We start from the raw sequence: 57,671 nt of genomic DNA on the forward strand, positions 1-57,671 counted from the left end.
CTGACACCGCGCTGCGTTGCCGCTGTTGCCGTGTCAGTGGAGGCGCATTATAGGGAGTTATTCCGGCCTGACAAGCGATAAATACAAAATAATTATCAACTGGATGGTTTTCAGGCAAAGCGAGTGGGAATTGGCCAATATGCCGCTTTTCTGCGGCATAAACGCCAGAAAGAAAGGATAAAGGTCAATCAGGCGTGGATTTTGCCAACGGAACTACGAACGATTAACTCGGGTGTCAGTACCAATACATTATGTTCTGCATCCGGGTGCTCCAACCGGTGGAGAAGCGTATCAATGGCAAGTTCACCAAGCTCACCTTTAGGCTGATGTATCGTCGTCAAGGGCGGTGATAGATAACGAGCCAGTTCAATATCGTCGTAACCCACCACGGCCATATCGTCAGGAATGGATAGCCCTGCCTCATATAAGGCACGATAAACGCCTACCGCCATCGCATCATTACTGGTAAAGACTGCATCAGGGCGCTCCGGTAGCGCCAGTAACTGCTGCATGGCGCGAAAACCAGCTTCAAACTCAAAGTCCCCGATCACCTCGTAACCAGCAGGAATCGACAAGCCCGATTGGTGCATCGCTTTACGATAACCTTCCAGACGATTGTGGGCGGTGGTTTTATCTTGCGGACCTGCAATACAGGCAATTTTGCGATAGCCCTGAGAAATCAGGTAGTGAGTCGCCATTTCGCCGCCTTGCAGCGAATTATCTTTGATGATATCGCTGCTGCCTTCAAACGGTGCCCAGTCCATCATCACCACAGGAATAGAAGGATAGCGACGAATAATATCCGGGGAAGGCAGATGGCTCTCAGTACACATCAGTAACAGCCCATCCACCCGCTTTTGCAGCAACGTCTCCAGACTGCGGCTCAGACGGTGGTGATCACCTTCGGTGTTGCAAAGAATCAGGCTGTAGCCTCGTTCGTAACAACAACGTTCCACACCGCGCACGACTTCAGCATAAAACGGGTTACTACTTGCCGTCAGCAACATACCAATGGTACGGGTCTGGTTGATTTTGAGACTACGCGCCAGCGCAGACGGCGCGTAGTTCAGTTGTTCCACCGCTTTCATTACCCGCTCGCGAATGGCATCGCTGACATAGCGGTTATCGTTGATGACATGAGAAACCGTTGATGTGGATACCCCAGCCAGACGGGCCACGTCTTTCATTGTCGCCAAGGATTACTCCTGTGCATTCAGGAAGGCATCAATCTCTTCACGCCAGGGAACAGAAGGCTGAGCGCCATGGCGAGTCACCGCGATAGCCGCCGCCGCATGAGCAAACTTAACCGCCGCGTCCATAGGGCGTGACTCCAGCAAAGCCGTCACTAACGCGCCATTGAAGGTATCACCCGCTGCAATGGTATCAACCGCTTTGACCCGGAAACCGGGAATACGCTGACCCTGTCCTTGTTCGCTTAACCAGACACCACGGCTGCCAAGGGTAATCAATACTGTTGAGATGCCTTTATCATGCAGTACCTGTGCGGCACGTTGTGCATCTTCTTCGGTTTCTACGCTCACCCCGGTCAGGATCTGCGCTTCCGTCTCATTCGGCGTGATCATATCCACCAATGACAATAACTCGTCAGGCAGAGAACAAGCTGGAGCCGGATTGAGGATAACTTTAGTGTCACTGTCATGCGCCAGGCGAGCAGCTGCTATCACAGTTTCCAGCGGCGACTCCAGTTGCATCAACAGCGCGGAAGCATCAGTAATTTTCTGCTGATAGCGATGCAGGTAATCTGGCGTTACGGCTGCATTAGCCCCCGCATGAATACCGATCATGTTTTCAGCTTCACCGTTAACGAAAATCAATGCCACCCCGGTAGTCTGGCCGGGAATCGCTTCAACGGCGGAAACATCAATTCGGTCCTTGATGAGTTGTTGGCGAATGCGTTCGCCGATATCGTCAGCGCCGACACAAGCGATAAATTCGATATCTGCGCCACTACGCCCGGCAGCCACCGCCTGGTTCGCGCCTTTACCACCAAATGCCACACCATATTGTTTACCGATCACCGTTTCACCTGGGCGGGGAAACTGAGCCAGATTCAAAATATGGTCCGCATTGATACTTCCCAAGACTACCAGCTTGCCTGATTTCATTAACATGAACCCCGATGTTGATTACGCGCCACCCACCAGGGGTGGCGCCGTACTGCACGTGCGGTATTACGTTTTGATGATGTTATTGCTTAGTAACCAGTTTCAGGTCGACAGGGATGATCGCCTGTACTTTTTCGCCTTTCAGCACCTTGTCAGCCGTTTCCACACCGATGACACCGATCTGATCAGGACGCTGAGCCACGGTAGCCGCCATCTTGCCGCTTTCTACTGCTTTCAAGCCATCAGCGGTACCATCGAAACCAACGACCATCACATTGTCACGACCGGCGGTCTGCAGAGCGCGCAGGGCACCCAGCGCCATTTCGTCATTCTGAGCGAAGACAGCCTGAACATCCGGGTGAGCGGTCAGCAGGTTTTGCATCACATTCAGACCTTTGGTGCGGTCAAAATCCGCAGGCTGGCTTGCCAACATGTTAAATTTGTTCTTCTCGGCAGACTTCATGAAGCCAGCGCCACGTTCACGAGCAGCAGACGTACCCGCCAGACCTTCCAGCTGAATAACTTTGGCGCCTTCACCCAGTTTTTTAGCGATGAAATCACCGGCAACTTTACCGCCGAAGGCGTTATCGGAAGCTACGTGGCTAACGACTTCACCGCTGGCAGCGACACGGTCCAGCGTGATAACCGGAATTTTGGCCTGATTAGCCAGTTTCACCGCATTACCCACCGCGTTGGAGTCCGTCGGGTTGATCAGCAACAGCTTGGTGCCGCGAACAGTCAAATCCTGCACGTTGGAAAGTTCTTTGGCTGGGTTGTTCTGGGAATCAAGCACGACCAGGTTGTAGCCCAGTTTGTCCGCTTCTTTTTGGGCGCCATCTTTCAACGACACAAAGAACGGGTTATTCAGCGTGGAAACAACAAGAGCAATGGTATCCTTTGCCAGCGCATTGGCACTGACCGTTGCACTCAGCGCGACAGCGGAAACCAGAGTAGCAATCTTCTTCAAGTTCATATTTCAATTCCTGTGTGAATGAAAGTTATTTACTGCCTTTGTTATCTACCAAAACCGCCAGCAGAATAACCACCGCCTTGACGATCATCTGGTAGTAAGAAGAAACCCCTAACAGGTTAAGCCCGTTATTCAGGAACCCCAGAATCAAGGCACCGATTAACGTTCCCACCACGCGTCCTTTACCACCTGACAAACTTGTACCACCCAGCACTACCGCTGCAATGGCATCCAGTTCATACCCCGTCCCTGCCGTTGGTTGTGCTGAAGACAGACGGGCAACTTCAATAATGCCTGCCAATGCCGACAACAAACCGCACAACGAATAAACAACGATTTTGACTCTATCAACGCTGATCCCGGAAAGACGGGTTGCCGCTTCATTACCGCCCAACGCATAGATATAGCGACCAATGCGGGTATGGTGCAGCATGTACCAGGTTGTCAGGAATACCACCGCCATAATCCAGATTGGCGTAGGTACTCCCAGAGGACGTCCGATGCCGAACCACCCCAACGCATCCGCCGCATCAGAAAAACCGGTATTGACAGGACTGCCGTTGGTGTAGACCATCGTGACGCCACGTAGCAGCAACATCATCACTAGCGTAGCAATAAAGGCCTGAACCCGCCCCTTGGCAATGATAATCCCCGTTCCCGCACCGATGACCGCACCCAGTGCCAGCGCCGCAAATACCGCCACCAACGCATTGATCTCAAGCCCGACGATAGACGCGGCAACCGCCCCTGTCAGCGCCAGCAACGACCCTACCGACAAATCGATACCGGAGGTGAGGATAACCAGTGTCATTCCCACCGCCATAATGGCGTTTACCGAGGTTTGCTGCAGGATGTTGAACAGGTTGTTCAGGGTAAAAAAGTTAGGACTCATTGAAGACACCACAGCGATAAGAATCAGCAGGGCGATCAATGATTTTTGCTCCATCAGCCACTCTTTGCTGAGCCAGCGCTTTGCTGTGATAGTTTGAGAACTCATATCTGATTTACTCCTGCTTTACGCCGTATTGCTTACCAACGGCCGCAGCCATCAGCGCTTCCTGTGTAGCCTGTTCAATCGGGAACTCACCGCTCAGGTGCCCTTCGTGCATGACAATAATGCGATCGCTCATCCCGAGCACTTCGGGCATTTCCGACGATACCAGAATGATGCTTAACCCTTCTTGCTTGAACTGGTTGATTAACTGATAGATTTCTTTTTTTGCCCCCACATCGACGCCACGGGTCGGCTCATCCAGAATCAGCACTTTGGGACGGGTCATCAACCCACGGGCGATCGCCACTTTCTGCTGATTACCACCGGACAATAACCCGATCGGCTGGGACATGGACGGAGTGCGAATATTGAACATGCGGATGAAATCGCCCACCGCCTGCTGCTCATCGCCATGCCGCAGCGAACCCGCTGCGTTACTGAAATAACGCAGTGCCGTCAGGGACATGTTTTCTTTTACCGACATGCCGAGCACCAGCCCGTCTCGCTTACGGTCTTCGGAAATATACACAATGCCGCTGGCCAGGCCGTCTTGTGGACTGCGCGCCACGATGTTCTCCCCGTCTAAGGAGACGCTGCCGTGGGTACGTGGCAACGCGCCATACAACACTTTCATCAGTTCGGTGCGACCGGCCCCCATTAGCCCGGCCACCCCGAGAATCTCGCCTTTGCGCAGGGTGAAGCTCACGTTATTCACCCCCGGCCCGGACAATTCGCTGACTTGTAAACGCACGTCACCGGGCGCCTGATTCAAACGGGGGTACTGATCTTCCAGCTTACGTCCCACCATCATTTCAATCAGCGAATCTTCCTGTAATTCACTCACTGCACGCTCGCCGATAAACTGGCCATCACGGAACACGGTCACATCGTCGCAGATTTCGAAAATCTCTTTGAGTCGATGGGAGATATAGACAATGCCGCAGCCCTGGGCCTGCAATTCCCGGATAACACTAAACAGCGAGGCGGTTTCGGTATCCGTCAGCGCATCGGTAGGTTCATCCATAATGATGACCCGAGACTCAAAGCTCAGCACTTTGGCGATTTCAACCATCTGTTGATCGCCAATCGACAACTCCCCCACCAGGCGGCGACTGTCATAACGCAGGTTCAAACGCTTGAGCAGCTTATCCGCCTCATCATACATACGCTTCCAGTCAATACGCCCCAGGCGGTTGGTAAATTCACGGCCGAGGAAAATATTTTCCGCAATGGTTAACTGGGGAATCAGGTTCAGTTCCTGATGGATAATGCCGATCCCTGCTTCCTGGGAGGCTTTGGGACCACTGAAATCCACATCCTTGCCTAAAAACTGGATACTACCGGCATCCCGACGATAAATGCCCGTCAGCACTTTCATCATGGTGGACTTGCCGGCACCGTTTTCTCCCACCAGCGCCATGACTTTGCCCGGATAAACATTCAATGCCGCGCCGGACAGCGCCTTAACGCCGGGGAACGTTTTGGTGATGCCTTGCAATTGCAGTAAAGGTTGCATCGCTACCTCAGAAGGTGACGCCAGCACAAAGGATCACATTCGCATAAGGAGAACATTCCCCTGTACGAATAATGGCCCGGCTCTGACCACTTTGTTTTTTAAACTCTTCGTGGCTGACGTAATGCAGTGAAATGGTATTTCCCTGGTGTTGTTCAAGTTGTGCTAACTGTTTTAATAACGCTTCATGGAGCGTGGTGTTTTTCTCAATGATTTCCTGAGCCAATATCGCCGCTTCCACCTGCATTTCCGCCGTCACCACGTCCAGCACCTGCAAGAAGCCAGGAACGTTATGGGTTAAAGCCAGGTCGATGCGGGCCGTCGTCGCTGGAATCGGTAAACCGGCGTCAGCAATGACAATCTGATCGGTATGTCCCAGTTGGGAAATCACCGACGAAATATCGGAATGAAGTAACACACCTTTTTTCATGTTATTTATCCTGAGAGCGAAACGTTTCGCTTATGGAGCAAGTGTAGAAAAAGAACCGGAGAAGGCAACGATTATCTTATGAAAATGTGATCGTTATCGAAACGTTTCGTTGGCGTAATAAAAGGAAGATTTTAAGTTATTAAAACCAATAAAAAAGACGCGGCAGGGCAATGCCTGACAAAGCCAGAGGGTTTTAGAGGAGATGGAATGCCACATCCGCGACAGGATAACAGTAGGCGGGAAGAAGAGGCCCAATACCACAGCGGGTGAGATCCTGTCAGACCTCACCCGCTTATTCATCTACTCGTCCGGTATCAGATTTCTACCTGAATACCCAATTCAATCAACCGGTTCGGTGGAATTTCGAATTGATCCGCCGCGCGCAGCGCATTGCGGCTCAGCATCATGAACAACTTACCGCGAACAAGCAGATACCAGGGACGCGTACCCATCATCAGCGATTCATTCGACAAGAAGAACGTAGTTTCCATCATCTGGCAGGTCAATCCATCCTGCCAGCAGCGATGGAATACCTCTTCTACATTCGGCGTTTCACGCCACCCATAGCTGGCGACCACACGCCAGAAGGTGGGGGAAAGTTGCTCCACCGAAACACGCCGGGCATTGTGCACATAAGGCGCGTCTTCCGTTCTCATGGTCAGCAGCACCACGCGCTCGTGCAATACCTTGTTGTGTTTAAGATTGTGCAGCAAAGCAAACGGAATAACATGGGTAGCACGCGACAGATAGACAGCTGTTCCTGTTACACGCACTGGCGGGTTCTTCTCCAGCGACGCGATCATCGCATCCAGCGAATTACCATGCTCATGGATACGACGTAATAGCCGGAAACGCTCGCTTTTCCAGGTCGTCATGATGATAAACATCACCATACCCAGCGCCAGCGGCAACCAACCACCAGAAATAATCTTCACCACGTTGGCCAGGAACATCGGCAAGTCGATAGCCAGCAAAGCCACCAGCAGCAACCAGACCAGATAGCGATACCAGTGCCAGTTTTTCAGCGCCACCGTACAGGACAGGATGCTGGTCAGTACCATCGTGCCGGTCACCGCAATACCGTAAGCGGCTGCCAGATTACTGGAATGCTCAAAGCTGATAATAACGATTACCACCGCCACATACAGCAACCAATTGATAAACGGGATATAAATCTGTCCGGATTCCATATCTGACGTATGCACGATGCGCATCGGTGGCAGATACCCCAGACGAACCGCCTGACGGGTCAGCGAGAACACCCCGGAAATGACCGCCTGAGAAGCGATGATGGTAGCGAGCGTAGCCAGCACCAACAACGGAATCAGCGCCCAATCCGGTGCCAGCAGGAAGAACGGGTTTTTGATAGCCTCTGGATTTTTCAGCAACAGCGCGCCCTGGCCAAAGTAGTTGAGCACCAGCGACGGTAAAACCGCTGAAAACCAGGCGATACGAATCGGCAGTTTGCCAAAGTGGCCCATATCGGCATACAGCGCCTCAACCCCAGTGATCGCCAGTACTACCGCCCCCAGCGCAAAGAAGGACACCGATTTATATTGAATGAAAAAGTTAATTGCCCATTGGGGATTGAGTGCCTGCAATACCTCTGGATTGGCAATAATGCTGCGAGCCCCCAACACACCGAGCGACAAAAACCACAGCATCATGATCGGCGCAAACAGGCTACCAACCCGACCTGTACCGTGCTTTTGAATCATAAACAATAGCGTCAGCACCACTATCGAAATAGGCACGATATAGGTATCCAGCGACGGGGCAACGATATCCAGCCCTTCGATCGCCGACATCACGGAAATCGCCGGGGTAATCACCACCTCACCATAGAAGAAGCTACCGCCGATCAACCCCATGATCACCACGACGGCGGTCATCTTGTCGGACGTATTGCGTCCGGCCAGCGACATCAGCGTCAGGATCCCCCCTTCACCGGCGTTATCCGCCCGCATGACATAGCTGAGATACTTAAGGGAGACCACTAGCACCAGCAGCCAGAATATCAGTGAGAGAAAGCCAAAGACGGAATCAGGTTCAACCCCGAAACCAAACTGCCCGGAAAGACACTCCCTGAGCGTATAGAGCGGGCTGGTGCCGATGTCGCCATACACTACACCGATGGCAGCCAGCGTGACCGCTGGAAGTGAACGTTTATGTTCTGAATTCATAAACCTTGTCTTCTGTTATCAATTCATTAACAAATCGGGCCTTATTCTGGTTGGAGTAGCCCGAAAACGCACAGTATGCACAAATCACGTTAAAAGCCCATTTTTTAATACTACCTTGGTTCTGTTCAGGGCAGGCACCTTTATTGATTAACACCAGCAATGGTGACAATAATTAATGTATAGCTAATGAAGAAAACGTAGTCTTTCTGACGTTCATTACACGCTCTTGACGGCATTTACCGCAATGACGGATCTATTATGATGCAACCCACAGCGCTGGCCGACCGTATCTCTCGCCTGAGTCATGCTCTCGAACACGGTCTTTACGAACGGCAACACGCCATCCGACTTTGCCTGCTGGCAGCGCTCAGCGGCGAGAGCGTCTTCCTGTTGGGGCCGCCAGGGATTGCCAAGAGCCTGATTGCACGTCGCCTGAAATACGCATTCAGACACGCGCGCGCCTTTGAATACCTGATGACGCGTTTTTCAACGCCAGAAGAGGTCTTCGGCCCACTCTCCATTCAGGCACTGAAAGACGAAGGGCGCTATCAGCGCCTGACAACCGGTTACCTGCCAGAAGCGGAAATTGTCTTTCTGGATGAAATCTGGAAAGCCGGTCCTGCAATCCTGAATACCCTGCTGACCGCCATCAACGAGCGGCGCTTTCGCAACGGCAATAGCGAAGAACCCATCCCGATGCGGCTACTGGTCACGGCCTCCAACGAACTGCCTGAAGCCGACAGCAGCCTGGAAGCCTTGTATGACCGTATGCTGATTCGCCTCTGGCTTGACCGGGTGCAGGATAAACACAATTTTCGCGCCATGCTCACCGCGTCACCCGCAGAGCAGGATAACCTTATCAGCCCGGCACTGAGTGTCAGCGATGAAGAGTACCAACAGTGGCAATCTCATATCGAGCATATACCGTTACCAGAAAATTGCTTCGAACTGATTTATCAGTTGCGCCAGCGTCTGGATACTCAGGAAGGTTCGCCGTATGTTTCCGATCGTCGCTGGAAGAAATCCATACGACTTCTTCAGGCCTGTGCCTTTTTTAGCGGACGGGAAGCGATAACCCCGGTTGATCTGATCCTTCTCAAAGATTGCCTATGGCACGACCTGGATACCCACAACCTGGTGGAGCAGCAATTACAACAATTGATGGGCGAACAGGCCTACCAACAGCGAACATTACTGTTCCGATTGCAGCAATTGAATGTGAAACGCCAGCAATATCAGCAGGAACAAAGTGAACAGCAGGCATTCAAGGTTGAACGCCAGGTCAACTTTTTTGGCCGGAAACCCCATCACTCGTTACCTGAAAGCCTGACCGCCGCCGAAATAACGCTGATGCTACAAAAACCACTGCTGCTGCACGACTATACCGTCACCCATGTGGTTATCGACCGGGAAGCGCTGGCGAGCTGGCTGCAAAAGGGAGGCGAAATACGTGGGAAGCTCAACGGCGTCGGTTTTAGCCAGCATCTCGATATGGAAGTGGATGAGCGCCAGCATCTGATCATTCGCGATATCAGTTTACAAAGCACGGTGTTATCGCTGCCCGGCGTGATGAAAGGCGACCTGCCAGAAGAGATAGTTAAAGAATATGACGCGTTAAAAATCCAGTTACGTGAACAACGTCGATTGTTCGAGCGTCACCAGCCTTGCTTGTTTGTCCCGAAAGAATGGCTTGCCAGGATTGAAGAAAGCCTTCAACAGGTCGATGAACAAATCGCGCAGTCACAACGGGAGTAACGATCATGTTGACGCTGGAATCCCTGGAGATGCTGTTATCCATCGATGAAAACGATCTGCTGGATGACGTGATTGTAGCCCTGATGGCAACGCCTCAGTTGGTGATGTTCTTCGACAAGTATCCGCGTCTGAAAAATGCCATCATGCGTGACTTACCCGAGTGGAAAGAAAACCTCCGGCAACGGCTGCGTAGTACCCAGGCACCTCCCGAACTGGAAAAAGAATTCACCTGTTATCAGCAGACCCAGTTAGTCAGCGGGCAGGCCTTTCAGTCTACTCTGCCAGACATCATGTCCACCTTGCATCATGTGGATTCCCCTTTCCTTAATCAGGCAGAAAAGCTGATCAGTTCCGCTTCCCCCTCCTCAGAACGCCGCATCAGCGCCAGTCAGCACAGCCTGTTTATGCAACGCTGGCGCCTTAGCCTGACGCTGCAAACGATGAATCTGCACCATCAGATCATGGAACAAGAGCGGGATCAGTTACTGGACGAGATCCAAAAACGCCTGACGATAAGCGGGGCACTGGAACCGATTCTGGCTGAAAACGACACGGCCGCAGGCAGGCTATGGGATCTCAGCGCCAGTAAACGCATGAAACAACCCTTCAATGCGTTACTGGAGACCGGGGCATTTTTGCAAAAACAGCCGGAACTGCAGCGTCTGGCAGAGCGTCTGGGCCGTAGCCGGGAGACAAAATCGGTTCTCAGCCATCAGGCACCGAAAGAATCCTTTCAGGTGATGGTGCGTGAACCGGCGTTTGCACCGGAACAAGTCAGCGGCATCCACCAGAGTGATGACATTCTACGGCTACTGCCCACCGAACTATCCACCCTCGGGACCCATGAGCTGGAGTTTGAATTTTACCGCCGTCTGGCCGAACACCGGCTACTGACGTACCGGCTACAAGGGGAGAGCTGGCGGGAAAAAACGCTTGAGCGACCGGTCGTCCATCAGCATAACGAACAACAACCGCGAGGGCCGTTTATCGTTTGTGTGGATACCTCCGGTTCGATGGGCGGATTTAATGAACGTTGCGCTAAAGCCTTCTGTCTGGCGCTGATGCGGATTGCTCTGGCGGAAAACCGCCGCTGTTACATTATGCTGTTTTCAACCGGCATCGTCAGTTATGACCTGACCTCAGAAAACGGGCTGGAAGAAGCAATACGTTTTCTCAGTCAGACCTTCCGGGGCGGTACTGATCTGGCAAGCTGCCTGTCGTCGCTGCTGGAAAAAATGGACACCGCCACCTGGCAGGATGCCGACGCCGTCATCATTTCAGACTTTATTGCCCAGCGTCTGCCAGACGATCTGGTCAACGAAATCAAACGCCGCCAGCATCGGCTGCAGCACCGTTTTCACGCTGTCGCCATGTCAGCGCATGGTAAACCCGGTATTCTGCGCATCTTTGATCATATCTGGCGCTTCGATACCGGGCTGAAAAGCCGCCTGTTACGCCGGTTTCAGCACGAAAAAGTCTGATACCTCATCCTGATATCCCTCTTGTCGCGTATCTTCCCTGAACGGGCAGCCGTTTTGGTCGTTGATTCATTCAGCAATAATCAGTAAAACGCTTCAGATAGCCCTTTACGGAGCAGCATCATGGCAGCAGACACCTACTCGATGGACGAACTTGATCGCGGCATCCTCAACGCCCTGATGGATAACGCCCGCACACCCTATGCCGAACTGGCGAAACAGTTTTCGGTTAGCCCCGGCACTATCCATGTCAGGGTAGAAAAAATGAAACAGGCTGGCATCATCATGGGAACACGGCTGGACGTGAACCCTAAGCAGCTGGGCTACGACGTATGCTGTTTTATTGGCATCATCCTGAAAAGCGCCAAGGACTATCCATCCGCGCTGGAGAAGCTCAACAACCTGGAAGAAGTGGTCGAGGCATATTACACCACCGGGCATTACAGCGTCTTCATTAAGGTCATGTGCCGCTCTATCGACGCCTTGCAACATGTACTTATCAACAAGATTCAGACAATTGATGAAATTCAATCCACTGAAACGCTGATCTCATTGCAGAACCCCATTATGCGTACCATCGTGCCCTGATACTTTTTTACTATCCCCCTATTATCCACAGGTAGATCCCACCAAGATCACAGCGTACAATGTGCCGTCATTCAATCAGGCGGGATCACGCATGTCAGACATTACCCTCATTAGCGGCAGCACACTGGGTAGCGCAGAGTACGTTACCGAGCACCTGGAATCATTGCTGCAACAGGATAATTTCACTACCACGCTACTGCATGGCCCGGAATGGGATGAGGTGACGCCTGAAAATGTGTGGCTGGTGGTCACCTCCACTCACGGCGCTGGCGATCTACCCGATAACCTGCAACCTTTTTATGAAAAGCTGCAGGAAAAACGCCCTGATTTATCCGCTGTCCGTTACGGCGCAATCGGCATCGGTAGCAGCGAGTACGACACCTTCTGTGGTGCGATCGTAAAACTGGATCAGCTATTACAGGATCTCGGCGCGCATCGGATCGGCGATATGTTGAAGATCGACATTACCCAGCATGACATTCCGGAAGATCCGGCTGAGGTCTGGTTGGGATCATGGAAAATTTTACTCAAATAAAATTATTTTTTTCATTAGCCTCTGTGGATAAATGGCTTGAAATGCCGGGTAAAACCCGTAGTTATCCAGATAATAACTGCAGATGCTTTTTTGAGCTGTGTATAATTACCCTTTCAGATCCCAGCTAATACAGACTGGGATCACCGATCATTCACAGCTAATGATCGACAATAACCTATTGATCTTCTTTTTGGATCCCGGCTTATCCACAGCACATGGGGATCCTAATAAGAGATCTAATAAAGAGATCTTTAAATAAAAAAGATCTTTCTTTAACTACCCGACGATCCAACAGACTTGGTCGGCGGCACAAACTTAAGTAGAATCCCCCACCCCAGGGCAAGTAACGATCATTCGCAACCACGCGAGGTGTAGCACCATGTTTTATCCGGATCCTTTTGACGTCATCGTGATCGGTGGCGGTCATGCGGGTACAGAAGCCGCGATGGCTTCTGCCCGAATGGGACGTCAAACCCTTTTACTGACACACAACATTGATACGCTGGGGCAAATGTCCTGTAACCCGGCGATCGGCGGTATTGGGAAAGGGCATCTGGTAAAAGAGATCGATGCGATGGGTGGCCTGATGGCACATGCGATCGATCGTGGTGGCATTCAGTTTAGGATACTAAACTCCAGTAAAGGCCCGGCTGTGCGCGCCACACGCGCTCAGGCTGACCGGGTACTGTATCGTCAGGCTGTGCGTACCGCGCTGGAGAATCAGCCGAACCTAACCCTGTTCCAACAGGCGGTTGAGGATCTGATTGTCGAAAATGATCAGGTCGTTGGTGCGGTAACCCAAATGGGGCTGAAATTCCGCGCTAAAGCGGTGGTGCTAACGGTGGGGACGTTTCTGGACGGCAAGATCCACATCGGGCTGGATAACTACAGCGGCGGGCGAGCAGGCGATCCGCCTTCGATCGCGCTGTCCCACCGTTTACGCGAACTTCCCTTGCGTGTAGGCCGTCTGAAAACCGGTACACCGCCGCGTATTGACGCCCGAACTATCGATTTTAGTGTACTGACCCCACAACATGGTGATGACCCCATGCCGGTGTTTTCCTTCCTGGGGAACGCCAGTGAGCATCCGGCACAGATGCCGTGTTACATCACCCATACCAATGAGCGTACTCATGACGTGATCCGTAACAATCTGGATCGCAGCCCGATGTATGCAGGGGTCATTGAAGGGATCGGTCCACGTTATTGCCCCTCGATTGAAGACAAAGTGATGCGGTTTGCCGATCGCAATGCACACCAGATTTTCCTGGAACCGGAAGGGCTAACCAGTAACGAAATTTACCCGAACGGTATCTCAACCAGTTTGCCGTTCGACGTGCAGTGGCAGATCGTTCGTTCGATGGATGGTATGCAAAATGCACGTATCGTCCGCCCCGGTTATGCCATTGAGTATGACTATTTCGACCCGCGTGATTTAAAACCCACGCTGGAAAGTAAGTTTATCCACAATCTGTTTTTTGCAGGTCAGATCAACGGTACTACCGGCTATGAAGAGGCGGCGGCCCAAGGGATGCTGGCAGGGCTAAACGCGGCTCGTCTGGCGTTTGATCAGGAAGGTTGGACGCCGCGCCGTGATCAAGCTTACATCGGCGTACTGGTGGATGATCTGTGCACGTTGGGAACGAAAGAGCCTTACCGCATGTTTACCTCTCGCGCTGAATACCGCCTGATGCTGCGTGAGGATAATGCTGACCTGCGTTTGACGGCCATTGGCCGCGAATTGGGGATGGTCGATGATGAACGTTGGGCGCGTTTTAATGAGAAACTGGAAAATATCGAAAAAGAACGCCAGCGTCTGCGCGATATTCTGGTTCACCCGAACACGGAAGGCGTAGAGCAGATCAACCGCCTGTTAAAATCACCCTTATCGCGTGAAGCCAACGGTGAAGATCTGCTACGACGCCCTGAAATGGATTATGCCCAACTGACAGCGCTGCCGATGTTTGCCCCTGCTTTGCCTGATGTTCAGGCGACTGAGCAGGTGGAAATTCAGGTCAAATACGAAGGGTACATTGCTCGTCAGCAGGATGAGATCGAAAAGCAACTGCGTAACGAGAACACATTGCTGCCTGCGGATCTGGACTATCGTCAGGTCAGTGGCTTGTCGAACGAAGTGATCGCTAAACTCAACGATCACAAACCGGGGTCGATTGGCCAGGCATCGCGTATTTCAGGCATCACTCCTGCCGCTATCTCAATTCTGCTGGTCTGGCTGAAAAAACAAGGTATGCTGCGCCGCAGCGCCTGACAAAGACCGCTCGCTTATGTTGACGCATGGCCGCTTATCGCGGCCATGTTGCCTTAACCGACAACAGGATTTACTCGTGCTAGAGAAACTCAACAGCCTGCTGCAGCGTGCTGGAATGGCGCTGACCGATCAGCAAAAAAACCAGTTGCTTCAGTATGTAGCGTTACTCCAAAAATGGAACAAAGCCTATAACCTGACATCGGTTCGTGAGCCTGAACAGATGTTGGTTCGGCATATCATGGACAGTCTGGTGGTGGAACCACACCTGTGCGGAAATCGTTTTATCGATGTGGGTACCGGCCCGGGGTTGCCAGGCGTACCGCTGGCGATTGCTCGCCCTGATGCGCATTTTGTCCTGCTGGATAGTCTGGGAAAACGCGTGCGTTTTTTGCGTCAGGTGCAGCATGAGCTGGGTCTGAACAATATTGAGCCGGTACAGAGCCGGGTCGAGGATTTTCCTGCCGAACCCGCGTTTGATGGTGTGATTAGTCGAGCCTTTGCGTCATTGCAAGACATGGTCAACTGGTGCCATCACCTGCCATCCCGTCCACAGGGCCGCTTTTATGCCCTCAAAGGCACGGTGCCGCATGACGAAATGGGATTACTGCCACAAGGTGTCACGGTTGATAAGGTCGTTCCTCTGTCGGTTCCTGAGCTTGACGGGGAGCGGCATCTGGTGGTGCTAAAGCCCAATTAATTTTGTCATTTATCAAAAAAATCATGAATAGTTGTAAACTTTTCATACTGATAGCTCAAAGTGTAATAATGACTTTTATCACTTTTTCGTTCACCGTAATTTTACAACTCGGTGGTATAACCTCTCCGGTTGAGGGAATGAAAGAGGCTTATCAGCAAACTATTTGTATGATTCGGTAAGGGGATTGATGGCCCACTGTGTTAAAAACATGAGAAAAAAATATCCAGATTGTCAATAGATGGTTTTGTGGCAGTATTCGTGTGATTTTGTGGGTGCTTGGTTTTTAAGGTATTGAGATTAATAAATATATCTGGTTTTTTTTACTTAGAGCAAAAAAAAATCAATTTAGATGTAAAAGCCTTAGTTTAATTTTATGTGAGAAATATCACATATTGCTGACGTCAGATGCTTTGGGTTTCTCTAATCAACTTTGGGGATAGTTAGTGAAAATAAGGCTTCGGAAATAAATTTAAATAATCGTTCACCTTTTTGCTACTTATCGATTGAATTCGCATGGATGACCCGTATAATTTGCTCGTTTTTCGCTGCTTGACTCGGTACTGCAAAGGCAGTTTTATACGGTCATTCAGCATACCTCTGAAAAGGTACGGAGAATCATCATGTCTGTATCCCTTTACAGTGGGAAACTCGCCCGGTTATCGCTGTTATTGCAGTTGGCGGTGATTTTTATTGCCGGTGCTGCGTTTTGCGCGGGTGGCTTTAGAGCGGGTGCTTCTGCACTTGCTGGAGGGTTGGCAGCCTGGCTGCCGAGCATGGTGTTTATACTGTTTGCCGTACGGCATCAGGCAGACAAGCCACCGGAAGGTCGGGTAGCCTGGTCGTTTGCCGTTGGCGAAGCGCTGAAAATGCTCTTCACCATCGTGCTATTGGTGGTGGCGTTAGGTGTGTTTCATGCGGCTTTTTTTCCGCTTGGCCTGACGTACTTAGTGGTGCTGATCACGCAGATCGTGGCACCGGCTGTAATTAACCGTTACCGTAGTTAACAACAAAAGGGTAAGAGACATCATGTCTGCATCTACTCCGCAAGAGTATATCGGTCACCACCTGACCCATTTGCAGGTGGGCTCGGGATTCTGGTCGATTAACGTCGACTCGATGTTTTTCTCCGTGGTCCTCGGCGTACTCTTTCTGGCTATCTTCCATAAGGTTGCCAGGACCGCGACCAGTGGCGTACCGGGTAAACTTCAAACGGCGGTCGAACTGGTTGTGGGATTTGTCGATGGCAGTGTTCGCGACATGTTCCACGGGAAGAGCAAACTTATCGCACCATTGGCGTTGACCGTTTTCGTTTGGGTCTTCCTGATGAACCTGATGGATTTGTTGCCTATCGATTTGTTACCGCAAATCTGGGCCCATATCTATAGCGCTCTCGGTCATGACCCTGCCCATGCTTATCTGCGTGTGGTACCTTCCGCTGACGTAAACGTTACGCTGTCCATGGCGCTGGGCGTATTCATTCTGATTCTGTTCTACAGCATCAAGATGAAAGGTGTGGGCGGTTTCGTTAAAGAACTGACCATGCAGCCGTTCAATCACCCTGTGTTTATTCCCATCAACCTGATTCTTGAAGGGGTGAGCCTGCTGTCCAAACCGGTATCTCTTGGTTTGCGACTGTTTGGAAACATGTATGCGGGTGAGTTGATTTTCATCCTTATTGCAGGCTTGTTGCCGTGGTGGTCACAGTGGATTCTGAATGTGCCTTGGGCCATTTTCCACATTCTGATTATCACGCTGCAGGCTTTTATCTTTATGGTTCTGACGGTTGTTTATCTTTCGATGGCATCCGAAGAGCATTAATTTTTCACAACACTACAAACGTTTTAACTGAAACAAACTGGAGACTGTCATGGAAAACCTGAGTATGGATCTGCTGTACATGGCTGCCGCTGTGATGATGGGCCTGGCGGCAATCGGTGCTGCAATCGGTATCGGCATTCTGGGTGGTAAGTTCTTGGAAGGTGCTGCCCGCCAGCCTGACCTGATCCCTCTGCTGCGTACACAGTTCTTTATCGTTATGGGTCTGGTGGATGCTATCCCGATGATCGCGGTAGGTCTGGGTCTGTACGTGATGTTTGCGGTGGCCTAAGCAGGCGTAAGCTTGTCAGGTTAAAGACATCGACTCATTTAACTCATGAAAGAGGCATTGTGCTGTGAATCTTAACGCAACAATCCTCGGCCAGGCCATTGCGTTCGTCCTGTTTGTCTGGTTCTGCATGAAGTATGTATGGCCGCCGATTATGGCAGCCATCGAAAAGCGTCAGAAAGAAATTGCTGACGGTCTTGCTTCTGCTGAACGTGCCAAAAAAGATCTGAACTTAGCGCAGGCCAATGCGACCGACCAACTGAAGAAAGCCAAAGCGGAAGCTCAGGTGATCATCGAGCAGGCAAACAAACAGCGTGCTTTGATTCTGGACGAAGCTAAAGTGGAAGCGGAAGCGGAACGCAACAAAATCGTGGCGCAGGCGCAGGCTGAAATCGAAGCCGAACGCAAACGTGCCCGTGAAGAGTTGCGTAAGCAGGTTGCCATTCTGGCTATTGCCGGTGCCGAGAAAATTATTGAACGTTCCGTGGATGAAGCTGCCAACAGCGACATCGTTGATAAACTGGTCGCTGAACTGTAAGGAGGGAGGGGCTGATGTCTGAATTTGTCACGGTAGCTCGCCCCTACGCCAAAGCAGCTTTTGACTTTGCCGTTGAACACCAGGCGCTTGATCGCTGGCAGCAGATGCTGGCGTTCGCTGCCGAAGTTGCGCGTAATGAACATATTGCCGGCATGCTGGCTGGAGCTATCGCTCCCCAGACCATGGCGCAGACATTCATTACCGTGTGTGGTGAACAACTGGATGAAGCGGGCCAGAACCTGATCCGGGTGATGGCTGAAAACGGACGTTTGCCAGTGCTGCCTGAGGTACTGGAACAGTTTGTTCAATTGCGTGCGGAGCTGGAATCGACCGTGGATGTCGAGGTTATTTCCGCCGCCACGTTGAGCGAGCAGCAGTTGTCAGGGATAACTGCTGCAATGGAACAACGTCTGTCACGTAAAGTGAAGCTGAATTGCAAAATTGATAAGTCTGTTATGGCCGGCGTGGTAATTCGCGCGGGCGATATGGTGATAGACGGCAGTATTCGCGGTCGTCTGGAACGTCTGGCAGACGTCTTGCAGTCTTAAGGGGACTGGAGCATGCAACTGAATTCCACCGAAATCAGTGAACTGATCAAGCAGCGGATTGCTCAGTTCAACGTTGTGAGCGAAGCTCATAACGAAGGTACGATTGTTTCCGTTAGTGACGGGATCATTCGCGTACACGGTCTGGCTGACGTGATGCAGGGTGAAATGATTTCCCTGCCGGGCAACCGTTACGCGATCGCACTGAACCTGGAGCGCGACTCCGTTGGTGCGGTAGTTATGGGTCCGTACGCGGATCTGGCTGAAGGCATGAAGGTTAAATGCACCGGCCGTATTCTGGAAGTACCGGTTGGCCGTGGCCTGTTAGGCCGTGTGGTCAACACGCTGGGTGCACCCATCGACGGTAAAGGTCCGCTGGAACATGATGGCTTCTCTGCCGTAGAAACCATTGCGCCGGGTGTTATCGATCGCCAGTCCGTTGATCAGCCGGTTCAGACCGGTTACAAGTCTGTGGACGCCATGATTCCAATCGGTCGTGGTCAGCGTGAGCTTATCATCGGCGACCGTCAGACCGGTAAAACCGCGCTGGCGATTGATGCCATCATCAACCAGCGTGATTCCGGCATCAAATGTATTTATGTCGCTATCGGCCAGAAAGCGTCCACCATTGCTAACGTGGTGCGTAAACTGGAAGAACACGGTGCGTTGGCCAACACTATTGTTGTAGTGGCAACGGCGTCTGAATCTGCTGCGTTGCAATACCTGGCACCGTATGCCGGTTGCGCCATGGGCGAATACTTCCGTGACCGCGGTGAAGATGCGCTGATCATTTATGATGACCTGTCTAAACAGGCTGTCGCTTATCGTCAGATTTCCCTGTTGCTTCGTCGTCCGCCTGGTCGTGAAGCGTATCCGGGTGACGTATTCTATCTGCACTCCCGTCTGCTGGAGCGTGCTGCGCGTGTTAACGCCGAGTACGTGGAAGCCTTCACTAAAGGTGAAGTGAAAGGACAAACCGGTTCTTTGACTGCTCTGCCGATCATCGAAACGCAGGCTGGCGACGTATCCGCGTTCGTTCCGACCAACGTTATCTCGATTACCGATGGTCAGATCTTCCTGGAATCCAACCTGTTCAACTCTGGTATTCGTCCGGCGGTTAACCCAGGGATTTCCGTATCCCGTGTGGGTGGTGCTGCACAGACCAAGATCATGAAGAAACTGTCCGGTGGTATTCGTACCGCGCTGGCACAGTACCGCGAGCTGGCGGCGTTCTCCCAGTTTGCCTCTGATCTGGACGATGCAACCCGTAAACAGCTGAGCCACGGTCAGAAAGTGACCGAGTTGCTGAAACAGAAACAGTATGCGCCGATGTCTGTTGCGCAGCAGTCTCTGGTGCTGTTCGCGGCAGAACGTGGTTATCTGGAAGACGTTGAACTGGCGAAAGTCGGCAGCTTCGAAGCCGCACTGCTGGCTTACGCCAGCCGTGAGCACGGCGAGCTTCTGCAGCAGATCGACCAGACTGGTGCTTATAACGATGAGATCGAGGGTAAATTCAAAGGCATCCTCGATACCTTTAAGGCAACCCAGTCCTGGTAACGCCCCGTGGCCTGCCTTAACGGCAGGCCGCTAGGCATTGAGGAGAAGCTAAGATGGCCGGCGCAAAAGAGATACGTAGTAAGATCGGAAGCGTCCAGAACACGCAGAAGATCACCAAAGCGATGGAAATGGTCGCCGCTTCCAAAATGCGTAAATCGCAGGATCGTATGGCGGCCAGCCGTCCTTATGCGGAAACCATACGCAAAGTGATTGGTCACCTTGCGTTAGGGAATCTGGAATATAAACACCCGTACCTGGAAGAGCGTGACGTTAAGCGTGTCGGGTATCTGGTGGTGTCTACCGACCGTGGCCTGTGCGGCGGCCTGAACATTAACCTGTTCAAGAAGCTGCTGGGTGATATGAAAGCCTGGAACGAAAAAGGCGCCGAGGTTGATCTGGCGATGATTGGTTCTAAAGGTGTTTCTTTCTTCGGTTCTGTAGGCGCAAACATTGTTGCTCAGGTTACCGGCATGGGGGATAACCCTTCGCTATCCGAATTGATCGGGCCGGTGAAAGTCATGCTGCAGGCCTACGACGAAGGTCGTCTGGACAAACTGTACGTGGTGAGCAACAAGTTCATCAATACCATGTCTCAGGTTCCACAAGTTGTTCAGCTGCTGCCATTGCCCCCGGCAGAAGAAGGCGAGCTGACGAAGAAATCCTGGGATTACCTGTATGAACCCGATCCTAAGTCGCTACTGGATACCCTGTTGCGCCGCTATGTGGAGTCTCAGGTTTATCAGGGCGTCGTAGAAAACCTGGCCAGTGAACAGGCCGCGCGAATGGTAGCGATGAAAGCCGCAACAGATAACGGCGGCAACCTGATCAAAGAGCTGCAGTTGGTTTACAACAAGGCTCGTCAGGCAAGCATCACTCAGGAACTCACCGAAATCGTATCGGGAGCCTCCGCGGTTTAAATCAGGTTTTACGAATTACGTATTGTCGAATTACGTAGAGGATTCAAGATGGCTACTGGAAAGATTATCCAGGTAATCGGCGCCGTGGTGGACGTCGAGTTCCCTCAGGAAGCCGTACCGAATGTGTACGATGCGATTGAGGTAGAGAACGGGGCTGAGAAACTGGTGCTGGAAGTGCAGCAGCAGTTAGGTGGCGGCCTGGTTCGTTGTATTGCAATGGGTTCTTCCGACGGCCTGCGCCGTGGTTTGAAAGTCACTAACCTGGCGCACCCGATCGAAGTACCGGTTGGTAAAGCGACGCTGGGTCGTATCATGAACGTACTGGGTCAGCCGGTCGACATGAAAGGACCGATTGGCGAAGAAGAGCGCTGGGCAATTCACCGTGCGGCTCCGACGTACGAAGAACTGTCCAACTCCCAGGAACTGCTGGAAACCGGTATCAAGGTTATCGACCTGATTTGTCCGTTCGCTAAAGGCGGTAAAGTTGGTCTGTTCGGTGGTGCGGGTGTAGGTAAAACCGTAAACATGATGGAGCTGATTCGTAATATCGCGATTGAGCACTCCGGTTACTCTGTGTTTGCGGGCGTGGGCGAGCGTACCCGTGAAGGTAACGACTTCTACCACGAAATGACCGACTCCAACGTTATCGACAAAGTATCGCTGGTGTATGGCCAGATGAACGAGCCGCCGGGTAGCCGTCTGCGCGTGGCGCTGACCGGTCTGACCATGGCGGAAAAATTCCGTGACGAAGGTCGTGACGTTCTGCTGTTCGTGGATAACATCTACCGTTATACCCTGGCGGGGACGGAAGTATCTGCACTGCTGGGTCGTATGCCGTCCGCGGTAGGCTACCAGCCGACGCTGGCAGAAGAAATGGGTGTGTTGCAGGAGCGTATTACCTCCACCAAGACTGGTTCAATCACGTCTATCCAGGCCGTTTACGTGCCTGCGGATGACTTGACTGACCCGTCACCGGCAACCACCTTTGCGCACCTGGACTCGACAGTAACACTGAGCCGCCAGATCGCCTCTCTGGGTATCTACCCGGCCGTTGACCCGCTGGATTCCACCAGCCGTCAGCTGGATCCGCTGATCGTGGGTCAGGAGCACTACGATGTGGCGCGTGGTGTGCAGTCTATTCTGCAGCGTTACCAGGAACTGAAGGATATCATCGCGATTCTGGGTATGGACGAGCTGTCTGAAGAAGACAAGCTGGTGGTATCCCGTGCACGTAAGATCCAGCGCTTCCTGTCTCAGCCGTTCTTCGTAGCTGAAGTATTTACCGGTTCTCCGGGTAAATACGTGACTCTGAAAGACACCATCCGTGGCTTCAAAGGCATTATGGAAGGCGAATACGACCACCTGCCGGAACAGGCGTTCTACATGGTTGGTTCCATTGATGAAGTAGTGGAAAAAGCCAAGAAACTGTAACGCCTTGATAGGAGGGTGATATGGCTGCTATGACTTACCATCTGGATGTCGTTAGTGCGGAACAGGCAATGTTTTCCGGTCTGGTGCAGAAGATCCAGGTGACCGGTAGCGAAGGCGAACTGGGAATCTATCCTGGCCACGCCCCCCTGCTCACGGCCATTAAGCCTGGTATGGTGCGCATTGTTAAACAGCACGGCGAAGAAGAGTATATCTACCTGTCCGGTGGTATCCTTGAGGTACAACCGAATATGGTGACCGTGCTGTCCGATACCGCCATTCGTGGGCAGGATCTTGATGAAGCGCGTGCGCTGGAAGCGAAACGCAGAGCCGAAGAGCATATTCGCAATTCACACGGTGATGTGGATTATGCTCAAGCCTCTGCTGATTTGGCAAAAGCCATCGCCAAACTGCGCGTCATTGAGCTGACCAAAAAAGCGATGTAACAGATGCTGATGTAACTATCATGCAGATGTAAAAAAGCCAGCTGATTCAAGCTGGCTTTTTTTATGGTTGGAAAAAAGACGGAAAGACGGATGGGAAGGCCCCGCCTCTCTGTTTTCACCCGTTCGGCGTTATTTCTTTTTCAGAAAATCACCCAACTGCAAATTGCCTTTTTCATCACGGCTGAATACCGCCGGTATCGCGACAGATTTATAATTCGCCGTCGTGATCTCTTTTCCTTCGCTGTTGAGCGAATGGTTATTTTTGATGAAATAGTTGCTGGCATCTACCCTGCCGACGACGGCGTCATCATATTTGCCTGGGCGGGTGCGCAGTGAGATATTGTTTTTGAAAATACCTTGTTTTTCCGGGCCATAGTAAGGGCTTGGCCGGAAGATAAAGTTAAAGCGCACGTTATCCAGCGCGATATTGTTGGTGACCTGTAGTGCGCCGGGGTTGAAGTTGTCGCTAAACCCGTCCATGTGGTTACCGATAGCTATGCTATTTTTCACCTGATGCGCGACAGGCTGGCCTTCACCACCCAGCTTGAAGCCATTGCTGGTATTGTTGAGCGAGACGGAGTTCTCGATCAACACCGCGCCATTCGGGCCATCCTCAATTTTGTTGAACAGGTCGAAACCGTCATCAACGTTATCATGGGAGAAGGCACCGCGAATGACGTTACCCTCGCCAACCCGCATTTTTATTGCGAAACCATCGGCGTCTTTTTTACTCGGGTCCTGATTACTGTGGGATTCTGAATTCAGGATCAGGTTATAACTGGCCCATAACGGACGACCCACGTTATCGCTGGATGAAACCTGAATACCGGTATTATCGCAGTGGTGTGCCAGTACCCGTTCAATCTGGTTGTGGCTGCCTTCAATGCGGAAACTCTTCCCGGTGATTTCGATCCCTTTGATTTTCCAGTAGCTGGCGTTGAGTTGCAGGCCGTGGAAAACCGCTTTTTTGTCTGCCGGCATCAGCGTTTTAATGCCTCTGGCGTTACCGCTGGCACTGACCGGGATAACGGTCGCGCTGTAATCGCCATCCATCAGCCATACTGTGCCGCCAGCAGGTAACGCATTAATGGCTGTTTTAATATCCAATGGTGCGTTTTTGCTGCCGTTGTTGCCAGCGTTACCTTCCGGGGAGACATACAGATTTTTGGCGTCGGCCAGCGTGATTTTTTCTACACTGAACGAGGTGTCTTTTGCGGTTTTGTCTTCACCTTCTTCAGGAATGTAGACCAGTTTGAACTCTGATTTTGGCTGCGTCAGCCTGGTTGTCAGAGAAAAATAATCTCCGGCGCGAACATGTTGCGGTTTACCCAACGATTTGCCGCTTTGGAATACTTCAATCGTTCCGTTGTAATTCACCCGCGCCTGTACCGGATAGGTATCACCGGTAGAAAGCGAGGAAGAAGCAACCTGCAACAACGGTGCCGTGGTTTCAGCTTTGAATGGCGCGGAAGGTATCGTGTTGGCTGGACTGGTGGTCAGACTGGCGTTACTGATGGTTATTTTCGCATTACGGGAGGCGAAGAATCCCACATAGTAGTGGCTTTTGTCTTGTTGAGTAACGAGATCCGCCCCTTTTATGGTTTTACTGACCCACTGGTCGCTGCCTTTGGGTGCATAAGCGGTGATGAAGCCATCGTTGGTGCGTTCCAGTTTCAGACGAAATGTTGAGGTCTGCTCCAGGTTAATTTTTTCCTGATAACTGGTACGGGTAATTTCTGCGTTGGTATTACCCCAGGGTTGTGTCACGCCATCGCGGCTAATGAGCTGCATTTTCACATCGGTTTTCGATTTTTTGTCCTGCGTCATGATGGCGTTCATCACCATGTTCGACGCCGCTGGAAACTCTTCATACCCTTCTTTCAATGGTTCCTGCCGGGGGACGCCAAGGATATCGCGAACTAACAGACCGGCCCCTTCCTGGGCATTGGGTTTGGCGTCGTTTTCCGGCCCGAACTGATCGACGGTGACGTCAGATTGCAATGTGAAATTCACATTGGCAGGCAATTGGGTATAGAAAAAGGTCAGGCCGTCATGGGTGTTGGCGATTTTTCCTCCCCGACTTTCGATAGTAACCGGAGAAGCCAGACTGGCTTTATCATTAACAGTCAGCTTTTTACCGTTGATAATAACGTCGTTAACGCCGACTTTTCCCGGCAATACGTTGGTGGCGAAGTTCACATCGGTAGACTGACCAAACGCGATGCTGTGCCACACTGGTGCGGTATCCTGAGTGGTGGCAAAGGCGGTGTGGGAACCCAGAAGCAAAAGCGAATTAAGGGCGACAGAGAGTAACCCCGAAGTAGCGTATTTCATATTTTCCCCATCATTATTTGTTTTGAGCGGCGCATTATCTCAAAAAATGAAACGTCGTTTCTTTTGTTGCCTCACAAACTGAGTGATGAAATTCACTTAATGAAACAATTAGTTTCATTTTGTTGTATGTGTCTCGGTTCGATGAAATGATCGCTCGCTGTTATTCCATTTACAGACTCTGGTTATTGCAGGAGATGCTGAGGGTGGGAACGTTTCGCGTTACCTGAATCCTGCCGGGTTGAGTAAACTCACGTTAATACGTTTTTTCAGCCTGGAGTAGGCGTTGGGACGTATTTTTTGCTGAAAAATATGTAGTAATCCGGTGTAATAACGGGTTTACTTTCGTTCGTCCGTACTCAATCGGACACCATTCAGTTTTTAGTCAGGATGCCTATGTCAAACAGTGCAATGAGCGTGGTTATCCTTGCCGCCGGCAAGGGAACCCGCATGTATTCCGATCTTCCCAAAGTGCTTCACCCTCTGGCGGGTAAACCAATTGTTCAGCATGTGATCGATGCGGCGAAGGGTGTTGGTGCCCGGTGTATTCACCTGGTGTACGGACACGGTGCGGACCTGATTCGCGAAACGCTGACGGAAACATCGCTGAATTGGGTATTGCAAGCCGAGCAGTTGGGAACGGGCCATGCGGTGCAACAAGCGGCAGATGGGTTTGACGATAACGAAGACATTCTGATTCTGTACGGCGATGTGCCGTTAATTTCTCCTGCCACGTTGCAGCGCCTGGCCGCCGCCAAACCGCAAGGCGGGATTGGCTTGCTGACCGTCAATCTGGCTGACCCTACCGGTTATGGCCGTATTGTGCGTGAGAACGGCGACGTGGTGGGGATTGTGGAACATAAAGATGCCACCGAGCAGCAGCGTACCATTACGGAAATCAACACCGGTATTTTGGTGGCCGGTGGCCGTGATTTGAAGCGTTGGTTAAGCCAGCTCAATAATCACAATGTACAGGGTGAATATTATCTTACCGATATCATCGCCATGGCGTCGCAGGAAGGGCAGCGGGTGGTGGCGGTACATCCGTCGCGTCTGAGTGAAGTGGAAGGCATCAATAACCGTCTGCAACTGGCAACGCTGGAGCGCACTTACCAGCGCGAACAGGCGGAGCAGTTGTTGCTGGCGGGGGTCATGCTGCTGGATCCAGCCCGTTTTGATTTACGTGGCGAACTGGTACACGGGCGTGACGTGACTATCGACACCAACGTCATTCTGGAAGGCCGGGTGACGCTGGGTAATCGGGTGAAAATTGGTGCGGGCTGTGTAATCAAAAACAGTGAGATCGGTGATGATTGCGAACTCAGCCCGTACACCGTGGTGGAAAATGCGGTGTTGCAAGCGCGTTGTACCGTTGGGCCGTTCGCCCGCCTGCGTCCCGGTGCGGTGCTGGAAGAAGAAGCGCATGTCGGCAATTTCGTCGAATTGAAAAAAGCGCGTCTTGGCAAAGGGTCGAAAGCCGGTCATCTGACGTACCTTGGCGATGCGGACATTGGCTCTGGTGTGAATATTGGTGCGGGTGTGATTACCTGTAACTACGATGGCGCTAATAAGCACCAGACGGTGATTGGCGATGATGTGTTTGTCGGTTCGGATAGTCAGCTGATAGCGCCTGTTAAGGTGGCTAATGGCGCGACTATTGGGGCTGGGACTACCGTCACCCGTGAGGTGGGGGAAAATGAGCTGGTTATTAGCCGTGTTAAGCAAACCCATATCAGCGGCTGGAAACGCCCGGTGAAGAAAAAATAAGGGTCTTACTCCCTTGGATTCGGTTTTCTGCGCAGGCGCATGAAGGCGTACCGATCCGAGGGAGAACACGTCTTGATATAAGACGGTTTTGCCCTGTGTTCCCTGAGGGAATTCAGGTCAAAACATAAAAATCCCCACTCTCTACAAGGCTCGGGGAACCCGGAAAAAACCGGAACAATCAGGTCTAAAGACATCGTGGTGACACAATATGTCACGTTTACAGGAATACAACCGATGTGTGGAATTGTAGGCGCTGTTGCGCAACGAGATATTGCTGAGATCCTGCTAGAGGGGCTACGCCGCCTCGAGTACCGTGGTTATGACTCTGCCGGTCTGGCGGTGGTGAATAGTGAAGGGACGGTGTCCCGCCTGCGTCGTCTGGGCAAAGTGCAGGTGCTGGCTCAGGCGGCGGAAGAGCATCCGCTGTTGGGCGGAACCGGCATTGCCCACACCCGTTGGGCGACCCACGGTGAACCGTCTGAGCAGAATGCTCACCCGCATGTGTCCGGCGACATTATTGTGGTGCACAACGGTATCATTGAAAACCATGAGCCGCTGCGCGAGTTACTGGTATCCCGTGGCTATCATTTTGTTTCCGAAACAGATACGGAAGTGGTGGCCCATCTGGTGCACTGGGAACAGCAGCAAAACGGCGGTTCGTTGCTGGATATTGTACAGCGCGTGATCCCACAACTGCGCGGTGCGTATGGCATGGTTCTGATGGATAGCCGTGACCCCAGCGTACTGGTTGCTGCACGCTCTGGTAGCCCGTTGGTGATTGGCCGTGGTGTCGGTGAAAACTTTATTGCTTCCGACCAGTTGGCATTGCTGCCGGTAACCCGTCGCTTCATCTTTCTGGAAGAAGGTGACATCGCCGAAGTCACGCGTCGTACCGTGCGCATCGTCAACCGCCAGGGGCAGGACGTTGAACGCGAAGAAATTGAATCAAAGGTACAGTACGATGCCGGCGATAAAGGCGCGTACCGTCACTACATGCAAAAAGAGATCTACGAGCAGCCGATGGCCATCAAAAACACCCTGGAAGGGCGTTTTAGTCACGGCGAGATCAACCTGTCCGAGTTAGGCCCGCAAGCGGATGCGCTGCTGGCACAGGTTCAGCATATTCAGATTATTGCCTGCGGTACGTCTTATAACTCTGGCATGGTGTCGCGTTACTGGTTTGAGTCGCTGGCAGGGATTCCGTGTGATGTGGAAATCGCCTCAGAATTCCGCTATCGCAAACCGGCGGTCCGCCCCAATAGCCTGATGATTACCCTGTCCCAATCCGGTGAAACGGCTGATACGCTGGCGGCATTGCGTTTGTCGAAAGAACTGGGGTATCTGGGGTCGCTGGCGATTTGTAACGTAGCGGGTTCGTCGCTGGTGCGTGAATCAGATCTGGCGCTGATGACCCGTGCTGGTACCGAAATCGGTGTGGCATCCACCAAGGCATTCACGACACAATTGACGGTGTTGCTGATGCTGGTGGCGCGCATCGGTCGCTTGCGTGGTATGGAAGCCCGTATCGAGCAAGATATCGTGCATGCGTTGCAGGCATTACCGGCGCGTATCGAACAGATGCTGTCGCAAGACAAGCTGATCGAATCGCTGGCGGAAGGTTTCTCCGATAAACATCACGCATTGTTCCTGGGCCGCGGCGACCAGTATCCGATTGCGATGGAAGGGGCGCTCAAACTCAAGGAGATTTCCTACATCCATGCGGAAGCTTATGCCGCAGGTGAGCTGAAACACGGGCCGCTGGCGTTGATCGATGCCGATATGCCAGTCGTCGTGGTCGCACCCAACAACGACCTGTTGGAAAAACTGAAATCCAACATCGAGGAAGTGCGTGCACGTGGCGGCGAACTTTACGTGTTTGCTGATGAACAGGCTGGGTTCACCTCCGATAGCGATATGATGAAGATTATCCAGTTGCCGCACGTAGAAGAAGTGATTGCACCGATCTTCTATACCGTGCCGTTGCAACTGCTGTCTTACCATGTTGCCTTAATTAAAGGCACCGATGTAGACCAGCCGCGCAACCTGGCGAAATCGGTGACGGTGGAGTAAAAGGGCAGATAGTATTTAATCTTGACCCGAAAAACATATATCAAAAGCCCTGGGGTTCTATCTCAGGGCTTTTTTCATTGTATTTTAGAATGAAAGTACGACGACTCAATCAATACCTTTTATTTCCACACCACCCGATTGCGGCCTGCGTTTTTCGCTTCGTACAGGGCATCATCGGCCCGTTTCATGTCGCTTTCAAAGTTGTCTTTCAGGTTTTGAACATGGCGGTGCTTGATAAAGGTGGCACCGATACTGATAGTAAAATGGAAAGAATAACCGTCGACGGTGAATAGGGTATTTTCCACTTCGATACGGATGCCGTTCATAATGGCATCCACATTATCGGGATTGGCGTGATGCATAATCAGGCCGAATTCTTCGCCCCCCAACCGGGCAACAAAGTCATCAGTACGTAGTTTACTGGTAATGATTTCTGCCAGGCGACAGATCGCCACATCACCGACGTGGTGACCGTACTGATCATTAACCTTTTTGAAGAAGTCGATATCGATAATCGCCAGCGCGGTATTTTTCTCGTTGTTACGGTAGCACTTTTCCGCTTCCAGAATATAAGCGCGTCGGTTGTGGATACCGGTCAGCGGGTCTGTATTCGCCATTTCCAGCAGTTTGGCTTCCAGCTCTTCTCTGGCGCGCTGGGTTTCAAGCGCGTAGAACAGTGAGCCCAGTGTATCCACGAACGGGCTGAGAAAGCGCAATTGCTGTTCATTGTAGCCGTCAAAGCGGTTACCCAATCCGATCATGCCGACCACTTCATCACGGAAATAGATGGGTAAGCCCATAAATTGACGCAGGATGGGATGGCCTTTCGGCACGCCGCGCGAGGCGGAATGTGTGCGTGGTGAGTTAGTGATCACCGGTTTGCCGGTGATCACTACATGTCCGAACAGGTTATCCAGGCTGGTGAACTGCAAATTGTTTTGCAGGAACGTGTCGTAAGAGTTTTTACTGTCGCCGTTCCAACTGACATTGGAAATCGCGACGATGTGCAGCACTTTCTTATTATCGTGCTCTCTGACCTGGCCGATGAAACCAAACTCTGACGCCGAAATAGAGAGCAGGTCGTCAAAGATGGACATGCAGGCCTCCTGAATATCCGTTTTTTCCAGAAAGATCTTTTGCGCACGGTTAATCAATTCCAGCAGGCGTTTATCCGCCTCTTCCTGCAATTCTTTGTTTTTCTTTTCCGTGATATCACGATGGGTACCGGCAACCCGAATCGGTTTGCCTTTTTCGTTGTATTCCACCACTTTGCCGTAGGTTTCAATCCATACCCAATCGCCTTTACTATGGCGCATCCGGTATTGTTCATTGATTAGCGTCGTCTGGCCGGTGGCGCAGGCTTCCGCCGCGCGTACCATGTTTTCCCGATCCAGTGGATGCATTAATTGCTGCCAGTAGTCCAGTGAGGAGTCGAACTGGTCTTGTGTGATCCCCATCATTTCACACCATTGTTTATTAACGCGAATGGTGTGCCGTCCTAAATCCCAGTCCCAGGTGCCAAGGCTGGATGACTCCAGTACCAGTCGCATCTGATTATTGGTATCCACCAGCAGTTTTTGCAGGTATTTCTGGTGAGAGTTATCGATCAGCAATGCCTGTACATGGCTCAGTTTGCCATTGTGATGGTAATTGGCGGTGGAAAGCTGTCGAATCCACAAGGTTTTTCCCCCGGGCGACAAAAAGCGGTATTCACATTCCAGATTGGCCACCCCTTTTTTATGGTTATCCAGTACAAATAACAGATTCTCGTAATCATCTGGGTGGACATAGCTTTCCATCATCGCGCAGTGGTGGCGGATTTCTTCTTTGCTGACACCCAGCACATGCTGCGCGTTGGGCGAGATATAGGAAATGTGCAGCATATTGTCCTGCTGCCAGTTGACGAGCACCACGGATGAGTTATTCAGCAGTTGGATTTCCTGCTCCCGATATAACCGTGCATTCTGCAACTTAAACAGGAATTCGGTGGTGCTGGCAACGAAAGCGGCGGTTTCGCGCGTCGTCTCATCAAGGATGCGCGGCTGATAGTCAATGGCGGCCAGCGAGCCGACGACAACCTCGTCGAGCACCAGAGGAATACCAAAGTAGCTGCGGATATGCGGGGCTCCGGTCACTAATGGATGTTGGCAAAACAGGTTATTCGTCAGGGTATCTGACACAAACACGGTGGTAGCGCTGGCAATCACCGTGTTGCAAAACGCCAGATCCCGGTCGGTGCATTCAATATCGATACCTTCGCTGAAAATCAGCCACTGCTTATCCTGGTCGATAATCGAAATAAAGGCAGCGGGAAAATTCAGTATGCGTGTAAATAAAATGACCTGGTTTTGAAACGATTGCTGTAAGCCTAAGTCAAGCAAATGATACTCATTGATTTTCGCGACGCGCTGCTCGTCGGCGTTATATTTTTTCATTGTCACTGTTCCTGTAAATATAAATAAAATCAGTGCATTGTTTCCTGGTGCCAGAACAGAAAAACGCGACTATTAGGTTCGGTGATAAAAGCGTGAAAACATCCTGTAGGGGAGTGGGGTCCTGACGTGAGAGCGTGTTTTTTCAATTATATATCTGAGTATAGAACAGGTTTTTTTATCGCCAGTGGAGATCGAGACTGGGAAGAAACAAAAATCAGGCGATGACATAAATCGGTGATGCAGGCGGCGTAAACTGAAGGCAGATAACACAACGATTACGTGTGGTGTGCTGTTCTTGTTTGTGACACGGCGTCATTTTCTGGTTTAGGGGGAATGCTGGAAAAAGAGCGTGGACGCAGAGGGTGATAAACGCACTAATGTGTGATTTTTCCTTAATTATCAATGTGTATTAATGTTCCGCCGACCTGCTTTTATTGAGCGCTACCCCCGTATGATTCGCTGAATCTGACTCGCCTGTCACATAACTGTCATATTGCGTACATTTTACTGTCACTGAATTGACCTATTTTCTCCACCAGCAAACTACACTCTGATTAAACAATAGCTCCGGGTCTACACGTTTAGGTATCCCACAGGAGGGATTATGAAACTCATGCGTACCACTATTGCCAGTATTGTTGCAGCAAGTTTTTCTCTGACGGCGGTTTCTGCGTTTGCCGCAGCAAATATTACCGGTGCTGGTGGCACTTTCCCTGCCCCGGTTTACACAAAGTGGGCTGACTCTTACGAAAAAGAAACCGGTAACAAAGTTAACTATCAGGGTATCGGTTCTTCCGGTGGCGTGAAACAGATTCTGGCTAAAACCGTTGATTTCGGTGCGTCAGATGCCCCGCTGGAAGATGCCAAACTGACCCAGGAAGGTTTGATTCAGTTCCCGACTGTTATCGGTGGTGTGGTACTGGCGGTGAACCTGCCGGGCGTGAAATCCGGTGAACTGACGCTGGACGGTAAAACGCTGGGCGACATCTACCTGGGCAAGATCAAAAAATGGAATGACGAAGCCATCGCCAAACTGAACCCGGGCGTGAAACTGCCGGATCAGGATATCGCTGTGGTACGTCGTGCCGACGGTTCTGGTACGTCCTACGTGTTCACCAGCTATCTGGCGAAAGTGAACAGCGAGTGGAAAGAGAAGATTGGTGCGGGCAATACCGTTAACTGGCCGACCGGTCTGGGTGGTAAAGGTAACGACGGTATCGCTGCGTTTGTTCAGCGTCTGCCGGGGTCTATCGGCTACGTTGAGTACGCTTACGCCAAACAGAATAACCTGACCTACACCAAGCTGGTTTCTGCTGATGGCAAAGCGGTCACCCCGACGGAAGTGTCTTTCAGCAACGCGGCTAAAGGCGCTGACTGGAGCAAGTCTTTTGCTCAGGACCTGACCAACCAGAAAGGCGACAACGCGTGGCCGATTACCACCACCACGTTCATCCTGATGTACAAGAAGCAGGATAAACCTGAGCAGGGCAAAGAAGTGCTGAAGTTCTTTGACTGGGCTTACAACAAAGGTGGCGCACAGGCGAAAGCACTGGACTACGCTACCCTGCCGAATGAAGTGGTTGCGCAAATTCGCGCTGCCTGGAAAAGCCAGGTGAAAGACAGCAGTGATAAAGCGCTGTACTGATTGCGCTTAGCCGGATCGGTTGTGTGAGTATCGAGAGGTGGATAAACCGGAAACGGGGTATCCACCTCTGACATTGGTTGGGGGCTCCCCCAATTATCGCAAAGACGTAGTTATCTGAAAGAAGAGAGACGTATGGCTGAGCAAAAGCCAACTATTACACCTCCGGGAAAACAGGGCGACATACTGTTCGGGGCGCTGGTCAGACTGGCGGCCCTGTTGACGTTGCTGCTGCTGGGCGGAATTATCGTTTCCCTGATTTTTGCCTCATGGCCAAGCATCAAAACGTTTGGTTTCTCCTTTCTGTGGACCAAAGAGTGGGATGCGCCCGCCGGACAATTTGGCGCACTGGTACCGATTTACGGCACCATCGTGACCTCGCTGATCGCGCTGATTATCGCCATCCCCATCAGTTTCGGTATCGCATTGTTCCTGACAGAACTGGCGCCAGGCTGGCTGAAACGTCCGCTGGGTGTGGCTATCGAATTGCTGGCCGCTATCCCCAGCATCGTGTACGGCATGTGGGGGTTGTTCGTGTTTGCCCCGCTGTTCGCTAAATATTTCCAACAGCCGGTGGGTAGCGTGCTCTCCAGTATTCCGCTGGTCGGCACGCTGTTTTCCGGTCCGGCGTTCGGTATCGGTATTCTGGCCGCCGGGGTGATTCTGGCTATCATGATAATCCCCTACATTGCCGCGGTGATGCGCGATGTGTTCGAGCAAACGCCGGTGATGATGAAAGAGTCGGCGTATGGCATCGGTTGTACCACCTGGGAAGTTATCTGGCACATCGTGTTGCCGTTCACCAAAAACGGTGTGATTGGCGGCGTGATGCTGGGACTGGGCCGTGCGTTGGGTGAAACCATGGCGGTGACGTTTATCATCGGCAACACGTACCAGTTTGATAGTTTCTCGCTTTATATGCCGGGCAACAGTATCACCTCTGCGCTGGCTAACGAATTTGCCGAAGCGGATACCGGGTTACATACCGCTGCGTTGATGGAGCTGGGCCTGATCCTGTTTGTGATTACGTTTATCGTGCTGGCCTGTTCGAAGCTGATGATCATGCGTCTGGCTAAAAACGAAGGAGCACGCTAATGGCAAGCATTGGTATTGAAAACCGTTCTGACACGATGGAAACCCGCCGCAAGATGCAGGCCTGGCGTCGCCAGAAAAACCGCGTCGCGCTGTTTTTGTCGATGCTGACCATGGCGTTTGGCTTGTTCTGGCTGGTGTGGATTCTGATGTCCACCGTGACTAAAGGCATTGACGGCATGTCGCTGTCGCTGTTTACCGAAATGACGCCGCCGCCGAATACGGCGGGTGGTGGTTTGGCCAACGCGATTGTCGGCAGTGGGCTGTTAATTCTGTGGTCAACCTTGTTTGGCACGCCGCTGGGGATTCTGGCGGGCGTCTACCTGGCGGAGTACGGCCGCAAGTCGCTGATCGCGGAAGTAATTCGCTTTATTAACGACATCCTGCTGTCGGCACCGTCGATTGTGGTGGGGCTGTTCGTCTACACGCTGGTCGTGGCCAAGATGGAACACTTCTCTGGCTGGGCCGGGGTGATTGCGCTGGCGCTGTTGCAGGTGCCTATCGTTATCCGTACCACGGAAAACATGCTGAAACTGGTGCCGGATAGTCTGCGTGAAGCGGCTTACGCACTGGGGACGCCGAAATGGAAGATGATCTCGGCCATTACCCTGAAAGCGTCGGTATCCGGCATCATCACCGGGGTGTTGCTGGCGGTAGCGCGTATCGCCGGGGAAACCGCACCGCTGCTGTTTACCTCGCTGTCGAACCAGTTCTGGAGTACGGATCTGATGCAGCCGATCGCCAACCTGCCGGTCACCATCTTTAAATTTGCGATGAGTCCGTTTAAAGAGTGGCAAGGGCTGGCGTGGGCCGGGGTATTGCTGATTACCCTGTGTGTGCTGGTGCTGAACATTCTGGCGCGTGTGCTGTTCGCCAAAAAATCACATTAACAGCGCGCTAAAAAGACACCTTAATAACGCAACATTAAATGAATATCCGGGCGTCGCACAGGCGGCGTTCGCCAGAAGAGAGAAGTCTTGATGAGTATGGTCACAGAGACATCCGCCAGCAAAATCCAGGTGCGCAATCTGAACTTCTATTATGGAAAATTTCATGCGCTGAAAAACATCACGCTGGATATTGCCAAAAATCAGGTGACGGCTTTTATCGGGCCGTCGGGGTGCGGTAAATCTACCTTGCTGCGTACCCTGAATAAAATGTATCAGCTCTACCCTGAGCAGCGTGCCGAAGGCGATATTCTGCTGGATGGCAACAATATTCTGACCGATAGCCAGGATATCGCGTTGCTGCGCGCCAAGGTGGGCATGGTGTTCCAGAAGCCGACGCCGTTTCCGATGTCTATTTACGACAATATTGCCTTTGGGGTGAAGCTGTTTGAAAAGCTATCGCGTGCAGAGATGGACGAGCGTGTCCAGTGGGCGCTGACCAAAGCGGCACTGTGGCAGGAAACCAAGGATAAGTTGCACCAGAGCGGTTACAGCTTGTCTGGCGGTCAACAGCAGCGTTTGTGTATCGCCCGCGGCATTGCCATTCGTCCAGACGTTCTGCTGCTGGATGAACCCTGTTCGGCGCTGGACCCGATCTCTACCGGCCGCATCGAAGAGCTGATTTCTGAATTAAAGAAAGACTATACCGTGGTGATCGTGACGCATAACATGCAACAGGCAGCGCGTTGTTCCGACCATACGGCGTTTATGTATCTGGGCGAGCTGATTGAGTTCAGTGATACCGATACTCTGTTTACCGCGCCACGGCAGAAACAGACCGAAGATTACATCACCGGTCGTTACGGTTGATTACGGGAGTATCATGGACAATCTCAATCTAAACAAACATATTTCCGGTCAGTTTAATGCCGAGCTGGAAAGCATCCGCACCCAGGTGATGACCATGGGCGGGCTGGTGGAACAGCAACTGACCGACGCCATCACCGCGATGCATAACCGCGACGCGGAACTGGCGCAGCGTGTCATTGAAGGTGACTCAAAAGTGAACATGATGGAAGTGGCTATCGACGAGGCGTGCGTGCGTATTATCGCCAAGCGCCAGCCGACGGCCAGTGACTTGCGTCTGGTCATGGCGATCATCAAGACGATTTCCGAGCTGGAGCGTATCGGCGATGTGGCGGATAAAATCTGCCGTACTGCGCTGGAGAAGTTCTCTCACCAGCATCAGCCGCTGCTGGTGAGCCTGGAGTCGCTGGGTAACCACACCGTGCAGATGCTGCACGATGTGCTGGACGCGTTTGCCCGTATGGATCTGGATGAAGCCAAACGCATCTACATGGAAGACAAGAAGGTGGATAAAGAGTACGAAGGCATTGTGCGTCAGTTAATGACCCACATGATGGAAGACTCTCGCACCATTCCCAGCGTACTGACCGCCTTGTTCTGTGCCCGTTCCATAGAGCGTATCGGTGACCGCTGCCAGAACATTTGCGAGTTCATTTTCTACTTCGTCAAAGGCCAGGATTTTCGTCATCTGGGTGGCGACGCACTGGAAAAAATGCTGGCACAGAACGATGCCGACAAACCGGAAACGCGGCAACCGGAATAAGCCCGGCTGGTTTCCCGATGTAGACACAACGCCCCGTTTTCGGGGCGTTGTCATAAATAACGTGGTGTCGCCGTTGCTGTCAGCGGGGGTTGCCACTGAGCGGATATAACATAAGTTCATATTATGGGTGTTTATATTATTTCCGGCGCGCTGTAGCCGCTGTTAGCCTGCATTTATTGAATTAACAAGTGGTTATCCACTCATCATTCTTTATAAATAACGGCTACAGGCGGATAAAAAAATGAAAAAATCTCTTTTGGCATTTTCTCTTCTGGCGGGTTTGGTTTCTCTGGCGGGTAACGCGCAGGCTGACAAGCTGGATGACATCCAGAAAGCCGGTGTCGTGAAAGTCGCGGTATTCGACAGCAATCCACCGTTTGGTTATGTCGATCCACAGAGCAAAAAACTGGTGGGTTACGATGTCGACGTCGCACAAGCCATCGGTAACGCGCTCGGCGTCAAGGTGGAATTGCGTGCCACCAACCCGGCTAACCGTATTCCGTTGCTGACCTCGAAAAAAGTCGACCTGATTGCCGCCAACTTCACCATCACCGATGAGCGCGCTAAACAAGTCAATTTCAGTGTGCCCTACTTTGCGACCGGGCAGAAATTCATCGCCCGCAAAGGCGTGCTGAAAACGCCGGATGACCTTAAAAACCTGCGCATTGGCGCGGATAAAGGTACCGTTCAGGAAATCACCCTGCGTGAACATTACCCGACCGCGAAAGTGATTTCTTACGACGATACCCCGCTGGCATTCGCCGCCCTGCGTAACGGCAACGTGCAGGCTATCACGCAGGATGACGCCAAACTGGTTGGTCTGCTGGGCAACCTGGCACCGGCGCAGAAAGCCGACTTTGAAATTTCTCCGTTTAGCATCACCAAAGAGTATCAAGGTATCGGCCTGCCGAAGGGAGAAGATCGTCTGACGCAGAAAGTTAACGATATCCTGCTGAATCTGGAAAAACAGGGCGACGCTGTGAAGATTTATAACCGTTGGTTTGGGCCGCAAACACCGTCTGCCCAGCCGCGTGGTGACTTCAAGATTGCACCGCTGGAACAACAGCCCAAGGCTTAAGTTTGTTGCGATATCCAGTTTGTTGCGACATTCAGTGCGTGGTGACAGCCTTCGCTGCCCGGTGGTGATGTTACGGATTTCTTACCTGAAAATGGCTCGCCTCTGGTTTTCTCCCAGAGGCCTTCTTGCTGATGATAACTGCTCAATCTTTCCAACAATGGCTGGCTGACACGCTGCTGGCACCTCAGTATCTGCAATGGCTGTGGCAGGGGTTTCAGGTCACGCTGGGTATTGCGGCGGCGACTGTGGTGCTGGCAACGCTGTCAGGGCTGATACTGGCCGCCGGGCGTGACAGCCGTACGCGGTGGCTACGCTGGCCGGTGATAGCGTATTGCGCGTTGTTTCGTAATACCCCGCTGCTGGTGCAATTGTTTTTCTGGTATTTCGGTGCGGCCCAGTTGCTGCCAGAGGGCGTAATGCAATGGCTTAACCGCCAGCATGTGATTCCGCTGGTGGGGCTGAACATGCCGTCGTTTGAGTTCCTGGCCGGGTTGTTTGGCCTGACGCTGTATTCTGCGGCGTTTATCGCTGAAGAGGTACGTGCCGGTATCGCCGGTGTGGCGCGCGGCCAGAAGTATGCCGCCTGCGCGTTAGGGCTAACTGGCTGGCAGGCGATGCGTTATGTGGTGTTGCCACAGGCGCTGCGTATCGCTCTGCCACCGTTACTCGGTCAGTATATGAACGTTGTCAAAAACTCATCGCTGGCGATGGCTATCGGTGTGGCCGAGCTGTCCTACGCCTCCCGGCAGGTGGAAACGGAAACGCTGCGCACCTTTCAGGCGTTTGGCGTTGCCACGGTGCTGTATATCGCGGTGATTGCCCTGATGGAAGGTTGGGGACAGTGGCGTCAACATCGGCAGCCAGTCAGGGGGCATTGAGATGGATTTTTCAATCATTCGCGACAATTTTAGTTACCTGATGTGGGGCACCTATCCTGATGGCCCGTTGGGAGGAGCAGCATTAACGTTGGTGCTTAGCCTGATGGCCGGACTGACCTCGGCAATACTGGGGACGGTGCTGGGGGTCGCGCTGGCGATGTTGCGCGGCTGGGCTGGCGGGCTATTGGCTGTGGTGTTGGGGTTTTTCCGGGCAATTCCGGTGATCATGCTGATCTTTTGGACTTACTTTCTGCTACCTATCGTGTTTAGCGTCGATATCCCCGAAATCACGACGGTGGTATGTGCACTGGCGCTGATCGCGTCGGCTTATCTGGCACATGGCGTGAAAGCGGGCATCATGGCGATAGGCCTGGGTCAATGGCAGGCCGGGATGTCGCTCGGGTTAGGGCGTTGGCAAACACTGTGGCATATCGTATTGCCGCAGGCACTGCGCATGATGGTGCCATCGTTCATCAATCAGTGGATTTCCCTGATTAAAGACACATCGCTGGCTTACATTGTCGGTGTCGGTGAGCTGACGTTTCTGGCAACGCAGGTGAATAACCGCAGTATGGTTTATCCGACAGAAGTGTTTCTGTTTATCGCGCTGGTCTATTTTATTTTTTGTCTGTCATTGGATCTGCTGGCGCAGGGGGTCAGTCGGCGTTTTCACGCCGGGCCGAAACCTGCCCGTCGCTGGCGAGTGTGGCGACGGCGGGCAACTGGCGTACCCGAATCCCCATTGCGTGAAGTGGCCTGACGCATCAGGCAGGGCAGGCTTGTGGTAGCGTCAGGGGGCTGTCGTCAACGACCATCCCTTGTCCTGCCACAGCGTGGGTAGCTGTGCCATGTCGTGAAACATCGTCACCAACGGGTGATGGATAGGCGCGTTATGCTCGTCAGCACAGTAGTAGAACACCGGTATCCCGGCGGCGATGCCAGCCTGTGTGCCGGAGACGGAATCCTCCACCAGAATGCAGTTTTCCACCGTTACCCCCATCTGTTGTGCGGCGTGATGCAATAACGCCGGGTCCGGCTTCCATTTCCCGATGTCGTAGCCACTGTACAGATGCTCGCCGAAAAACGGCAACAAGCCGGTTAACCCGAGTGAATGCTGCATTTTGCTGACCGGACCATTGGAGACGACCGCTTTCGGTGTCCGAAGTGCTGTCAGTACCTCTTTCACGCCAGGGATCGGTTGTAGTGAAAGATCGAAAAGCCGAGCGACCTCCTGACGGAAATGACGCTCCATGTCTTGCACACAAACCGTCAGACCAAAACGTTCACTGATGCAGTCGATAATGTCGTAGAGCTTCATTCCCTTAAAGGTTTTGATGACCTCATCCAGCGGTAGCTGTACGCCGTGGGGAATAAAGATATTGACGTAGGCCTGGCAGCAGATGACTTCGCTGTCGACCAACGTACCGTCACAGTCGAAAAATACGCATTCAATCTGGGACATGGGTGTTCCTTATCAGGGGACCAAAACCCCCACTTTACCTGACTGACTGGAGAATGCGATGGTTGCGAAAATAAGCCGGTTACGGGGTGTGACTTCTGTAGCGGACAAACGTTTTCCCGTCAGGAAGTAAGGGGAAAACGCAGCGAACAGGCAGGAGATATAGAAAATAGTTATCGCTGGGAAAAAAAAGCCGACGGGTGCGTTAACTGCTCCGTATTTTGGTATAGGATACCGGGCGATTATCTTTCCTTTCTTCTCTTTGGGTCATTTATCATGGATAAATCTCAGTCTGGTTCCGTTGCTGAGCAAGGGCTGCTGGAGCGCGTGTTCAAATTGAAGCAACACGGCACCACCGTTCGTACTGAAACCATTGCCGGGTTCACGACTTTCCTGACGATGGTGTATATCGTTTTCGTTAACCCGCAGATTCTGGGCGCGGCCGGAATGGACACCAAAGCGGTGTTTGTTACCACCTGTCTTATCGCTGCTTTTGGTAGTATTTTCATGGGGTTGCTGGCTAATCTGCCGGTTGCACTGGCACCTGCCATGGGCCTGAACGCCTTTTTCGCGTTCGTGGTGGTCGGCACCATGGGCCTGCCGTGGCAGGTTGCGATGGGGGCTATCTTCTGGGGTTCGGTAGGGTTCCTGTTGCTGACGGTATTCCAGGTTCGCTATTGGATGATCGCCAATATTCCGCTCAGTTTGCGCTTGGGTATCGCCAGCGGTATTGGTCTGTTTATCGCCATGATTGGCCTGAAAAACGCCGGGATTATCGTGCCGAACCCGGAAACGCTGGTGTCGGTTGGCAAGCTGACCTCGCATAGTGTGCTGTTGGGTGTGCTGGGCTTTTTCATTATCGTGGTGCTGGCATCGCGCAATATTCATGCGGCGGTGTTGATCTCCATCGCGGTCACCACGCTGCTGGGCGCGCTGTTGGGGGATGTGAAATTTACCGGCGTATTTTCCATGCCGCCGAGCGTCAGCAATGTCGTCGGGCAGGTTGATTTGGCCGGGTCGTTGAATATCGGTCTGTCCGGGGTGATTTTCTCTTTCATGCTGGTGAACCTGTTTGACTCTTCCGGCACGCTGATTGGCGTGACTGATAAAGCAGGCCTGGTGGATGCTCGCGGTAAATTCCCGCAGATGAAACAGGCGCTGTATGTCGACAGTATCAGTTCGGTGGTAGGGTCATTTATCGGTACGTCGTCCGTGACTGCCTATATCGAAAGCTCTTCCGGTGTTTCCATCGGTGGCCGTACCGGCCTGACGGCCATCGTGGTGGGGATATTGTTCCTGTTGGTGATGTTCCTGTCGCCGCTGGCAGGGATGGTACCGGCCTATGCAGCCGCGGGTGCGCTGATTTATGTTGGTGTGCTGATGACGTCCAGTCTGGCCCGCGTCAACTGGGACGATTTGACCGAAGCCGTACCGGCGTTTGTGACTGCCGTGATGATGCCGTTCTCCTTCTCGATCACAGAAGGTATCGCGTTGGGCTTTATTTCCTACGCGGTGATGAAAGCGGCAACGGGTCGCTGGCGCGACATCAGCCCGTGTGTGATTGTGGTTGCGGTGTTGTTCCTGCTGAAGATCGTGTTTATCGACGCCCACTAATCATCGGTGAGCCGGGGTAACCCGGCTCGCTATTGATGATGTCATTGCTGGCATGTTTTCCTGCGCTTGCCTTGCCTGTCACATCACATACTGCGCAGACGCGTTTTCCGTCGCGTGGCTGCTGAGTTTGATATAACGCCGCGACTGACGCTGTTGCTGGATGATTTCACCGGATTTGCGCATGCCGTAAGCCGAGGTGTAATTCCACATCACCAACCGATCAAGACGCGGGGTATGGGCACAAGCCCAGGCCAGGTAATCATCGATGTCGCTTATCACTTCCACATCCGGAATATGCCGGGAACGCAGGCGACCTGAGGCGGGGTGCAATTTGAGCGATTCTGGCCCTCCGATGTTGAAGCCGGGAATTTTCAGTACCGACTGACGGATGGTGCACAGTTGGGTAGCCGCTTCCAGCGGATCTATCTGAGCGTCAATCCAGGCTTTTTCTGCGTGGGTCTGTGTTTGCAGGTGGGGGGGCGTTTCACGACTCCAGACGCGGACAATTTCCACATCCATTCCCACTTTACCTTCTTCGCTCAGCAGGATTGCGATGGTATTTCCTGCGTAACCAAGGCTGAAGTCGGGGAGATGCGGATCGACAAAACAGGGTCTGCCATTAGGCGAGACCATTAACGGTGGAAGTATTGGATAACCGAAAAAATAAAACATCATTTCTGCCAACAGCGCGCGGCTTTTCAGATAACGCTCGCGGCGTTTCACTGAAAGGCTGTGCGTGGATGAAATCAGGTCATCCGATAACCGTTGCAGATCGGGTAACGCTTCCGTGCTTGCCCACCTGACGAAATGACAGGTCATATTCACTCCATGATGCCAACGAAAAAAACCTGATAATTTTTAGCAGAATAATTGCTCACTGAAGTTTATTTCCGACATAAATAGTCAGACAAATATCCGTACCAAAGAGAAACTGACGGAGAAATCGACGATAATTATCCTTGTTTGAGCAGAATACGTCAAAAAACACTTTTTATTAAAATTGATTTATTTTTGCTTGAAACAAAATCGGACTGACATTTCATCATGTCAACACAGTGCGGCATGCCCGTGAACGCATCCTGGCATCACGGGCAAGCAAGAAAGACATCAGCACAGACGGATATCTGCGTGATTCCATGCAGAGCATTGCTGCTTTTCATAAACCCGCTCGGCCAGTGCCTGCGGTGTTACCAGCGTTAATGCCGATGTTGGGCACACACGAACACAGGACGGGATATCGGCAACGCCGATACACAGGTCGCATTTATGAACTTCACTGCCTGATAGTGAGGGGGCAGATGTCTCGCCGTCGAATGCGGGCGTCACCACATCAATGGCGCCGAACGGACAGGCGATTACGCAACTTTTACAGCCAATACACCGCGATGAAATTACCTGAATACTGTCTTGATGCCGCACCAGCGCATCGTGCGGACAAACGCTGGCGCAAGGGGCGTTTTCACACTGATGGCACAGTACTGGTATGCTCACGTTAGCATTTTTTATTACTTTAAGGCGCGGAAAAAAATGCGATTTATTCAATTTTTGTTGGTTGCCACCAGCGTGGGCGACAGCACAGGCAATCTCGCAGGTACGACAACCAATACATTTGGCGGCGTCTGCGATCACAAACTGATTCATAACCGATTCTCCTGTTGCGCCATCGTACTGACCGGCAGCGACATGTCCTGACTCTCCAGCTCCATCACTCGCAGCATACCTTGTGCAGCCTTACGGCCATCCGCGATAGCGGTGACCACCAAATCAGCGCCCCGCACCGCGTCACCGCCAGCGAATACCTGCCGATGGCTGGTCTGGCAGGGGTATCTGTCATCAACAGGTGCCGTCGTGATATGGCCCCAGCGGTCCAGCGAGATATGGGCATGTTGTAGCCACGGCATGCTGTGAGTCTGGAACCCAAATGCGGTGATCACCGCGTCCGCAGGCTGCACGAATTCAGAGCCTGGCACGGGTTTGGGCCGACGACGACCGCTGGCGTCCGGTTCACCCATTTCAGTACGAATCAGGCTGACACCGCAAACCGCCCCATCATCGTTCAGGTAAATCTTGAGTGGCTGAACATTGAAGATAAATTCCACGCCTTCTTCACGGGCGTTTTTCACCTCTTTACGTGAGCCCGGCATGTTGGCTTCATCACGCCTATAGGCGCAGGTAACGGAGGCCGCTCCCTGACGAATCGACGTGCGCAGGCAGTCCATTGCAGTGTCGCCGCCGCCCAGTACCAGCACTCGCTTACCTTGCATTGATACATAAGGCTCATTGGGTAATGCCGGTAACTCCATCACATGCTTGGTATTGGCTATCAGGAACGGCAGCGCATCATAGACGCCGGGGGCATCCTCATTTTCCAGACCTGCTTTCATGGATCGGTAGGTACCGACGCCAAGGAACAGCGTGTCAAATTCCGCCAGTAACTGCGTCATACTGATATCGGTGCCGACTTCGGTATTCAGGCGAAATTCGATCCCCATCGCGCTGAATATTTCCCGACGCCGTGCCAACACTGATTTATCCAGTTTGAAAGCCGGAATACCGAAGGTCAGTAACCCGCCAATTTCAGGATGCCTGTCAAAGACCACCGCTTGCACGCCGTGGCGTGCCAGTACGTCGGCGCAAGCCAGTCCGGCCGGTCCTGCACCGATGATGGCCGCGCGTTTGCCGGTGAGGGTAACCCGGCTTAGGTCTGGCTGCCAGCCCATGCTCATCGCGGTATCGGTGATATAGCGCTCGATATTACCGACAGTTACGGCACCATAACCCCGGCCCAGCGTACAGGCACCTTCGCATAACCTATCCTGTGGGCAGACCCGACCGCAGATTTCCGGCAGGCTGCTGGTACGGTGTGACAACTCGGCGGCATCGAGAATGCGTCCTTCCTGCACCAGTTGCAGTAGCGCGGGGATGTTATTGTGCAGTGGGCAGGTCCATTCGCAGATGGCGCTCTGACCACAATGCAGGCAGCGGCTGGCTTGATCGTGAGCGTGTTCGGCGTCGAAGCCATGATAGATTTCGTTAAATGTGGCGACCCGTTCTTCCAGCGGTTTTTTGACGGCATCCCGGCGTGGCCAGTGCTTCCGGTTGTCCAGCGGACGGCACGCCGTGGCGGCAAAGGTGGAAATAGCTCGCGGCGAGCCGGGGATACCGGTTTGCGCCATACGCAATTGCTTTTCCCTACGTTGCTCTTCAAGTGAGTGTTCACTTACAAGATGAAGCGCTTGGGTGGGACAGGCTTCTACACACGCTTGCCCTTCCGGGCGACCGATGCAGAGATCGCATTTATGCGCGCTGGCACCCTGCGCCTGATTTTCGATGGTGATGGCACCAAACGGACACGCCAGTACACAGGTTTTGCAACCAATGCACTTTTCGACGATCAGTTGAATACCGTCTTGTTTTCTGACCAGTGCCTGTGTGGGGCATACCCTGGCACAAGGTGAGTCCTCACAATGGTGGCAGGTGACCGCCGTGTGTTGATCACCCTGATGATAAACCCTGATTCGGGGGCGAAAATCTTCCCTGTTTTCCGGATAACGCCCGTGATTGTGGGAAATCACGCAGGCAATCTCGCAGGCATTACAGCCAATACAATCCTTCGTATTTGCGATAACAAACTGATTCATATCCTCTCCCGACATGTACAGCATGGGTGTGCGTATGACCCGCACACATTTTCAGGCGAGCCCTTATCGAATTAAGTAAGTATTTACTAACTTAATCTATGCAGGATGTCTGTTGTGATTACAGGCTGTATGACGTCGGCACTGTCTGCCGGGGCAGAAGAAAGGAGACGAAATCAGTCTGAGCGGGTCACTGGAAAAGTGATTCTGGAAGGGGCCTGGTACCTGTCTCGTCAGGAGAAAAAATAACGATCCCCTCAGTTAATGACGTTTATCCTAACGGCTCGGATCGGCGTAAATCTTGATATAGAACAGATAAAGTGAGGTAAAAATAACCAAAAATTTTCATGCAGTTATCAAAAACGATGGAATTGTCTCCTGACAAGATAAGAGGATGTAAAACCGGCGGGCTTTGCAGCAACAGTGTAGTAACAGAAGTGCTGCCAGTAACAGAAGAGGCGTAGAAGAAAACGAGTAGCGGATGCGTCGGCATCATACCGGTAGCGTTTATCCTGTCTGTAGCGATGACGTTTCTTCCTGAGTGGTTGTCATATCATAAAATCTGGTTATGCTTTGTTGGTGATAATTAAAGGATATGAGAGAAAAGCGGGAGAGTGGTTGCGGTTGAAGTGAAAGTAACGTGCTATATCTGTTTACTATTTCGCAACTCATTGTGCAGTACGGTAAATTTCATAGCAAGATAAGCAATCGGTATAAATAAGGTTTATTTCTATTTTGATGAATGTTAATAATGTTGCAATAAATTGTTGTTGATGTCTGTGTGATGGTTATCACGAAAAATATTTATATTTCGTGTGCTTATATGCGCGTTATAATAGGCAGTTATCATTGTTGAACTCTATTTTTATTGATGATGGGTTTAAACATAGCTTGCTACCCTCTCACAGAGTGGATTTGTCTAGCAAATTGAGTTCGCACCGTGATTTTAGTCTTGCTAGTTGAACATTGCCTGAAAACAAGCGTCTTAATACTCGACTAAGAAATCTGCGTTATGTTCGTCTGCTAACTGTCAGGTAGGTGATATGATTGACAATCGAGAGTCACTGATTGCCTTTTTATGCTGCGCAAGGACCTAAAGGAGTGGTTTCCCCTGACGTGTTATCCCCAGATCCGATTCTGATGGCGGGACGGCGGTGTCACCAGAACGTTTAAAATATTATCTCGCCATATCAACAATCATCGATTTAACCTGAGAGTGAATTTTTACATGGCTGATTTTCTACCTTTCTCACGCCCCGCGTTAGGTGAGGAAGAGCTTGCCGCAGTCGAGCAGGTTCTCCGTTCCGGATGGATTACCACTGGCCCTAAAAATCAGGAACTGGAACAACAGTTTGCTGCACTGACCGGCGCGAAACACGCCATTTCCGTGAGTTCTGCGACGGGTGGCATGCATGTTACCCTGATGGCGCTGGGGATCGGCGCGGGCGATGAGGTTATTACACCGTCGCTGACCTGGGTTTCCACCCTGAATATGATCGTTCTGCTCGGTGCTGAACCGGTCATGGTGGATGTGGATCGCGACAATCTGATGGTGACGCCACAAGCGATTGAAGCGGCCATTACTCCCCGAACCAAAGCCATTATCCCGGTTCACTATGCTGGTGCGCCAGCGGATATCGACGCGATTCGAGACATCGGTCGTCGCCATGGCATTCCGGTAATTGAAGATGCGGCCCATGCGGCTGGTACTTACTACCGTGGTCATCACGTCGGCGGTGAAGGCACGGCGGTTTTCTCCTTCCATGCCATCAAAAATATGACCTGCGCTGAAGGCGGCCTTGTGGTAACGGACGACGACGAACTGGCCAACCGCATTCGTAGCCTCAAGTTCCACGGTCTGGCGGTCGACGCCTTTGATCGCATGGTGCAGGGACGTGCGCCGCAGGCGGAAGTGGTGTCGCCGGGCTTCAAATATAATCTGCCGGATATCAGTGCGGCGATTGCGCTGGTACAACTGAACAAACTGGCTGCTAATAATGCCCGCCGCGAAGCGCTGGCTCAGCGCTATCTGCAAAAATTGGCGTCATTGCCATTCCAGCCGCTGTCGCTGCCGTCATGGCCGCATCAGCACGCCTGGCATCTGTTTATTATTCGGGTGGATGAAGCGCGTTGTGGTATCGATCGCGACGGCCTGATGCAGGCGTTAAAAGAGCGTAATATCGGCACCGGCCTGCATTTCCGCGCTGCACATACCCAGAAATATTACCGTGAGCGTTTCACTAACCTGCATCTGCCGAATACCGACTGGAACTCAGCGCGTATCTGCTCCCTGCCGCTGTTCCCGGATATGCATGACGAGGATGTGGACAGAGTGGTAGAGGCGTTAGCTGAACTGGCGGGGAAACACTGATGTCAGACATGGAAGCAATTAATAAAGTCTCGGTGGTGATCCCGGTTTTCAACGAGCAGGAAAGCCTGCCGGAACTGATTCGTCGTACTACCACCGCTTGTGAGCAACTGAGTCAGGATTATGAAATCCTGCTGGTCGATGACGGCAGTAGCGACAATTCAGCCGCATTGCTGACCGAAGCCGCGCAGGCACCGGGTAGCCATGTGGTGGCGGTGATCCTCAATCGTAACTACGGCCAACATTCGGCGATCATGGCGGGGTTCAGCCATGTATCGGGCGATCTTATCATCACGCTGGATGCTGACTTGCAAAACCCGCCGGAAGAGATTCCCCGGCTGGTGAGCACGGCGGAGCAAGGGTATGACGTGGTGGGTACCATCCGTGAGAATCGTCAGGACAGCTGGTTTCGCAAAACCGCGTCCCGCATGATCAACCACCTGATTCAGCGTACTACCGGCAAGGTGATGAATGACTACGGCTGTATGTTACGCGCCTATCGCCGCCATATCATCGACGCGATGCTGCACTGCCATGAACGCAGTACATTTATCCCGATTCTCGCTAATACCTTTGCCCGTCGCACGACTGAAATTTTGGTGCGTCATTCTGAGCGTGAGTTTGGTGATTCCAAATACAGCTTCATGAAACTGATTAACCTGATGTACGACCTGGTGACCTGCCTGACAACGACGCCGCTGCGCTTGTTGAGCGTTGTGGGCAGTGTCATTGCGATTTCCGGTTTCACGCTGGCGCTGTTGTTGATTCTGATGCGTCTGTTTTTCGGCGCAGCCTGGGCGGCAGACGGTGTGTTCACACTGTTTGCCGTACTGTTTTCCTTTATCGGCGCCCAGTTCGTCGGCATGGGGCTACTTGGGGAATATATCGGACGAATCTACAACGATGTTCGCGCGCGCCCCCGCTATTTTATTCAACGTATTGTTGGCAATGATCCACGATTTTCTGAACAGGACAATGAAGAATGAAAGCAGTTGTTTTTGCCTATCATGATTTTGGCTGCGTGGGACTCCGCGCGTTGGTGGCTGCGGGCTATACCGTAGAAGCGGTATTTACCCATGCGGATAATCCCGCGGAAAATCAGTTTTTTGGATCGGTAGCCCGTACCGCAGCGGAACTGGGTATCCCGGTATTCGCGCCGGAAGACGTCAACCACCCGCTGTGGGTGGAGCGCATCGCCGCGATGTCGCCGGACGTGATTTTCTCCTTCTACTATCGCCACCTGCTGAGCGACGCGATTTTGCAAAGCGCAGCCCATGGCGCGTACAACCTGCATGGTTCGCTGCTGCCGCGTTATCGTGGCCGGGCACCGCTGAACTGGGCGCTGGTTAACGGCGAAACTGAAACTGGCGTCACCCTGCACCGTATGGTTGCGCGTGCCGATGCCGGTAATATCGTGGCACAACAGCGTGTTGCTATCGACGAGAGCGATACCGCGCTGAGTCTGCATCATAAGCTGCGTGACGTCGCCAGCCAGTTGCTGAAAGATAGCCTGCCGGCTATCGCGGCAGGTAAAGCGAATGATATTCCGCAGGACGAAAGCCAGGCTACCTATGTGGGCCGTCGTACTCCAGAAGATGGCCGCATTGAATGGCAGAAACCGGCACGTGCGCTGTACAACCTGGTACGTGCGGTGACCGAGCCGTGGCCAGGTGCATTTAGCTTTGTCGGTACTACCAAGTTCATTATCTGGCAGGCGAAAGTGCGTACTGACTTTGCTGCTGCCAAACCGGGCACCGTGCTGAGCACGTCACCGCTGGTGGTTGCTTGCGGTAACGACGCACTGGAGATCGTTACCGGTCAGGGGGATAACGGTATTTATCTGCAAGGCGCGCAACTGGCCCAAGGCCTGGGTCTGGTGAGCGGCGCTATCCTCAACAACTCGCCGGTGGTGAGTGTGAAGCGTCGTACCCGTGTGCTGATCCTCGGGGTGAATGGCTTTATCGGTAACCACCTGACCGAGCGTCTGTTGCAGGAAGATAACTACGAAGTGTTCGGTCTGGACATCAGCTCCGATGCTATCGAACGTTTCCTCGACAACCCGCACTTCCACTTCGTGGAAGGGGACATCAGCATCCACTCTGAGTGGATCGAATACCACATCAAGAAATGCGACGTGGTGCTGCCACTGGTGGCGATTGCCACGCCGATCGAATATACCCGCAACCCGCTGCGTGTGTTCGAGCTGGATTTCGAAGAAAACCTGAAAACCATTCGTGACTGCGTGAAGTACAAAAAACGCATCATTTTCCCGTCCACTTCTGAAGTGTACGGCATGTGTACCGACCCGGTATTCGACGAAGATAACTCTAACCTGATTGTCGGGCCTATCAACAAACAGCGTTGGATTTACTCTGTATCTAAACAGCTGTTGGACCGCGTTATCTGGGCTTACGGCGAAAAAGAAGGGCTGCGTTTCACCCTGTTCCGTCCGTTTAACTGGATGGGGCCGCGTCTGGATAACCTGAATGCCGCGCGTATCGGCAGTTCCCGTGCTATCACCCAGTTGATCCTGAACCTGGTGGAAGGCTCGCCTATCAAACTGGTTGATGGTGGTCGTCAGAAACGCTGCTTTACCGACATCAAAGACGGTATCGAAGCGCTGTTCCGCATCATTGAGAACAAAGACGGCGTGTGTGATGGTCAGATCATCAATATCGGTAACCCGGAAAACGAAGCGAGCATTCGCCAACTGGCGGAAATGCTGCTGGAGAGCTTCGAGAAGCATCCGCTGCGTAACCAGTTCCCGCCGTTCGCCGGTTTCCGCGAAGTAGAAAGCAGCAGCTACTACGGTAAAGGCTATCAGGATGTGGAGCATCGTAAGCCCAGCATCCGCAACGCCAAGCGCCTGTTGCATTGGCAGCCGACCATCGAGATGGAAAAAACCGTGGCTGAAACGCTGGACTTCTTCCTTCAGACTGTTGAAACCGGTCAATTCAGTCAGGACGGCGAATGAGAAAAGTAGGGTTACGGATCGACGTTGATACCTGGCGCGGCACGCGGGTGGGAGTCCCCCGCTTGCTGGAGTTGCTGGACGTCTATGGCGTTCGGGCCAGCTTTTTCTTCAGTGTCGGTCCCGACAACATGGGGCGCCATCTCTGGCGCCTGATCCGCCCGGTATTTTTGTGGAAGATGCTGCGCTCGCGCGCAGCATCGCTGTATGGCTGGGATATCCTGTTGGCGGGCACCGCCTGGCCGGGCCGGGTGATCGGTCGTGGTCTGCCGGACCCGATTGTTGCCGCGTCCCGGCAACATGAAGTTGGGTTGCACGCCTGGGATCACTTCGCCTGGCAAACCTGGGCCGGGGTGTGGGATCAGGCCAAAATGGAACAACAGATCAAGCTTGCCTACGACGCGTTGCAGTCGATTACCGGCGAACCGGTCATTTGCTCCGCGGTGGCAGGCTGGCGCGCGGATCAAACCGCCGTCGAAGCCAAACAGCGGTTTGGCTTTCGCTACAACAGCGATTGTCGCGGCACGGCACCGTTTCGCCCGTTACTTAACGACGGCAGCACCGGTACGGTACAGATTCCGGTCACGTTGCCCACCTGGGATGAAGCGGTTGGCCGGGAAACCAACACCGCCGATTTCAATCGCTATATTCTGGATAAAATCCATCAGGATCAGGGTACACCGGTCTATACCATCCATGCCGAAGTGGAAGGTATTGTGATGAGCGATCAGTTCAGTGAGTTGCTGGCGCTGGCTGAGCAGGAAGGTATTCGCTTTTGTCCGCTCAGTGAATTGCTACCGGATGATACCGCTACGTTGCCGGTCGGACGCGTGGTGCGGGGTTCTCTCGCCGGACGCGATGGCTGGTTGGGATGTCAGCAGACCGTGGAGGCGGCCTGATGAAATACGCACGTCAAACAACGCTATGGCTGGCGTTGTTACTGCTCTACTACTTTATTCCCCTCAATGGCCGTCTGTTATGGCAACCGGATGAAACCCGTTATGCGGAGATCAGCCGGGAAATGCTGGCGGGCGGCAACTGGATTGCGCCTCATTTTCTGGGGATTCGCTATTTTGAAAAACCGATCGCCGGTTACTGGGTGAATAACATCGGCCAGTGGCTGCTGGGAGACAATAACGCCGGTGTGCGCGCCGGTTCGGTGTTTTCCATCTTGCTGACGGCAGGACTGATTTACTGGCTGACGCAGCGGTTGTGGCAGCAGCGGCGTACCTCGCTGCTGGCGATGGCTATCTACCTGAGCTGTTTTTTGGTGTATGGCATCGGTACCTATGCGGTGCTAGACCCCATCGTCACCCTGTGGCTGGCGGCGGCGATGTGCAGTTTCTGGGGAGCCGCGCAGGCCACTACTCGCGGCAGTAAAATCGGTGGCTACTTGCTACTGGGCGTAGTGTGCGGCATGGGCTTCATGACCAAGGGCTTTCTGGCGTTGGCGGTGCCGGTGATTGCCGTGCTGCCGTGGGTGACGCTGGAGCGGCGCTGGAAAGAGGTGCTGCTGTATGGCCCGCTGGCGATTATCAGTGCGGTAGTGGTGTCGCTACCCTGGGCGCTGGCGATAGCGCGCCAGGAGCCGGATTTCTGGCATTACTTCTTCTGGATTGAGCACATCCAGCGTTTCGCCGACTCTAAGAATGCTCAGCATAAAGCGCCGTTCTGGTACTACCTGCCGGTGTTGGTTGCGGGGGTATTACCGTGGCTGGCTTTGTTGCCGTCGTCATTGCTACAGGGTTGGCGTGAGCGGCGTCAGCAGAATGGTGCGTTTTACCTGTTAGGTTGGGCGGTGATGCCATTCCTGTTTTTCAGTATCGCAAAAGGAAAACTGCCAACTTACATTCTGCCTTGTTTCGCGCCACTGGCGATTCTGATGGCCCGACGTGCCACCACGTTGTTGAGCCCGAAGATGCTAACCGTCAACGGCTGGATCAATCTGGCTGTTGGCTTGTTGTGTGCGTTAATCGTGGGGCTGGTGTTGGCTCCATGGGGATTATCACATCGCCAGCTCTATCAGTCGCAGGAAAGTACCAAGGTTGTGTTGGGGGTTGTGGCGTTTTTGTTTTGGGGCTTGATCGGTTGGTGGACGTCGCGTCAGGCGGCAACGCGCTGGCATTGGGCAGCGGTCTGCCCGCTGGGTATTGCGTTGCTGGTTGGTATGGCGATTCCTGAACGGGTGATGGAAACCAAAAATCCACAGTGGTTTGTGCGTAGTGTGGAGCCTCAATTATCTCAGAGTCGTTATATTTTGGCCGACAGTGTGGGTATCGCTTCTGCCATCGCTTGGGAGCAAAAGCGTAGCGATATTCTGATGTACGATAATCAAGGTGAATTGGAATACGGTTTGTCGTATCCAGACAGCACGGATCGTATGGTCTCTGCCAGTAAGTTTGCCGACTGGCTGGCGGTGCATCGCCGTGAAGGTAATGTCTCATTGGTGCTACTATTCTCTTCGGAAACTGATCCGATCACCGGATTACCACCCGCGGATTACACTGATCGTAAAGGGCGTATTGCCTTATTGTGGTATCGCCAGCAATGATCAATTACCTGCTGATTTTGCTGGTCAGTTTGTTGACCTGCGCCGGTCAGCTTAGCCAAAAACAGGCCGCCAGCTGGCAGAGCGGCGGCCGTTCACGTCGTGCCCATATTCTGTTATGGATGGGGGTAAGCCTGCTGTTGTTGGGTGTGGCAATGCTGCTGTGGCTGGCAGTGCTGCAGCGTGTGGCGGTGAGCGTAGCGTATCCGATGCTGAGCCTGAATTTCATTCTGGTTGCACTGGCCGCGCGTTGGCTATGGCGGGAAGCCATCAGCCTGCGGCAATGGGCAGGCATCGCGCTGATTGTTATCGGTGTCATCTTGATGGGAGGGAGCGCGTGAAAGGCTATGGATGGGCGTTGTTGAGCGTGTTGCTGGTGAGTGCGGCACAGCTGTCGATGAAATGGGGAATGTCTCAGCTTCCCTCATTGACGGAACCGTTGCCGTTTATGTTCGCCATGATGGTATTACCGATCGCGGCGGCGGCGGTGCTGTTGGGGTTGGCGGCGTATGCATTCTCAATGCTGAGCTGGTTTAACGCCCTGCGTTTTTTGCCGCTAAGCCGGGCTTACCCACTGCTGAGCCTTAGCTATGTGCTGGTATGGGGACTGGCGGTGGCGATGCCTATCTTCCCTGATACGTTTAGTACCGGCAAGCTGCTGGCTATTGCGCTAATTATTGTCGGTGTATGGCTGGTGTGCAGCCGACAAGCCTCGCGTCTGGACGACGAGTCCTGATGTCTTACTGATATGACGATGCGGGAAGGTGGCGTTTTCTCTTTCCCGTTTCTCACTTCCCTGTTATCGTTTCCACTTTGATTCACTGGGATCTTCTTATGACCTTACATATCCGTTGGGCGGTGCAGCAGGATTCCGCCACCATCCTGAATTTTATTCGTGAACTGGCAGAGTACGAGAAAGCGCTGCATGAGGTGAAGACCAATCAGCAGGAGATTGAGCAAACGCTGTTTGGTGAAGGCACGTCTACCGAGGCACTGATCTGCGAATGGAACGGCGAGCCAATAGGGTTTGCGGTGTTCTTCAGTAGTTACTCCACCTGGCTTGGGCGCAACGGTATTTATCTGGAAGATTTGTATGTCTCGCCACATTATCGTGGCTATGGCGCGGGTAAAGCGTTGCTGAAATACATTGCGCGTCTGGCGGTTGAACGCGGTTGCGGGCGGCTGGAATGGAGTGTGCTGGACTGGAATCAGCCCGCCATCGATTTCTACGACAGTCTGGGGGCTGCCCCACAAAACGAGTGGATCCGCTACCGGCTGGAAGGTGACAGTCTGAAACAGGTGGCACAGGAATAGCCTGGAGTATCCGTTGCGCTAATCGCTAATGCTGCTGGCAGACGATCGATATTCAGACCGTGGGGCCTTGCGCTGCTCTGCAAGGCCCCACCTGATACAAGCGGGGGATTAGACTGCTTCTGTCGTGACTTTGATTTCCCCGCGCGCCAGTTGGTCGCGCTCCATGGATTCGAACAGTGCTTTGAAGTTACCTTCACCAAAGCCCTCGTCACCATCCCGCTCGATGAATTCAAAAAACAGAGGGCCGATGAGGGTTTCCGAGAAAATCTGCAACAGTAGTTTCTTCTGCCCATTATGGGTGCTGCCATCCAGCAAAATACCGCGTTTTTGCAGCGCAGCAGTATCCCGGCCATGGCCAGGCAGGCGCTCTTCCACCATCTGGTAATAGGTATCGGACGGCGCGGTCATCAGCGGTAATCCTGCCTGACGCAACTGATCGAGCGTCGTCAGAATATCATCGGTTTGCATCGCGATATGCTGGATCCCTTCGCCATTAAACCGACGCAGGAATTCCTGGATTTGCCCATTGCTGCCTTCGGCTTCTTCATTCAGCGGAATACGAATTTTTCCGTCTGGTGCGACCATGGCTTTTGAGTGCAAACCGGTGTATTCACCTGCAATATCAAAATAACGAATTTGCTGGAAATTAAATATCCGGCTATAGAATTCAGACCAGTAATTCATTCTTCCCTGATAGACATTATTAGTCAGATGGTCAATGGTGTGCAGCCCGAATCCTTTCGGATTTTTTTCCACACCGGGAATAAATGAAAATTCGATATCAAAGATATCGATGTCAGAATGATATTTCTCGATGAAATAGATTTTTGAACCACCAATTCCCTCAATAGCCGGTACCTGAATTTCACCAGGGTTGGCGGCCTGTTCTGCAGGTCTGGCACCGGATAACAGCGCCTGCTCATAGGCCTGGTGCGCATCTTTGACATAAAACCCCATACCGCAGGCCCCTGCACCGTGCTCCTGCAAAAAGGTTCGCGGAAAACCGGTAGAGGTATTATTCACAAGGAAGTTGATATTATTTTGTCGAAACAGCGAAATAGCACGGTGACGATGGTGTGCAACACAGGTAAACCCGAGAGAAACGAATAATGTCGATAGCGCTTCCGGGTCATCGGTGACAAATTCGATAAAAGCAAATCCATTTAAATTGAGCGGGTTGGCTAATAAATTAGTCATGCTATTTCCTTTGTCCATAAAGGAGACGGTTAACATAAATTGGCGACGTGCTTGTCAGAGTGGATAGTAGCGCCATTATTCATTCAAGGATAACAATTTTTTCTTATTAAAAACACAGTAAATAAATTCGAAATAGTTTCATTTATTAATAATTATTAATTAGTGCATCGATAGTGAGTGAATGCGATCAGGAGTGATAAAAAAATAATGATTTGGCCCAAATTTGGCGATAAATGACCTTTGGGCCACTGCTGGTGATGTGATTTTTTAAGCAGAATGACGGTAGTCTGCCATGTGTGTCTTAAAAAGAGGAATACCGCTATGAACATTACCCAGATAAGAAACGCGACGCTCAAAATTGGCTTCGCCGGTAAAACGTTTCTCATCGACCCGATGCTGGCTGACAAAGGCGCTTATCCCGGTTTCGAGGGGACGCTGAACAGCCATCTGCGTAACCCCTTGGTGGACTTGCCAGTCACGCTGGAGGCGCTATTTGCCGGTGTGGATGCGGTCATTGTTACCCACACGCATCTTGATCACTGGGATGATGTCGCCGCTACCCGGCTGCCGAAATCATTACCGATATTTACCCAGCATGAGCACGATCAAAGCCTGATTCGGGCCGCCGGGTTTGGTGATGTCCGGCTGTTGAGTGAGCAGAGTACTTTTGGCGATAAGAGTACTTTTGGCGATATCACGCTGAGTAAAACACCGGGTCAGCATGGCAGTGATGCCATTATGGAAAAGCTGGGCGAGAGGCTGGGCCAGGTGTGTGGCGTCGTGCTGCGTCATCCACAGGAAAAAACGCTGTATCTGGCGGGCGATACCGTCTGGAATGCGGACGTGGCGGAAAATCTGCGTCGCTATGTGCCAGAAGTGATTGTGCTCAACTGCGGCGATGCACAAATTGTCGGCCTGGGGTCAATCATCATGAACCAGCAGGATGTACTGAGCGTGGCGCAGCACGCACCGAATGCGACCCTCATCGCCAGCCATATGGAGGCGGTTAACCATTCGGCGTTAAGTCGTGAGGCTCTGGCGGATTTTGTGCAGCAACATGGCCTGTCGGGTCGGGTATTGATTCCGGCCGATGGCGAGTCCTGTATGCTGTAGCCGGTATACAAAACGGGCAGTGACAAGGCAGGAGGAACGTAATGTGAGTAAGCCTATTCCATCGGTCGCGGTGGTCGCCTGCGATCAGTTCAGCCCGTTTCATTTATCGGTGCCCTGCATGATCTTCGGCGATGTACTGCCGGGACAACCGTTATTCAGGTTGCGTCTTTGCGCTGGTGAAGAGGGGGTGTTGCGTTCCGCACAAGGGCTGCAGATTGATACCTCGTTTGGGCTGGATACTCTGGCGCAAGCCGATATCGTGGTGGTGCCTTACTGGCGTAACCCGCAGGAAACGCCGAATCCGGCGTTGCTGGAGGCGTTAGCTGATGCCTATGCCCATGGCAGCCTGTTAGTTGGGCTGTGTCTGGGCACCTATGTGCTGGCCTGGGCCGGGCTGCTTACGCAGCGCAACGCCGCAACACACTGGGAATTCGCGCAGGATTTTCAGCAGCGTTTTCCGGATGTACGGCTGGATACACAGGCGTTATACGTGGAAGACGAGCGGCTGATCACTTCGGCAGGGACGGCCGCCGGGCTGGATTGTTGCCTGCATGTGGTCAGAAAGT

51 protein-coding genes (1 of these 51 running past the window's edge) are annotated in these 57,671 nt (G+C 52.5%); 37 read left to right on the plus strand and 14 right to left on the minus strand.

All coding sequences use genetic code 11. The annotated features are described in order from the left end of the window. Window positions 1-188 precede the first annotated feature (188 nt). The 7 genes from rbsR to kup form a co-directional block, all read right to left on the minus strand. Window positions 189-1,196 (minus strand): ribose operon transcriptional repressor RbsR, encoded by a 1,008-nt coding sequence (gene rbsR / locus FAZ14_RS10010; RefSeq protein ID WP_202960518.1) that lies wholly within the window; start codon window positions 1,194-1,196, stop codon window positions 189-191. Between the two features lie 3 nt (window positions 1,197-1,199). Then, on the minus strand, window positions 1,200-2,126 hold the full coding sequence (gene rbsK, locus FAZ14_RS10015; protein WP_016941666.1) for a ribokinase: 927 nt from the start codon (window positions 2,124-2,126) through the stop codon (window positions 1,200-1,202). 82 nt (window positions 2,127-2,208) lie between these two features. After that, window positions 2,209-3,099 (minus strand): ribose ABC transporter substrate-binding protein RbsB, encoded by an 891-nt coding sequence (gene rbsB / locus FAZ14_RS10020; protein WP_012886735.1) that lies wholly within the window; start codon window positions 3,097-3,099, stop codon window positions 2,209-2,211. Window positions 3,100-3,124: 25 nt separating this feature from the next. Then, window positions 3,125-4,093 carry a ribose ABC transporter permease gene (gene rbsC, locus FAZ14_RS10025; protein ID WP_038906092.1) on the minus strand — a complete coding sequence of 323 codons (969 nt, stop codon included), beginning with the start codon at window positions 4,091-4,093 and terminating at the stop codon, window positions 3,125-3,127. Between the two features lie 7 nt (window positions 4,094-4,100). Next, window positions 4,101-5,606: a ribose ABC transporter ATP-binding protein RbsA gene (gene rbsA / locus FAZ14_RS10030; protein ID WP_020477035.1), complete on the minus strand. Its 1,506-nt coding sequence runs from the start codon at window positions 5,604-5,606 to the stop codon at window positions 4,101-4,103. Window positions 5,607-5,613: 7 nt separating this feature from the next. Beyond that, entirely contained in the window at window positions 5,614-6,033 is a 420-nt protein-coding gene (gene rbsD, locus FAZ14_RS10035; protein ID WP_016941663.1) for a D-ribose pyranase, read from the minus strand. A gap of 314 nt (window positions 6,034-6,347) precedes the next feature. Then, on the minus strand, window positions 6,348-8,216 hold the full coding sequence (gene kup / locus FAZ14_RS10040) for a low affinity potassium transporter Kup (protein WP_016941662.1): 1,869 nt from the start codon (window positions 8,214-8,216) through the stop codon (window positions 6,348-6,350). 258 nt (window positions 8,217-8,474) lie between these two features. On the opposite strand from kup, the gene ravA reads away from it, so the two are divergent. From ravA to FAZ14_RS10115, 15 genes are all read left to right on the plus strand, one after another. After that, window positions 8,475-9,971 carry an ATPase RavA gene (gene ravA / locus FAZ14_RS10045; RefSeq protein ID WP_016941661.1) on the plus strand — a complete coding sequence of 499 codons (1,497 nt, stop codon included), beginning with the start codon at window positions 8,475-8,477 and terminating at the stop codon, window positions 9,969-9,971. Between the two features lie 5 nt (window positions 9,972-9,976). Further along, entirely contained in the window at window positions 9,977-11,452 is a 1,476-nt protein-coding gene (gene viaA, locus FAZ14_RS10050) for an ATPase RavA stimulator ViaA (RefSeq protein WP_153508477.1), read from the plus strand. A 120-nt stretch (window positions 11,453-11,572) separates the two neighbouring features. Next, complete coding sequence (gene asnC, locus FAZ14_RS10055; protein ID WP_016941659.1) at window positions 11,573-12,037, plus strand: transcriptional regulator AsnC; 465 nt, start codon at window positions 11,573-11,575, stop codon at window positions 12,035-12,037. Between the two features lie 91 nt (window positions 12,038-12,128). Further along, window positions 12,129-12,572 carry an FMN-binding protein MioC gene (gene mioC / locus FAZ14_RS10060; protein WP_153508478.1) on the plus strand — a complete coding sequence of 148 codons (444 nt, stop codon included), beginning with the start codon at window positions 12,129-12,131 and terminating at the stop codon, window positions 12,570-12,572. Between the two features lie 379 nt (window positions 12,573-12,951). Then, on the plus strand, window positions 12,952-14,841 hold the full coding sequence (gene mnmG, locus FAZ14_RS10065; RefSeq protein WP_016941657.1) for a tRNA uridine-5-carboxymethylaminomethyl(34) synthesis enzyme MnmG: 1,890 nt from the start codon (window positions 12,952-12,954) through the stop codon (window positions 14,839-14,841). Window positions 14,842-14,917: 76 nt separating this feature from the next. Then, window positions 14,918-15,538 carry a 16S rRNA (guanine(527)-N(7))-methyltransferase RsmG gene (rsmG, locus tag FAZ14_RS10070; RefSeq protein WP_016941656.1) on the plus strand — a complete coding sequence of 207 codons (621 nt, stop codon included), beginning with the start codon at window positions 14,918-14,920 and terminating at the stop codon, window positions 15,536-15,538. 620 nt (window positions 15,539-16,158) lie between these two features. Continuing rightward, window positions 16,159-16,542, plus strand: a complete 384-nt coding sequence (gene atpI, locus FAZ14_RS10075) for a F0F1 ATP synthase subunit I (protein WP_016941655.1) — start codon at window positions 16,159-16,161, stop codon at window positions 16,540-16,542. 22 nt (window positions 16,543-16,564) lie between these two features. Next, entirely contained in the window at window positions 16,565-17,356 is a 792-nt protein-coding gene (gene atpB, locus FAZ14_RS10080; protein ID WP_016941654.1) for a F0F1 ATP synthase subunit A, read from the plus strand. A 49-nt stretch (window positions 17,357-17,405) separates the two neighbouring features. After that, window positions 17,406-17,645, plus strand: coding sequence for a F0F1 ATP synthase subunit C (gene atpE / locus FAZ14_RS10085; RefSeq protein ID WP_004093904.1), 240 nt, complete (start codon window positions 17,406-17,408; stop codon window positions 17,643-17,645). A gap of 64 nt (window positions 17,646-17,709) precedes the next feature. Then, a complete protein-coding gene (gene atpF, locus FAZ14_RS10090) occupies window positions 17,710-18,180 on the plus strand; it encodes a F0F1 ATP synthase subunit B (protein WP_012886748.1) in 471 nt (156 codons plus the stop codon). A gap of 14 nt (window positions 18,181-18,194) precedes the next feature. Then, window positions 18,195-18,728 carry a F0F1 ATP synthase subunit delta gene (gene atpH, locus FAZ14_RS10095; protein WP_012886749.1) on the plus strand — a complete coding sequence of 178 codons (534 nt, stop codon included), beginning with the start codon at window positions 18,195-18,197 and terminating at the stop codon, window positions 18,726-18,728. Window positions 18,729-18,740: 12 nt separating this feature from the next. Beyond that, entirely contained in the window at window positions 18,741-20,282 is a 1,542-nt protein-coding gene (atpA, locus tag FAZ14_RS10100; protein ID WP_016941653.1) for a F0F1 ATP synthase subunit alpha, read from the plus strand. Between the two features lie 53 nt (window positions 20,283-20,335). Continuing rightward, on the plus strand, window positions 20,336-21,199 hold the full coding sequence (atpG, locus tag FAZ14_RS10105; RefSeq protein WP_016941652.1) for a F0F1 ATP synthase subunit gamma: 864 nt from the start codon (window positions 20,336-20,338) through the stop codon (window positions 21,197-21,199). A gap of 48 nt (window positions 21,200-21,247) precedes the next feature. Next, window positions 21,248-22,630: a F0F1 ATP synthase subunit beta gene (atpD, locus tag FAZ14_RS10110; protein WP_016941651.1), complete on the plus strand. Its 1,383-nt coding sequence runs from the start codon at window positions 21,248-21,250 to the stop codon at window positions 22,628-22,630. A gap of 29 nt (window positions 22,631-22,659) precedes the next feature. Beyond that, entirely contained in the window at window positions 22,660-23,073 is a 414-nt protein-coding gene (locus FAZ14_RS10115; RefSeq protein ID WP_026357867.1) for a F0F1 ATP synthase subunit epsilon, read from the plus strand. A gap of 129 nt (window positions 23,074-23,202) precedes the next feature. On the opposite strand, the gene pelX is transcribed toward FAZ14_RS10115, so the two are convergent. Then, window positions 23,203-25,407: a pectate disaccharide-lyase PelX gene (pelX, locus tag FAZ14_RS10120; RefSeq protein ID WP_153508479.1), complete on the minus strand. Its 2,205-nt coding sequence runs from the start codon at window positions 25,405-25,407 to the stop codon at window positions 23,203-23,205. Between the two features lie 393 nt (window positions 25,408-25,800). Here pelX and glmU point away from each other — a divergent pair, with 393 nt between their 5' ends. Both glmU and glmS read left to right on the plus strand, forming a co-directional pair. Next, window positions 25,801-27,171 carry a bifunctional UDP-N-acetylglucosamine diphosphorylase/glucosamine-1-phosphate N-acetyltransferase GlmU gene (gene glmU / locus FAZ14_RS10125; RefSeq protein WP_016941649.1) on the plus strand — a complete coding sequence of 457 codons (1,371 nt, stop codon included), beginning with the start codon at window positions 25,801-25,803 and terminating at the stop codon, window positions 27,169-27,171. A gap of 234 nt (window positions 27,172-27,405) precedes the next feature. After that, window positions 27,406-29,241, plus strand: coding sequence for a glutamine--fructose-6-phosphate transaminase (isomerizing) (gene glmS / locus FAZ14_RS10130; RefSeq protein WP_016941648.1), 1,836 nt, complete (start codon window positions 27,406-27,408; stop codon window positions 29,239-29,241). 119 nt (window positions 29,242-29,360) lie between these two features. On the opposite strand, the gene FAZ14_RS10135 is transcribed toward glmS, so the two are convergent. After that, window positions 29,361-31,676 (minus strand): diguanylate cyclase, encoded by a 2,316-nt coding sequence (locus FAZ14_RS10135; RefSeq protein ID WP_153508480.1) that lies wholly within the window; start codon window positions 31,674-31,676, stop codon window positions 29,361-29,363. Between the two features lie 604 nt (window positions 31,677-32,280). On the opposite strand from FAZ14_RS10135, the gene pstS reads away from it, so the two are divergent. From pstS to FAZ14_RS10175, 8 genes are all read left to right on the plus strand, one after another. Further along, window positions 32,281-33,321, plus strand: coding sequence for a phosphate ABC transporter substrate-binding protein PstS (pstS, locus tag FAZ14_RS10140; protein WP_016941646.1), 1,041 nt, complete (start codon window positions 32,281-32,283; stop codon window positions 33,319-33,321). A 132-nt stretch (window positions 33,322-33,453) separates the two neighbouring features. Continuing rightward, complete coding sequence (pstC, locus tag FAZ14_RS10145; RefSeq protein WP_019844268.1) at window positions 33,454-34,413, plus strand: phosphate ABC transporter permease PstC; 960 nt, start codon at window positions 33,454-33,456, stop codon at window positions 34,411-34,413. Beyond that, the gene (pstA, locus tag FAZ14_RS10150) at window positions 34,413-35,300 is read left to right on the plus strand and encodes a phosphate ABC transporter permease PstA (RefSeq protein WP_016941644.1); all 888 of its coding nucleotides are present in this window, start codon (window positions 34,413-34,415) and stop codon (window positions 35,298-35,300) included. Before pstC ends, pstA begins: the two co-directional genes overlap by 1 nt. Before the next feature lie 90 nt (window positions 35,301-35,390). Then, window positions 35,391-36,167, plus strand: a complete 777-nt coding sequence (gene pstB / locus FAZ14_RS10155; RefSeq protein ID WP_012886779.1) for a phosphate ABC transporter ATP-binding protein PstB — start codon at window positions 35,391-35,393, stop codon at window positions 36,165-36,167. A gap of 13 nt (window positions 36,168-36,180) precedes the next feature. Next, window positions 36,181-36,927: a phosphate signaling complex protein PhoU gene (gene phoU / locus FAZ14_RS10160; protein ID WP_016941643.1), complete on the plus strand. Its 747-nt coding sequence runs from the start codon at window positions 36,181-36,183 to the stop codon at window positions 36,925-36,927. A 241-nt stretch (window positions 36,928-37,168) separates the two neighbouring features. Then, window positions 37,169-38,005, plus strand: a complete 837-nt coding sequence (locus FAZ14_RS10165) for an ABC transporter substrate-binding protein (RefSeq protein ID WP_016941642.1) — start codon at window positions 37,169-37,171, stop codon at window positions 38,003-38,005. Between the two features lie 131 nt (window positions 38,006-38,136). After that, the gene (locus FAZ14_RS10170; RefSeq protein WP_016941641.1) at window positions 38,137-38,883 is read left to right on the plus strand and encodes an amino acid ABC transporter permease; all 747 of its coding nucleotides are present in this window, start codon (window positions 38,137-38,139) and stop codon (window positions 38,881-38,883) included. A gap of 1 nt (window position 38,884) precedes the next feature. Further along, the gene (locus FAZ14_RS10175) at window positions 38,885-39,643 is read left to right on the plus strand and encodes an amino acid ABC transporter permease (RefSeq protein WP_016941640.1); all 759 of its coding nucleotides are present in this window, start codon (window positions 38,885-38,887) and stop codon (window positions 39,641-39,643) included. Window positions 39,644-39,673: 30 nt separating this feature from the next. On the opposite strand, the gene yieH is transcribed toward FAZ14_RS10175, so the two are convergent. Further along, window positions 39,674-40,345, minus strand: a complete 672-nt coding sequence (gene yieH, locus FAZ14_RS10180; RefSeq protein ID WP_016941639.1) for a 6-phosphogluconate phosphatase — start codon at window positions 40,343-40,345, stop codon at window positions 39,674-39,676. A gap of 273 nt (window positions 40,346-40,618) precedes the next feature. Here yieH and FAZ14_RS10185 point away from each other — a divergent pair, with 273 nt between their 5' ends. Further along, window positions 40,619-41,956: an NCS2 family permease gene (locus FAZ14_RS10185; protein ID WP_038926759.1), complete on the plus strand. Its 1,338-nt coding sequence runs from the start codon at window positions 40,619-40,621 to the stop codon at window positions 41,954-41,956. Between the two features lie 78 nt (window positions 41,957-42,034). Here FAZ14_RS10185 and FAZ14_RS10190 read toward each other — a convergent pair whose 3' ends face one another. The 3 genes from FAZ14_RS10190 to aegA all read right to left on the minus strand — a co-directional run bounded on the left by FAZ14_RS10190 (window position 42,035) and on the right by aegA (window position 45,597). Then, a complete protein-coding gene (locus FAZ14_RS10190) occupies window positions 42,035-42,775 on the minus strand; it encodes a 4'-phosphopantetheinyl transferase family protein (protein WP_016941637.1) in 741 nt (246 codons plus the stop codon). A 288-nt stretch (window positions 42,776-43,063) separates the two neighbouring features. Continuing rightward, window positions 43,064-43,597: a 4Fe-4S dicluster domain-containing protein gene (locus tag FAZ14_RS10195; RefSeq protein WP_016941636.1), complete on the minus strand. Its 534-nt coding sequence runs from the start codon at window positions 43,595-43,597 to the stop codon at window positions 43,064-43,066. Next, window positions 43,594-45,597, minus strand: coding sequence for a formate-dependent uric acid utilization protein AegA (aegA, locus tag FAZ14_RS10200; protein ID WP_016941635.1), 2,004 nt, complete (start codon window positions 45,595-45,597; stop codon window positions 43,594-43,596). The genes FAZ14_RS10195 and aegA overlap by 4 nt, the downstream gene beginning before the upstream one ends. 114 nt (window positions 45,598-45,711) lie before the next feature. Between aegA and FAZ14_RS20380 the strand changes: the two genes are divergently transcribed. From FAZ14_RS20380 to FAZ14_RS10240, 9 genes are all read left to right on the plus strand, one after another. Then, window positions 45,712-45,843, plus strand: a complete 132-nt coding sequence (locus FAZ14_RS20380; RefSeq protein ID WP_268906960.1) for a hypothetical protein — start codon at window positions 45,712-45,714, stop codon at window positions 45,841-45,843. Window positions 45,844-46,822: 979 nt separating this feature from the next. Beyond that, a complete protein-coding gene (gene arnB / locus FAZ14_RS10205; protein WP_029456372.1) occupies window positions 46,823-47,965 on the plus strand; it encodes a UDP-4-amino-4-deoxy-L-arabinose aminotransferase in 1,143 nt (380 codons plus the stop codon). Then, entirely contained in the window at window positions 47,965-48,948 is a 984-nt protein-coding gene (gene arnC, locus FAZ14_RS10210) for an undecaprenyl-phosphate 4-deoxy-4-formamido-L-arabinose transferase (protein ID WP_153508481.1), read from the plus strand. The genes arnB and arnC overlap by 1 nt, the downstream gene beginning before the upstream one ends. Further along, the gene (arnA, locus tag FAZ14_RS10215) at window positions 48,945-50,936 is read left to right on the plus strand and encodes a bifunctional UDP-4-amino-4-deoxy-L-arabinose formyltransferase/UDP-glucuronic acid oxidase ArnA (protein ID WP_016941632.1); all 1,992 of its coding nucleotides are present in this window, start codon (window positions 48,945-48,947) and stop codon (window positions 50,934-50,936) included. Before arnC ends, arnA begins: the two co-directional genes overlap by 4 nt. Next, window positions 50,933-51,832: a 4-deoxy-4-formamido-L-arabinose-phosphoundecaprenol deformylase gene (gene arnD, locus FAZ14_RS10220; RefSeq protein ID WP_016941631.1), complete on the plus strand. Its 900-nt coding sequence runs from the start codon at window positions 50,933-50,935 to the stop codon at window positions 51,830-51,832. The genes arnA and arnD overlap by 4 nt, the downstream gene beginning before the upstream one ends. Continuing rightward, window positions 51,832-53,484, plus strand: a complete 1,653-nt coding sequence (arnT, locus tag FAZ14_RS10225) for a lipid IV(A) 4-amino-4-deoxy-L-arabinosyltransferase (protein ID WP_016941630.1) — start codon at window positions 51,832-51,834, stop codon at window positions 53,482-53,484. Before arnD ends, arnT begins: the two co-directional genes overlap by 1 nt. Then, window positions 53,481-53,822: a 4-amino-4-deoxy-L-arabinose-phosphoundecaprenol flippase subunit ArnE gene (gene arnE / locus FAZ14_RS10230; RefSeq protein WP_019844254.1), complete on the plus strand. Its 342-nt coding sequence runs from the start codon at window positions 53,481-53,483 to the stop codon at window positions 53,820-53,822. The genes arnT and arnE overlap by 4 nt, the downstream gene beginning before the upstream one ends. Continuing rightward, complete coding sequence (gene arnF / locus FAZ14_RS10235; RefSeq protein ID WP_038906139.1) at window positions 53,819-54,217, plus strand: 4-amino-4-deoxy-L-arabinose-phosphoundecaprenol flippase subunit ArnF; 399 nt, start codon at window positions 53,819-53,821, stop codon at window positions 54,215-54,217. The genes arnE and arnF overlap by 4 nt, the downstream gene beginning before the upstream one ends. Before the next feature lie 98 nt (window positions 54,218-54,315). Beyond that, window positions 54,316-54,795, plus strand: coding sequence for a GNAT family N-acetyltransferase (locus tag FAZ14_RS10240; protein WP_153508482.1), 480 nt, complete (start codon window positions 54,316-54,318; stop codon window positions 54,793-54,795). A gap of 108 nt (window positions 54,796-54,903) precedes the next feature. Here the strand turns inward: FAZ14_RS10240 and hppD are convergent, their stop codons facing one another. Beyond that, window positions 54,904-55,992 (minus strand): 4-hydroxyphenylpyruvate dioxygenase, encoded by a 1,089-nt coding sequence (gene hppD, locus FAZ14_RS10245; protein ID WP_153508483.1) that lies wholly within the window; start codon window positions 55,990-55,992, stop codon window positions 54,904-54,906. Between the two features lie 321 nt (window positions 55,993-56,313). Between hppD and FAZ14_RS10250 the strand changes: the two genes are divergently transcribed. Together FAZ14_RS10250 and FAZ14_RS10255 are read left to right on the plus strand one after the other, a co-directional pair. After that, window positions 56,314-57,105 (plus strand): MBL fold metallo-hydrolase, encoded by a 792-nt coding sequence (locus tag FAZ14_RS10250; protein WP_029456371.1) that lies wholly within the window; start codon window positions 56,314-56,316, stop codon window positions 57,103-57,105. Between the two features lie 43 nt (window positions 57,106-57,148). After that, window positions 57,149-57,671: the 5' portion of a GlxA family transcriptional regulator gene (locus FAZ14_RS10255; protein ID WP_153508484.1), read on the plus strand. It continues 521 nt past the right edge of the window; 523 of the gene's 1,044 nt are visible here — the first part of the coding sequence; its start codon is at window positions 57,149-57,151; its stop codon lies off the right edge, out of view.

It is taken from the genome of Dickeya oryzae (assembly GCF_009372235.1).
Lineage (GTDB): Bacteria > Pseudomonadota > Gammaproteobacteria > Enterobacterales > Enterobacteriaceae > Dickeya > Dickeya oryzae.

Bases quoted from the DNA above. Each gene is read 5' to 3' on its own strand.
- rbsK (WP_016941666.1), bottom strand. From the start codon at position 2,126: ATGAAATCAGGCAAGCTGGTAGTCTTGGGAAGTATCAATGCGGACCAT.
- rbsB (WP_012886735.1), bottom strand. From the start codon at position 3,099: ATGAACTTGAAGAAGATTGCTACTCTGGTTTCCGCTGTCGCGCTGAGT.
- rbsC (WP_038906092.1), bottom strand. From the start codon at position 4,093: ATGAGTTCTCAAACTATCACAGCAAAGCGCTGGCTCAGCAAAGAGTGG.
- rbsA (WP_020477035.1), bottom strand. From the start codon at position 5,606: ATGCAACCTTTACTGCAATTGCAAGGCATCACCAAAACGTTCCCCGGC.
- rbsD (WP_016941663.1), bottom strand. From the start codon at position 6,033: ATGAAAAAAGGTGTGTTACTTCATTCCGATATTTCGTCGGTGATTTCC.
- kup (WP_016941662.1), bottom strand. From the start codon at position 8,216: ATGAATTCAGAACATAAACGTTCACTTCCAGCGGTCACGCTGGCTGCC.
- ravA (WP_016941661.1), top strand. From the start codon at position 8,475: ATGATGCAACCCACAGCGCTGGCCGACCGTATCTCTCGCCTGAGTCAT.
- viaA (WP_153508477.1), top strand. From the start codon at position 9,977: ATGTTGACGCTGGAATCCCTGGAGATGCTGTTATCCATCGATGAAAAC.
- asnC (WP_016941659.1), top strand. From the start codon at position 11,573: ATGGCAGCAGACACCTACTCGATGGACGAACTTGATCGCGGCATCCTC.
- mioC (WP_153508478.1), top strand. From the start codon at position 12,129: ATGTCAGACATTACCCTCATTAGCGGCAGCACACTGGGTAGCGCAGAG.
- mnmG (WP_016941657.1), top strand. From the start codon at position 12,952: ATGTTTTATCCGGATCCTTTTGACGTCATCGTGATCGGTGGCGGTCAT.
- atpI (WP_016941655.1), top strand. From the start codon at position 16,159: ATGTCTGTATCCCTTTACAGTGGGAAACTCGCCCGGTTATCGCTGTTA.
- atpB (WP_016941654.1), top strand. From the start codon at position 16,565: ATGTCTGCATCTACTCCGCAAGAGTATATCGGTCACCACCTGACCCAT.
- atpE (WP_004093904.1), top strand. From the start codon at position 17,406: ATGGAAAACCTGAGTATGGATCTGCTGTACATGGCTGCCGCTGTGATG.
- atpH (WP_012886749.1), top strand. From the start codon at position 18,195: ATGTCTGAATTTGTCACGGTAGCTCGCCCCTACGCCAAAGCAGCTTTT.
- atpA (WP_016941653.1), top strand. From the start codon at position 18,741: ATGCAACTGAATTCCACCGAAATCAGTGAACTGATCAAGCAGCGGATT.
- atpG (WP_016941652.1), top strand. From the start codon at position 20,336: ATGGCCGGCGCAAAAGAGATACGTAGTAAGATCGGAAGCGTCCAGAAC.
- atpD (WP_016941651.1), top strand. From the start codon at position 21,248: ATGGCTACTGGAAAGATTATCCAGGTAATCGGCGCCGTGGTGGACGTC.
- FAZ14_RS10115 (WP_026357867.1), top strand. From the start codon at position 22,660: ATGACTTACCATCTGGATGTCGTTAGTGCGGAACAGGCAATGTTTTCC.
- pelX (WP_153508479.1), bottom strand. From the start codon at position 25,407: ATGAAATACGCTACTTCGGGGTTACTCTCTGTCGCCCTTAATTCGCTT.
- glmU (WP_016941649.1), top strand. From the start codon at position 25,801: ATGTCAAACAGTGCAATGAGCGTGGTTATCCTTGCCGCCGGCAAGGGA.
- glmS (WP_016941648.1), top strand. From the start codon at position 27,406: ATGTGTGGAATTGTAGGCGCTGTTGCGCAACGAGATATTGCTGAGATC.
- FAZ14_RS10135 (WP_153508480.1), bottom strand. From the start codon at position 31,676: ATGAAAAAATATAACGCCGACGAGCAGCGCGTCGCGAAAATCAATGAG.
- pstS (WP_016941646.1), top strand. From the start codon at position 32,281: ATGAAACTCATGCGTACCACTATTGCCAGTATTGTTGCAGCAAGTTTT.
- pstC (WP_019844268.1), top strand. From the start codon at position 33,454: ATGGCTGAGCAAAAGCCAACTATTACACCTCCGGGAAAACAGGGCGAC.
- pstA (WP_016941644.1), top strand. From the start codon at position 34,413: ATGGCAAGCATTGGTATTGAAAACCGTTCTGACACGATGGAAACCCGC.
- pstB (WP_012886779.1), top strand. From the start codon at position 35,391: ATGAGTATGGTCACAGAGACATCCGCCAGCAAAATCCAGGTGCGCAAT.
- phoU (WP_016941643.1), top strand. From the start codon at position 36,181: ATGGACAATCTCAATCTAAACAAACATATTTCCGGTCAGTTTAATGCC.
- FAZ14_RS10165 (WP_016941642.1), top strand. From the start codon at position 37,169: ATGAAAAAATCTCTTTTGGCATTTTCTCTTCTGGCGGGTTTGGTTTCT.
- FAZ14_RS10170 (WP_016941641.1), top strand. From the start codon at position 38,137: ATGATAACTGCTCAATCTTTCCAACAATGGCTGGCTGACACGCTGCTG.
- FAZ14_RS10175 (WP_016941640.1), top strand. From the start codon at position 38,885: ATGGATTTTTCAATCATTCGCGACAATTTTAGTTACCTGATGTGGGGC.
- yieH (WP_016941639.1), bottom strand. From the start codon at position 40,345: ATGTCCCAGATTGAATGCGTATTTTTCGACTGTGACGGTACGTTGGTC.
- FAZ14_RS10185 (WP_038926759.1), top strand. From the start codon at position 40,619: ATGGATAAATCTCAGTCTGGTTCCGTTGCTGAGCAAGGGCTGCTGGAG.
- FAZ14_RS10190 (WP_016941637.1), bottom strand. From the start codon at position 42,775: ATGACCTGTCATTTCGTCAGGTGGGCAAGCACGGAAGCGTTACCCGAT.
- FAZ14_RS10195 (WP_016941636.1), bottom strand. From the start codon at position 43,597: ATGAATCAGTTTGTGATCGCAGACGCCGCCAAATGTATTGGTTGTCGT.
- aegA (WP_016941635.1), bottom strand. From the start codon at position 45,597: ATGAATCAGTTTGTTATCGCAAATACGAAGGATTGTATTGGCTGTAAT.
- arnB (WP_029456372.1), top strand. From the start codon at position 46,823: ATGGCTGATTTTCTACCTTTCTCACGCCCCGCGTTAGGTGAGGAAGAG.
- arnC (WP_153508481.1), top strand. From the start codon at position 47,965: ATGTCAGACATGGAAGCAATTAATAAAGTCTCGGTGGTGATCCCGGTT.
- arnA (WP_016941632.1), top strand. From the start codon at position 48,945: ATGAAAGCAGTTGTTTTTGCCTATCATGATTTTGGCTGCGTGGGACTC.
- arnD (WP_016941631.1), top strand. From the start codon at position 50,933: ATGAGAAAAGTAGGGTTACGGATCGACGTTGATACCTGGCGCGGCACG.
- arnT (WP_016941630.1), top strand. From the start codon at position 51,832: ATGAAATACGCACGTCAAACAACGCTATGGCTGGCGTTGTTACTGCTC.
- arnE (WP_019844254.1), top strand. From the start codon at position 53,481: ATGATCAATTACCTGCTGATTTTGCTGGTCAGTTTGTTGACCTGCGCC.
- FAZ14_RS10240 (WP_153508482.1), top strand. From the start codon at position 54,316: ATGACCTTACATATCCGTTGGGCGGTGCAGCAGGATTCCGCCACCATC.
- hppD (WP_153508483.1), bottom strand. From the start codon at position 55,992: ATGACTAATTTATTAGCCAACCCGCTCAATTTAAATGGATTTGCTTTT.
- FAZ14_RS10250 (WP_029456371.1), top strand. From the start codon at position 56,314: ATGAACATTACCCAGATAAGAAACGCGACGCTCAAAATTGGCTTCGCC.